Origin of the sequence: Streptomyces sp. NPDC058576 (assembly GCF_042718715.1) — a bacterium.
Taxonomy (GTDB): Bacteria; Actinomycetota; Actinomycetes; order Streptomycetales; family Streptomycetaceae; genus Streptomyces.
This window is the reverse complement of sequence record NZ_JBHXPF010000036.1, coordinates 1-57671: the sequence shown is the minus strand read 5'-3', so window position 1 is coordinate 57671 and position 57671 is coordinate 1. Positions and strand designations below refer to the sequence as shown.

Sequence of the window (57671 nt, the reverse complement as noted above, 5' to 3'; positions counted from 1 at the left end):
CCCCCGCGACCTCGCCCGCACCGCGGGCACGTCCACCGACGAAACGCTCGGTCGACTGTACGAACTGCACTCACTGGGGTTCGTCGAACGCGAGGGCGACGACTGGCGGTTGACGCCTCCTTCGGCACGCAACGAGGACGCGCGGCGAGGCGATACTTGACCTGGAGCATTCGGGTGAAAAGGTAAGGCCGATGACCTCGCACGATCGATCGGTGACCTGCCCGGGACCCGCGCCCACGGCGACGGGCCCGGCCCCCGGCAGGCGCGGACAACGTGAACGGGGATACGCCATCACGCGGCATGGATCTCCCGTCCTGCGCGGACTGCGACGCCGCAGTCACGCTACGCTCACAAGGATTCCGCCCCAGACGCAAGTCCCCCAGCACTTCACGGCAGAACGGCTCAAGGCACCACATGCCCCAGCACACCTCCGGGTCTGACCGCGCGGCAGTACCACCGGTTGCGCGTGGCACTGTGCGTCCTCCCGCTCCCTCCTCCCTCGACGAGTTGTGGCGTTCCTACAAGACCACGGGCGACGAGCGGCTGCGGGAGCAGCTGATCCTGCACTACTCGCCGCTCGTGAAGTACGTCGCGGGCCGGGTGAGCGTGGGGCTGCCCTCCAACGTCGAGCAGGCCGACTTCGTCTCCTCCGGGGTCTTCGGACTGATCGACGCCATCGAGAAGTTCGACATCGAACGGGCCATCAAGTTCGAGACGTACGCGATCACCAGGATCCGCGGCGCGATGATCGACGAACTCCGGGCCCTGGACTGGATCCCGCGGTCCGTCCGGCAGAAGGCGCGGAACGTGGAGCGCGCGTACGCCACGCTGGAGGCGCAGTTCCGGCGTACGCCCTCGGAGGCCGAGGTAGCCTCGGAGATGGGCATCGCGCTGGAGGAACTGCACGCTGTTTTCAGCCAGTTGTCGCTCGCGAACGTGGTCGCCCTGGAGGAGCTGCTGCACGTCGGCGGCGAGGGCGGCGACCGGCTGAGTCTGATGGACACCCTGGAGGACACCGCCGCCGACGATCCGGTGGAGGTCGCCGAGGACCGTGAGCTGCGAAGACTGCTCGCGCGGGCCATCAACACCCTCCCCGACCGTGAGAAGACGGTGGTGACCCTCTACTACTACGAGGGCCTCACCCTCGCGGAGATCGGCAACGTCCTCGGGGTGACCGAGAGCCGGGTCAGCCAGATCCACACCAAGTCCGTGCTCCAGCTCCGCGCGAAGCTGGCCGACGCCGGCCGCTGACGTCCCGCCGCGGCCTCTTCCCGGCCCTCACCGGTCCTCTCCGGCCATCCGATCGGCTGCCGTGCCCTTCCTCCGCGCGCCTGCCGCCGTAGAGTGGACGCGTGCCCAGGATTCGAGCGGCCTCCGTGGCCGAGCACCGGACCATGCAGCGCGGCGCCCTCCTGGACGCCGCGCGCTCCCTGCTGTCCGAGGGCGGTACGGAGGCGCTGAGCTTCCCCGCACTCGCCGAGCGCACGGGCCTCGCCCGGTCCTCCGTGTACGAGTACTTCCGCTCCCGCGCCGCCGTGGTCGAGGAGCTGTGCGCCGTCGACTTCCCCGTCTGGGCGGCCGAGGTCGAGAACGCCATGCAGCGCGCCGAGACGCCCGAGGCGAAGATCGAGGCGTATGTGCGCCGCCAGCTCGACCTCGTCGGGGACCGCCGCCACCGCGCGGTCGTCGCCATCTCCGCGAGCGAGCTGGACGCGGGCGCCCGGGAGAAGATCCGGGCCGCGCACGGCGGGCTGATCGCCATGATCGTCGAAGCGCTCGGCGACCTGGGCCACACCCAGCCGAGGCTGGCGGCCATGCTGCTGCAGGGTTCGGTCGACGCCGCCGTGCGCCGTATCGAACTGGGCGTCGCGGAAGAGCCGGGCGTCATCGCGGACACCGCCGTCGCGATGGTCCTGCGCGGTGTGAGCGGCTGACCCGGACGGCGGTCCCGCGCGGTGTCAGCGGCCGGTCCTGACGGTATCCGGCTCGGGTACCCCGAACACCGGCAGCAGCCGCGAAGGGCCTCTCCGCAGCAGTGCGGGCGGTAGCAGCGAGAGCGGGTCGAGATAGGCGTCCCCGCGCCGCAGCCCCCAGTGCAGGCAGCCCGCCGCGCAGTGGAACGGCCCCGCCTCCAGTACCCCGACCGGCTGCCCCGCGTGCACGCTCGCACCCTCCTCGACCAGCGCTCGCACCGGCTCGTACGTGGTCCGCAGCGGTGGCGAACCGCTGCCGGCCACCTCGATGGCGAGCACCCCGCGCCCCGCCACCCGCCCCGCGAACGACACCCGCCCGTCGGCGGCCGCGAGCACCCGGGCCGCCGGTCCCGCCGCGAGGTCCACGCCGCGGTGGCCGGGCCCGTACGGACCGGCGGGCGGTTCCCATCCCCGTAACACCGAAGGTCTCCCGGCCAGCGGCCAGCTCCGGGCACCACCGTCGGCATCCGCGTCGGCATCCCGGTCGGCATCCGCGTCCGCGTCGGCATCCGCATCCGCATCCGCATCCGCATCCGCTTCGGCATCGGCGGCCTGAGCCGACCCCTCCGGCGCGGACGCCGCAGTGCCGGTCGGCACCAGGGCTCCGGCCCTTCCCGGCGGCCCTCCCGGCGCGGGCGGCCCGTCCGGCAGCAGCACGTACAGCAGGAGCGCCAGGAGTGGCAGGAGCAGGGTCCGGTGGGCGGGGGAGCGGCGTGGGCCGGGCTGATGGCGCATGCCACCACGATGTCCCGGAGTGCGGGATCCCGGGGATCATGAACCGTTCCTGTGGACTACTCGCCGGTTGTGGATATCTGGGCCACCCGGCCGTGCAGGTCGCCGTCATCCGACCGCGGAAGTCGCCGTCGCCCGGTTGTGGACATCGCCGTCACCCGGCACCCAACCGGTCCCGTACACTTCTTACGGCGATCCGGGTCACCGGGTCGACTTCGCACGCCCCGCCACCTCCCTCTTCGCGGAGGTGGCCGCGCCTCTCGGTCCCTCGTGGCACGGCGCGTCGGGGCGTCAGGCGCGAACGCAAACCTGCGGTCGCGATAACCGAGTACCTCAAGGAGTACGGCCATGGCCGTCGTCACGATGCGGGAGCTGCTGGAAAGCGGCGTCCACTTCGGTCACCAGACCCGTCGCTGGAACCCGAAGATGAAGCGCTTCATCTTCACCGAGCGCAACGGCATCTACATCATCGACCTGCTCCAGTCGCTGTCGTACATCGACCGCGCCTACGAGTTCGTCAAGGAGACCGTCGCCCACGGCGGCTCCATCATGTTCGTGGGTACGAAGAAGCAGGCCCAGGAGGCCATCGCCGAGCAGGCGACGCGCGTCGGCATGCCGTACGTCAACCAGCGTTGGCTCGGTGGCATGCTCACCAACTTCTCCACCGTCTACAAGCGCCTTCAGCGTCTGAAGGAGCTCGAGCTCATCGACTTCGAGGACGTGGCCGCCTCCGGCCTCACCAAGAAGGAGCTCCTGGTCCTCTCGCGTGAGAAGGCCAAGCTGGAGAAGACCCTCGGTGGTATCCGCGAGATGCAGAAGGTGCCCAGCGCCGTCTGGATCGTCGACACCAAGAAGGAGCACATCGCCGTCGGTGAGGCGCGCAAGCTCCACATCCCGGTCGTCGCGATCCTCGACACCAACTGCGACCCCGACGAGGTCGACTACAAGATTCCGGGCAACGACGACGCGATCCGCTCCGTCACCCTGCTCACCCGCGTGATCGCCGACGCCGTCGCCGAGGGCCTCATCGCCCGTTCCGGTGCCGCCACCGGTGACTCCAAGCCGGGCGAGAAGGCCGCCGGCGAGCCGCTGGCCGAGTGGGAGCGCGACCTGCTCGAGGGCGACAAGAAGGACGAGACCGCGGCTGCCGCCGAGGTCCAGTCCTCCGCCGAGACCGAGAAGGTCGCCGACGCCGAGAAGCCGGCCGAGGCCGTCGCCGAGGCCGAGGCCGAGGCCGCTGTCGAGGCCCCGGCCGCCGACGCGGACGCCGAGAAGGCCTGACACCCGTCCCGGTCAATGACGGCGGGGGCCGACGCCACAAGCGTCGCCCCCGCCGTTCACCCGTAGATCTTTCAGACTTCGAGAGAGACATACAGACTCATGGCGAACTACACCGCCGCTGACGTCAAGAAGCTCCGCGAGCTCACCGGCGCCGGCATGATGGACTGCAAGAAGGCGCTCGACGAGGCCGACGGCAACGTCGACAAGGCCGTCGAGGCGCTCCGTATCAAGGGCCAGAAGGGCGTCGCCAAGCGCGAGGGCCGCTCCGCCGAGAACGGTGCCGTCGTCTCCCTCGTCTCCGAGGACCAGACGTCCGGCGTTCTGCTCGAGCTGAAGTGCGAGACGGACTTCGTCGCCAAGGGTGACAAGTTCCAGACCGTCGCCAACACGCTCGCCGCTCACGTCGCCGCGACCTCCCCGGCCGACATCGACGCGCTGCTCGCCTCCGAGATCGAGGCCGGCAAGACCGTCCAGGCGTACGTCGACGAGGCCAACGCCAACCTCGGCGAGAAGATCGTCCTGGACCGCTTCGCGCAGTTCACCGGCGAGTACGTCTCCGTGTACATGCACCGCACCATGCCCGACCTGCCCCCGCAGATCGGCGTTCTGGTCGAGCTGGACAAGGCCGACGCCGAGCTGGCCAAGGGCATCGCGCAGCACATCGCCGCCTTCGCCCCGAAGTACCTGTCCCGCGAGGACGTCCCGGCCGAGCTCGTCGAGGCCGAGCGCCGCGTCGCCGAGGAGACCACCCGCGCCGAGGGCAAGCCCGAGGCCGCCCTCCCGAAGATCGTCGAGGGTCGGGTCAACGGCTTCTTCAAGGAGGCCACCCTCCTGGGCCAGCCGTACGCGCTGGACGCCAAGAAGTCCGTCCAGAAGGTCCTGGACGAGGCCGGTGTCACCCTGAAGCGCTTCTCGCGCATCAAGGTCGGCATCTGAGTCCGTCCGGGCGAACAGCGCCGGACCCGATAGGGTCTGGTGCAGTCGACGGCCGCACTCACGCCGGACGACCGCAGATCTGACGAGGAGGCCATTGCCGCTGTAGGGACACCAGACCCACCGGCAATGGCCTTCTTCGTATGTGCACGAGGAGAATTTCCATGGACAAGGGCGCGGACGCCATTCAGGCCGACGGCAAGGGCGACGACGACAAGGGTTCCGGGCGCTTCATGCTGAAGCTCTCCGGTGAGGCATTCGCCGGCGGCGGCGGTCTCGGCGTCGACCCCGACGTCGTGCACACCATTGCCCGCGAGATCGCCGCCGTCGTACGCGACGGCGCCCAGATCGCGGTGGTCATCGGAGGAGGCAACTTCTTCCGCGGCGCCGAGCTCCAGCAGCGCGGCATGGACCGGGCCCGGTCCGACTACATGGGCATGCTCGGCACCGTCATGAACTGCCTGGCGCTCCAGGACTTCCTGGAGAAGGAGGGCATCGACTCGCGCGTCCAGACCGCCATCACCATGGGCCAGGTCGCCGAGCCGTACATCCCGCTCCGTGCCGTACGGCACCTGGAGAAGGGGCGCGTGGTGATCTTCGGCGCCGGTATGGGCATGCCGTACTTCTCCACCGACACCACCGCCGCGCAGCGCGCCCTGGAGATCGACGCCGAGGCGCTGCTCATGGGGAAGAACGGCGTGGACGGGGTCTACGACTCCGACCCGAAGGCCAACCCCGACGCGGTGAAGTTCGACGCACTGGAGTACGGCGAGGTGATCGCCCGCAATCTGAAGATCGCGGACGCCACCGCCATCACGCTCTGCCGTGACAACCAGCTCCCGATCCTCGTCTTCGAGCTGACGACCGAGGGCAATATCGCTCGCGCGGTCAAGGGTGAGAAGATCGGCACGCTCGTGAGCGACGAGAGCACCCGGGCCTGACGGCCCCCCAGGATGGACAACGGCCTGCCGGTCGGACACCGTGCAGGTGAGGACGCGACGCAGGACCCGCAGGGCGCGGCGATGACGACGCCGGGCCCACCCAAGACACGCAGGAGCACGTGGTGATCGAAGAAATCCTCCTCGAGGCCGAGGAGAAGATGGAGAAGGCCGTTGTCGTCGCGAAAGAGGACTTCGCCGCGATCCGTACCGGCCGCGCGCACCCGGCGATGTTCAACAAGATCGTCGCCGACTACTACGGCGCGCTGACCCCGATCAACCAGCTCGCCTCGTTCTCGGTTCCCGAGGCGCGGATGGCCGTCGTGACGCCGTTCGACAAGACCGCGCTGCGCAACATCGAGCAGGCGATCCGCGACTCCGACCTCGGCGTCAACCCGAGCAACGACGGCAACATCATCCGGGTGACGTTCCCCGAGCTCACCCAGGACCGCCGCAAGGAGTACATCAAGGTCGCCAAGACCAAGGCCGAGGACTCCAAGATCTCGATCCGCTCCATCCGCCGCAAGGCCAAGGAGACCCTCGACAAGCTCGTCAAGGACAAGGAGTCCGGCGAGGACGAGGTGCGCCGCGCCGAGAAGGAGCTCGACGACACCACCGCGAAGTACGTCGCACAGGTGGACGAGCTGCTGAAGCACAAGGAAGCCGAGCTGCTCGAAGTCTGATGAACGACTCTTCCTGGGGCGCCCCGCAAGGAGCCGGTTACTGGGGCACGCCCGAGATGAGGGCTGCCCCGGCGGGTCCTGCCCACGATGTGCATGGCGCCCAGCAGACTCGGCCCATGCCCAACGTGCCGGACGTTCCCGACGCAGGTAGAGAAACAGAGAGCCGCGACGACCGGGACAGGGATGCCGCTCACGTCAGCGGCCCCCTGTTCCGTGACGAGATGCCGCAGGAGCCCATGTCCACCCCGCTGCCGCCCCCGCCGCAGAAGAAGCGCGCGGGGCGGGATCTCCGCGCCGCCATAGGGGTCGGCGTGGCTCTCGGCGCCGTCATCGTCGCCTCGCTGTTCATCGTGAAGGCCGTCTTCATCGGCGTCATAGTGATCGCCGTCGTCGTCGGCCTCTGGGAGCTCACCTCTCGCCTCCAGGAACGCAAGAGCATCAAGGCGCCCCTGATCCCCCTGGCCGTCGGCGGAGCCGCCATGGTCATCGCCGGGTACGCCCGGGGCCCCGAGGGCGCCTGGATCGCCATGGCCCTGACCGCCCTCGCGGTGCTGGTCTGGCGGATGACCGAGCCACCCGAGGGGTATCTCAAGGACGTCACGGCCGGGGTCTTCGCGGCGTTCTACGTCCCCTTCCTGGCCACCTTCGTCGCCCTGCTGCTGACGGCGGACGACGGGTCGTGGCGGGTCCTGACCTTCCTCGTCCTCACCGTGGTCAGCGACACCGGGGCGTACGCGGTCGGCTGGCGCTTCGGCACGCACAAGCTCGCCCCGCGCATCAGCCCCGGCAAGACCCGCGAGGGCCTGCTCGGCGCGGTCGCCTTCGCGATGGTCGCCGGCGCGCTCTGCATGGAGTTCCTGATCGACGGCGGCGCCTGGTGGCAGGGTCTGCTGCTCGGCTTCGCGGTCGCGGCCAGCGCCACCCTGGGCGACCTGGGCGAGTCCATGATCAAGCGGGACCTCGGGATCAAGGACATGGGCACCCTGCTCCCCGGCCACGGCGGCATCATGGACCGGCTGGACTCGCTCCTGCCGACCGCCCCGGTGGTGTGGCTGCTGCTCGTGCTGTTCGTCGGCTCCGGCTGAGCGGCACCCCACCACGGGACCTCGTTTCCTGAGCGCCACCGCACCCGGGACCCGGTCCCACCTGCACGTTCCACGAGTGAGGGTCCTCGTCCACAGGGCGGCGGGCCCTCACCCGTCTGTCTGCGACACTGGATGAACCATGCCTAAGCCCGGAGAACTCACTTTCGTCGCGCCCCGCGGAGCCAAGAAGCCGCCGCGGCACCTCGCCGACCTCACGCCCGCCGAGCGCAAGGAAGCGGTCGCCGCGGCCGGCGAGAAGCCGTTCCGCGCCCAGCAGCTCTCGCAGCACTACTTCGCGCGCTACGCGCACGACCCGGCGGAGTGGACCAACATCCCGGCGGCGTCGCGGGAGAAGCTCGCCGAGGCGCTGTTCCCCGATCTGATGTCCGTGATCCGGCACATCAGCTGCGACGACGACACCACGCGCAAGACGCTGTGGAAGCTGCACGACGGGACGCTCGTCGAGTCCGTCCTGATGCGCTATCCGGAGCGCGTCACGATGTGCATCTCCTCGCAGGCCGGCTGCGGAATGAACTGCCCGTTCTGCGCCACCGGGCAGGCCGGCCTCGACCGCAACCTGTCGACCGCCGAGATCGTGCACCAGATCGTCGACGGAATGCGCGCCCTGCGCGACGGCGAGGTGCCCGGCGGCCCCGCGCGGCTGTCCAACATCGTCTTCATGGGCATGGGCGAGCCGCTCGCCAACTACAACCGTGTGGTCGGCGCGATCCGCCGCCTCACCGACCCGGAGCCGGACGGTCTCGGCCTCTCGCAGCGGGGGATCACCGTCTCCACCGTGGGCCTCGTCCCGGCGATGCTGCGCTTCGCCGACGAGGGCTTCAAGTGCCGCCTCGCCGTCTCGCTGCACGCCCCGGACGACGAGCTGCGCGACACCCTGGTCCCCGTCAACACCCGGTGGAACGTGCGCGAGGTGCTGGACGCCGCCTGGGAGTACGCGGAGAAGTCCGGCCGCCGGATCTCCATCGAGTACGCCCTGATCCGGGACATCAACGACCAGGCCTGGCGTGGCGACCTGCTCGGCCGGCTGCTCAAGGGCAAGCGGGTGCACGTCAACCTGATCCCCCTGAACCCCACGCCCGGCTCCAAGTGGACCGCCTCGCGACCGGAGGACGAGAAGGCGTTCGTCGAGGCCATCGCGGCCCATGGCGTGCCCGTCACCGTGCGGGACACCCGGGGCCAGGAGATCGACGGGGCCTGCGGTCAGCTGGCGGCCTCCGAGCGCTAGCCTCCCCCGGGCGCCGGCCTCCCCGGTCGGCCGAAAACCGCCGGTGTACCCTGGGCCCGAAATCAACTTCATATTCCGACAGGGGAGCGCCACAGCGCTGAGAGTGCGGCACCAAGGACAGGTTGGCCGCAGACCCTCTGAACCTCGCCCGGGTCATTCCGGGTAGGAAGTTCGGACCTTACTCAAGCTGTTGCGCCCTGCCCGCTTCCGGTTCGCCGGACAGCGGGCGGGGCCGCGTCTCTTCCTGGTCACCTCCAGGAGGAATCACATGAACACCACCACGAAGTACGCGGCGACCGCGCTCGCCGCGGCGCTCGGCGTCACCGTGCTCGCGGGCTGCGGCGGCGACGACGGCCCGTCGGGCTCCGGGGCGTCCAAGGGCAGCGCCTCGAAGACCGTGACCCTGGTCAGCCACGACTCCTTCAACGTCTCGGACGAGGTGCTGAAGGCGTTCACGAAGGAGACCGGCTACACGGTCAAGACCCTCAAGAGCGGCGACGCCGGGGCCGCGCTGAATCAGGAGATCCTGACCAAGGGCTCCCCGCGCGGCGACGTCTTCTTCGGCGTCGACAACACCCTGCTCTCCCGCGCCCTCGACAACGGTCTGTTCACCGCGTACGAGGCCAAGGGCCTGGACCGCGTCGCGGCGGACACGCAGACCGACGACAAGCACCGGGTCACGCCCGTCGACACCGGTGACATCTGCGTCAACTACGACAAGAAGTACTTCGCCGACAAGAAGCTCGCGCCGCCGAAGACCTTCGCGGACCTGCTGAAGCCCGCCTACAAGAACCTCCTCGTCACGGAGAACGCGGGCAGTTCCTCGCCCGGTCTCGGCTTCCTCCTCGGCACCGTCGCCGCCGAGGGCGAGGACGGCTACGAGGCGTACTGGAAGAAGCTGAAGGCCAACGGCGTGAAGGTCGTCGACGGCTGGGAGCAGGCGTACAACGAGGAGTTCTCCGGCTCCGCCGGCGGCAAGAAGGCCAAGGCCGACCGGCCGCTCGTCGTCTCCTACGCCTCCAGCCCGCCCGTCGAGGTGCTCTACGCCGACCCGCGGCCGAAGGAGGCCCCCACCGGGGTCGCCACCGGCACCTGCTTCCGGCAGACCGAGTACGCCGGACTGCTGACCGGGGCGAAGAACGAGGAGGGCGGCAAGGCGCTGCTGGACTTCCTCATCAGCAAGACGTTCCAGGAGGACATGCCGCTGAACATGTTCGTGAACCCGGTCGTGAAGGACGCCGAGCTGCCGGAGCTGTTCACGAAGTTCGGTGAGACCGTCGAGACGCCTCCCACCGTCGCGCCCGAGAAGATCTCCGCCAACCGTGAGCAGTGGATCCAGTCGTGGCAGTCGCTGGTCCTGAAGTAGGGATCGAGGAGAAGGCCGCCCGGCCCGCCGGCCGCGGGTCCGGGCGGCGCGGAGCCGCGGTGCGGCTCGGCCTGATGGCCGTGCCCGTCGCGTTCTTCGCGCTGTTCTTCGCCTACCCCGTGACCGCGATCGTCGGCCGCGGGCTCAAGGCGGGCGGCGACTGGCAGTTCGGGCGGATCGGCGAGGTGCTGGCCCGCCGGGACATCCTCGACGTCCTCTGGTTCACCACCTGGCAGGCCCTCGCCTCGACCGCGCTCACTCTGCTGATCGCCCTGCCCGGGGCGTATGTCTTCGCACGGTTCGACTTCCCGGGCAAGCAGGTGCTGCGGGCGGTCGTCACCGTGCCGTTCGTGCTGCCCACCGTCGTCGTCGGCACCGCGTTCCTGGCGTTGCTCGGGCGTGGCGGGCTCCTCGACGAGGTGGGGGGCGTCCGCCTCGACACCACCGTGTGGGCGATCCTGCTGGCCCATGTCTTCTTCAACTACGCCGTGGTCGTCCGCACGGTGGGCGGGCTCTGGTCCCAGCTCGACCCGCGTCAGGAGGAGGCCGCCCGGGTGCTCGGGGCCGGGCGGTTCGCGGCCTTCCGCCGGGTGACGCTGCCCGCCCTCGCCCCGGCCGTCGCCGCCGCCTCGCTGATGGTCTTCCTCTTCACGTTCACCTCGTTCGGCGTCGTGCAGATCCTCGGCGGACCGGCGTACTCCACCTTGGAGGTGGAGATCTACCGGCAGACCGCGCAACTGTTGGACCTGCCGACGGCCGCCGTGCTGACCCTGGTGCAGTTCGCCGCGGTCGGCGCGATCCTCGCCGTGCACGCCGCGACCGTACGCCGCCGGGAGCGGGCCCTGAAGCTGGTCGACCCGGCGCAGACCTCCCGCCGGCCGCGCGGCGCCGGGCAGTGGGCGCTGCTCGGCGGCGTCCTGCTCACCGCGCTGCTGCTGATCCTGCTGCCGCTCGGCGTGCTGGTGGAGCGCTCCGTCGACGGAGCCGCCGGAGCCGACGGAGCCGACGGAGCCGACGGAGTCGGGGGTTACGGCTTCGGCTACTACCGGGCCCTCCAGTCGGCCGGTTCCGGCGGCTCCTCCACCTTCCTGGTCCCACCGCTGGAGGCCGTCGGCAACTCCCTCCAGTACGCGCTCGTCGCGACGCTCATCGCCCTCGTCGTCGGCGGGCTCGCTGCGGCGGCCCTGACCCGGCGGGCCGGCCGGCTGGTCCGCGGCTTCGACGCGCTGCTGATGCTGCCGCTCGGGGTGTCCGCCGTGACCGTCGGCTTCGGTTTCCTGATCACCCTGGACCAGCCGCCGCTCGACCTGCGGACTTCCTGGATCCTGGTCCCGCTGGCCCAGGCGCTGGTCGGCGTCCCCTTCGTCGTACGGACCATGCTGCCCGTGCTCCGCGCGGTCGACGACCGCCTGCGGGAGGCCGCCGCCGTGCTGGGGGCATCTCCGCTGCGGGCCTGGCGGGAGGTCGATCTGCCGCTGGTGCGGCGGGCGGTGCTGGTCGCGGCGGGCTTCGCCTTCGCCGTCTCCCTCGGGGAGTTCGGCGCCACCGTCTTCATCGCGCGGCCCGACAATCCGACCCTGCCGGTCGCCGTGGCCCGGCTGCTGGGCAGGTCGGGGGAGCTCAACTACGGGCAGGCGATGGCCCTGAGCACGATTCTGATGCTCGTGTGCGCGGTGTCGCTGCTGCTTCTGGAGCGTATCCGCACCGACCGATCCGGGGAGTTCTGAACGACATGCTGAGCTTGCGGGCAGCCACCGTACGGTTCGGGAAGCGGGCCGCGCTGGACGCGGTCGACCTGGAGGTCGCCGACCACCGGATCGTCTGCGTCCTCGGCCCCAGCGGCAGCGGGAAGTCCACCCTGCTCCGGGCCGTCGCCGGGCTCCAGCCGATGGACGGCGGCCGGGTGCTGCTGGCCGGACAGGACCAGGCGGGCATCCCGGTGCACCGGCGCGGCCTCGGCCTGATGTTCCAGGACCACCAGCTCTTCCCGCATCGCGATGTCGGCGCCAATGTCGCCTTCGGGCTCCGGATGCACGGCGTCGGAAGCGGCGAGACGAACGACCGGGTCCGCGAACTGCTGGAGCTGGTCGGCCTGCCCGGAGCCGAACGCCGCGCGGTCGCCGCCCTGTCCGGCGGCGAACAGCAGCGCGTCGCCCTGGCCCGCGCCCTCGCCCCGCGTCCCAAGCTGCTCATGCTGGACGAGCCGCTCGGCCAGCTCGACCGGAGCCTGCGCGAACGGCTCGTCGTCGAACTGCGCACGCTCTTCCAGGAGTTGGGCACCACCGTGCTGGCCGTCACGCACGACCAGGGCGAGGCGTTCGCGCTCGCCGACCGGGTCGTCGTGATGCGGGACGGCCGGATCGCGCAGGAGGGCAGCCCGCTGGACGTCTGGCAGCGCCCCGCCTCGGCGTTCGTCGCCCGCTTCCTCGGCTTCGACAACGTCACCGGGGCGACCGTGACCGGACAGGCCGCGGCCACCGCCTGGGGCAAGGTCCCGGTGCCCGAGGGCTCCCCCCAGGGCGAGGTCGATCTGCTGGTCCGGCCCGCCGGGGTCCGGATCGGCGCCCCCGAGGACGGCCTGCGCTGCACGGTCGGCGTCCGTACCTTCCGGGGGAACCACGTGACCGTACGGCTGCTGCCCGAGAACGCGCCGGTGCTGGAGGCCGAATGCGCACTCCGGGACACCCCGGACGAGGGCGCGGCCGTGGGCGTCCGCTTCGACGCGGCGGAGACGGTGGTGCTGGCGGCGGGGCGGGACTCCGACTGAGGGGCCGGCGGGCGCGCCCCCGAGGGACCGGGCGGGCCGTCGATGGACGGGCCGCCGCGGTCCCCGGTGGCGTGGCAGCCGGGCGCCGGGGCGGGCAAGCTGGAGGTGGACACTCGCCGGACGCGACCCCGCCCGGCGGGGACGGCCGAACCGACAAGGACCGTGATCATGACCGGTGGCATCCGCGAGGGCATCGACCTCACCCGCGTCCTGCACGCCCCGCAGCAGCGGGTCTTCGCGGCCTGGACGTCACCGGAGGACTTCGCCGCCTGGTACGGGGGAGAGGCGGACGTCCCTCTGGACCGGGTGGCGATGGACGTGCGGCCCGGCGGCGCGTGGAGCCTCGTCATCGTGATGCCGGGCGTCGAGATGCCGTTCCACGGGGTCTACCACGAGGTCAGCGAGCCCGACGGGCTGGTCTTCACGCTGAAGGACGGCTCCGCCCCCGAGGACGCCGAGGGGGAGACCGTGACCGTCACCTTCAGCGACCTCGGGGGCGGCCGGACCGAACTGGCCTTCCAGCAGCGCGGCGGGAACCTCACTCCCGAGCAGTACGCGGCGGCCGAGGACGGCTGGGAGGCCTTCTTCGACACCCTCGCCGACCATCTGGCCCGCCGTCCCTGAGCCTCTCGGCCCAGGGACGCTCACTTCGCCAGCGGAAGCGCCGCCAGCTGCGCGATCACCCAGGTCAGCGGGGCGAACAGGGCCAGCAGCGCGCCTGCCCGCAGCAGCGTCGCCCGGCGCAGCGTGGCGGCCGGGGCGCCCATCCTGAGCAGCGCCTCGGCCGTGTGGGCGCGGGCGTGCTTGGCCTCCAGCGCCGAGGTCAGCAGCGTGGCCGTCGTACAGCCGAGGACCAGCACCGCGCCGAGTGCGGTGAGCGGACCGTAGGGGCGCTCACCGCCCCCGTACAGCGCCGAAGCGGCGATCGCCGCGGACACCACCGCGCAGACGATCCCGAGCGGGCGGCCGATCCGGAGCGCCTCGTCCATCAGGACCCGGCCCGCCAGCAGCCGTACGGCCCCGGGGCGTACCGCCTGCAGTGCCCGCCCGCAGAGGTAGGTCAGGCTCGGTCCGGCCATCGCCAGACCGACCGCGGTGAGCGTCCACCCGATCAGTACCGCCACCGGGGTGGAGTCGTACCGTCCGGGCAGCGGGAACGCGTTCCCCGCCGCACCCCGTGAGGCGATCGCCTCGACTGCGAGTCCGGCGGCCGTCAGCGCCACGCCCCAGGGGAGCCCGGCCGGTGCCGGTGCGGGCTCCGGCAGTTCCTCGGAGCCGAAGGTGTCCCGTGCCGGGTCGGGCCGCGACCGCAGGGCCAGGGCGCTCGCGGTCGACGCGGCCACCGGTACGAGCGCCAGCAGCATCACCGCGGCGGCCACCGGCAGCGGACTGCCCGCGCCGAGGAACTCCGCGGCGCCCCCGTCGAACGGCATCCCGGTCAGGTCGCCGCGCAGATGCAGGAAGAAGAGCAGGGCCACCATGGAGCCGAGAGTGGTGGAGACGGCCGTGGAGACCGCGGCCAGCGCGGACAGCCGGACCGGGCCGAGGCCCAGGGACGAGAGCCCCGGCCGGGGCCGGGTGCTCGGGTCGGTCCGGGCCACCGCCACGGCGAACTGCACGGTGGCGGCCAGCGGCACGAAGCACCACAGCAGCCGCAGCACCGAGCCGGCGGACGCGGGGTGCGCGGCGGCGTACCCGAGGGCGCACAGGAGGAGGAATCCGACGCCGGCCGAGGCGGCGGCCACCAGCAGCCGCCGGACCAGGACGAGGGGATGGGAACCGCGGGCTAGACGGAGAGCGAGCACGCCGCGCGGCCCTCCGCTTCCGGTTTCGCGGGCAGGGTGACGGTGGCGACGCAGCGGCCGTCCAGCATGGGCACGGTCCGGTCGGCGAGGGCGGCGACCTCGGCGTCGTGCGTGGCCAGCACGACGGTGATGCCGTGCGAGCGGGCCGCCGTGGTGAAGGTGCGCAGCACCTGGGTGCGGTCCGCGCGGTGCAGGGTCGCGGTGGGTTCGTCGGCGAAGATCACGGTCGGCTGTGCGGCCAGGGCCCGCGCCACGGAGATCCGCTGGCGCTGTGCCTGGAGCAGGGCGTGCGGCCGCTTCCGGGCGAGGGCCGCGATGTCCAGGCGCTCCAGCCACTCGGTGGCGGCCTTGCGGGCGGCCCGGTGCGAGACGCCGCGCAGCAGCAGGGGCAGCGCGGCGTTCTCCCAGACGGTCAGCTCGGGGACCAGCTCGGGGTCGGAGGCGATCCAGCCGAAGCGCTCCCGGCGCAGCTGTTCGCGGACCCGGGGGGCCATGGTGTGGACGGGGACGCTGTTGAACCAGACCTCGCCCTCCTGGGGAACGAGCCGGCCCGAGAGGCAGTGCAGCAGCGTCGTCTTCCCGCTGCCGCGCGGGCCGGTCACGGCGAGGATCTCCGCGTCCCGGACGCCGATGGAGACACCGCCGAGACCGGGCGATCCGTTGTGGGAGTAGTGCAGTGAACGCGCCCAGATCACGTCGTTGTCCGGCGGGGCCACCATGGCGTACACCTCGGTTCAGGTCAGATTTCCCGTCCCCCGTACGGGGGAACGAAGACGCGGCCGATCGGTCACTGGGCACCGTAGATAGTCGGACCGGTCCGGGGGCACAGCACGCGGCCCGGATACCTCCCTTGTCACTCGAAGGGGGGTATCCGGGCCGGAGAACCGTATGAAATGACCGCTGGGCGGCGATCAGCCAGGGGGCCTGGTGACGGTCAGAGCTTCGTCCAGGCCTCCGTGAGGACGGCCCGCAGGATGCCCTCGATCTCGTCGAACGTGGACTGGTCGGAGATCAGCGGCGGGGCCAGCTGGATGACCGGGTCGCCACGGTCGTCGGCCCGGCAGTACAGGCCGTTCTCGAACAGCGCCTTGGAGAGGAAGCCGTACAGGACGCGCTCGGTCTCCTCGTCGGTGAACGTCTCCTTGGTGGCCTTGTCCTTCACCAGCTCGATGCCGTAGAAGTACCCGTTGCCGCGGACGTCGCCGACGATCGGCAGGTCGTGCAGCTTCTGGAGCGTGGTCAGGAAGGCGTTCTCGTTGTCGAGGACGTGCTGGGTGAGGTTCTCGCGCTCGAAGATGTCGAGGTTGGCGAGGCCCACCGCGGCGGAGACCGGGTGGCCGCCGAAGGTGTAGCCGTGCAGGAAGGTGTTGCCGCCCTCGTAGAACGGCTCCGCGATCCGGTCCGAGACGATGCAGGCGCCGATCGGGGAGTAGCCCGAGGTCATGCCCTTCGCGCAGGTGATCATGTCCGGCACGTAGCCGAACTTGTCGCAGGCGAAGATCGTGCCGAGCCGGCCGAAGGCGCAGATGACCTCGTCGGAGACGAGCAGCACGTCGTACTTGTCGCAGATCTCGCGGACCCGCTGGAAGTAGCCGGGCGGCGGCGGGAAGCAGCCGCCCGCGTTCTGCACGGGCTCCAGGAAGACGGCCGCGACGGTCTCGGGACCCTCGAAGAGGATCTCCTGCTCGATCTGGTCGGCGGCCCAGCGGCCGAAGGCCACCGGGTCGTCGCCGAAGAGCGGGGCGCGGTAGATGTTGGTGTTCGGCACCTTGTGCGCGCCGGGGACCAGCGGCTCGAAGGGGGCCTTCAGGGCCGGGAGGCCGGTGATGGACAGCGCGCCCTGCGGGGTGCCGTGGTAGGCGACGGCACGCGAGATGACCTTGTACTTGGTCGGCTGGCCCTTGAGCTTGAAGTACTGCTTGGCCAGCTTCCAGGCGGTCTCGACGGCCTCGCCGCCACCGGTGGTGAAGAAGACCTTGTTGAGGTCGCCCGGGGCGTGGCCGGCGAGGCGCTCGGCCAGCTCGACGGCCTTCGGGTGGGCGTAGGACCACACCGGGAAGAAGGCGAGCTCCTGGGCCTGCTTGTACGCGGCCTCGGCGAGCTCGTGACGACCGTGACCGGCGTTGACCACGAACAGGCCGGAGAGGCCGTCCAGGTAGCGCTTGCCCTTGTCGTCGAAGATGTGCGTTCCCTCGCCACGGACGATGGTGGGAACGGGCGCGTTCTCGTAGTCCGACATGCGGGTGAAGTGCATCCACAGGTGGTCGTACGCGGTTCGGCTGAGGTCCTTGCTCACGGCTATCGGGTTCCCCACATATAGGTCTGCTTCTTGAGCTTGAGGTAAACAAAGCTCTCGGTGGAGCGCACGCCGGGAAGGGTCCGGATGCGTTTGTTGATCATCTCCAGCAGGTGGTCGTCGTCCTCACAGACGATCTCCACCATCAGGTCGAAGGAGCCCGCGGTCATCACCACGTACTCGCACTCGGCCATGGCCGACAGGGCTTCGGCCACCGGATCGAGGTCGCCCTCGACATTGATGCCGACCATCGCCTGGCGCCGGAATCCCACGGTGAGCGGGTCCGTGACGGCGACGATCTGCATCACGCCCTGGTCGAGCAGCTTCTGGACGCGCTGGCGCACAGCCGCTTCGGAGAGGCCGACGGCCTTGCCGATCGCGGCGTACGGACGCCGTCCGTCCTCCTGGAGCTGCTCGATGATTGCGAGGGAGACGGCATCGACCGCTGGCGGTGATCCGTTCCCGGTCCTGGAGTCTGCGCTGCGACTGGCCACGCACCCACCATGCACCGCTCCTCGTCTGTCTCGCAACCCCGGATCGATGAAATTCGTTGTTCTGAGGTCTGGATCTGACTGAATCCGAAGTTGGGGGCTGGTGGGTATGCCGAAAGCGTCACCGGAACGATTAGGGTGGACATCTCACCCATCGGACAGCCGACAGGAGGGGTGGTTGTGACCACCGAGGTGCGCCGTCTGCGCAACTACATCAACGGAGAGTTCCGGGACGCCGCGGACGGGCGGACCATCGATGTGGTCAGCCCGGTGACGGAAGAGGTCTACGCAACCTCGCCGCTCTCCGGCCAGGCCGACGTCGATGCCGCCATGGAGGCCGCAGCGGCGGCCTTCCCCGCCTGGCGGGACACCACGCCCGCCGAGCGCCAGAAGGCCCTGCTGAAGATCGCGGACGCCTTCGAGGAGCGGGCCGAGGACCTGATCGCGGCCGAGTCGGAGAACACCGGCAAGCCGCTCGGGCTGACCCGCAGCGAAGAGATCCCGCCGATGGTGGACCAGATCCGCTTCTTCGCGGGGGCCGCCCGGCTGCTGGAGGGCCGCTCGGCCGGCGAGTACATGGAGGGCCTGACCTCCATCATCCGCCGCGAGCCGGTCGGCGTCTGCGCCCAGGTCGCGCCGTGGAACTACCCGATGATGATGGCCGTGTGGAAGTTCGCCCCGGCGCTCGCCGCGGGCAACACGGTCGTCATCAAGCCGTCCGACACCACCCCGGCGTCGACGGTCCTCATGGCCGAGATCATCGGCCAGATCCTGCCCAAGGGCGTCTTCAACGTCCTGTGCGGCGACCGGGACACCGGCCGCGCCATGGTCGAGCACCCGACCCCGGCGATGGCCTCCATCACCGGTTCGGTACGGGCCGGCATGCAGGTCGCCGAGTCCGCCGCCAAGGACGTCAAGCGCGTCCACCTGGAGCTCGGCGGCAAGGCGCCCGTCGTGGTCTTCGACGACGCCGACATCGCCAAGACGGTGTCCGGCGTATCCGAGGCGGGCTTCTTCAACGCGGGCCAGGACTGTACGGCCGCCACCCGCGTCCTGGTCCACGAGTCGATCCACGACGCGTTCGTGACCGCGCTCGCCAAGGCCGCCGCCGACACGAAGACCGGGCAGCCGGACGACGAGGACGTGGCGTACGGCCCGCTCAACAACGCCAACCAGCTGAAGCAGGTCACCGGCTTCATCGAGCGCCTCCCCGCCCACGCCAAGGTCGAGGCGGGCGGCCACCGGGTCGGCGACAAGGGCTACTTCTACGCCCCGACCGTCGTCTCCGGCCTGAAGCAGGACGACGAGATCATCCAGAACGAGGTCTTCGGACCCGTCATCACCGTCCAGTCCTTCACCGACGAGGACCAGGCCGTGGCCTACGCCAACGGCGTCGAGTACGCGCTCGCCTCCTCGGTCTGGACGCAGAACCACTCCCGCGCCATGCGCATGTCCAAGAGCCTCGACTTCGGCTGCGTGTGGATCAACACCCACATCCCGCTGGTCGCCGAGATGCCGCACGGCGGGTTCAAGAAGTCCGGCTACGGCAAGGACCTCTCCGCGTACGGCTTCGAGGACTACACCCGCATCAAGCACGTCATGACGTCCATCGAGGACTGATCCACGGATCGTCGTCGCGGTGCACGGCCCCGGGCTTCGGCCCGGGGCCGTCTCCGTGCCCCCTGGACAAGGTGTGCGGGGCGGGCCCGTCCCGCTGGACGCTTGGTCCATTGTCCGCGCGCCCGCCGACGGGCATTCTGCGCGGGTGCGAGCGATCAGGAAGAACCCCATGCCCCGCCGTTCCCTGCTGCGCGCCCTCGGGGCGGGAGCGGCCGGCGCCACGCTGGCCGGCTGCGGGGTGCCCGCGGCCTTCGTCGAGCCGGGGGACCGCGCCGGACGCGACAGTTCGGCCACCGACCACACCCTGCACTTCGCCAACTGGCCGCTCTACATCGACACCGACGAGGACAACGAGTCGAAGCGGCCCACCCTGGACGCCTTCTCGAAGCGGACCGGGATCTCCGTCACGTACACCGAGGAGATCAACGACAACGACGAGTTCTTCGGGAAGATCAGCCCCGCGCTGATGAACCACCAGCAGACCGGCCGGGACCTGATCGTCATCAGCGACTGGATGGCCGCCCGCTTCGTGCGGCTCGGCTGGGTCCAGGAGATGGACCGGGCCAAGCAGCCTAACGTGGCCAAGTACCTGGACCCGCTGCTGCGTTCTCCCGCCTTCGACGAGGGGCGCCTGCACAGCGTCCCCTGGCAGTCCGGGATCACCGGCATCGCCTACAACCGCAGGAAACTCGGCCGCGAGATCCGGTCCACCAACGACCTGTGGGCGGACGACCTGCGGGGCCGGGTCACCCTGCTCTCCGGACTCGACGAGTCGTTCGCGCTGCTGATGCAGGGCAACGGCGTCGACATCACCCGCTGGAAGTCCGACGACTTCCACGAGATCTGCGAGCAGACCGAGCGGCGGGTCCGCTCGAAGCACATCCGCCGCTTCACCGGCAACGACTACATCAAGGACCTCGCCACCGGCGATGTGCTCGCCTGCCAGGCGTACTCCGGCGACGTCATCCAGCTCCAGGCCGACAACCCCGACATCGCGTTCGTCGTCCCCGAGGAGGGCGCCGAACTGTGGGCCGAGTCCCTGATGATCCCCAACCTCGCCCGCCACAAGCGCAACGCGGAGCGCCTGGTGGACCACTACTACGAACCCGAGGTCGCCGCCGAACTCGCCGCCTGGGTCAACTACGTCTGCCCGGTCCCCGCCGCCCGTGACGTCCTGGCCTCCGCCAAGGACGAGGAGACGGCCGCGCTCGCCGAGGATCCGCTGATCTTCCCCGACGGCGCGATGCGCGAACGGCTCGCCATCGCCCGCGACATCACCTCCGAGGAACGGACGGACTTCGCCAAGAAGTGGAACTCCATCGTCGGCTTGTGAACCCCTAGCAGGGGTGGCGTGAAGGGGGCGTAAAGGCGGGCGTACGCTGCGGATATGAGCGAGCGACACGCCCTCACGCGGCGGATACGCAGGTGGTTGGTCCTCTTCATCATCTGTCTGGTGCTGAGCGGGCTCACGGCCTTCCCGCTCGTCACCGAACTCCGCTGGGCCGAGGACCTGCTGAGCGCCTCCGCCTCTCCGGTCCCCGAGCACGTCCCGGGCCTGATGGAGTGGATCACCCGGGTCCGCGAAGGGCTCGACACCGTCGACCGCGAGCAGCCCTTCCTGCTGTACGGCACCGACTGGCTGGCCTTCGCCCACCTGGTCATCGCGGTCGCCTTCTACGGCCCTTACCGCGACCCGGTCCGCAACATCTGGGTCATCGAGTTCGGCATGATCGCCTGCGCCGGGATCATCCCGCTCGCCCTGATCTGCGGCCCGATCCGCGGCATCCCGTTCTGGTGGTCCGTGATCGACATGTCCTTCGGGGTCTTCGGCGTCATCCCGCTGCTGATCGTCCGTCGCATGATCAAGCGGCTGGAAGGGCTGGAGCAGGCGGCCGCCGCGACCCCGGCGTCCGTCCCGGCGAGCGCCTGAGTCAGGAGCGCTACCGGTTCGGGCGGCCGGCGGCGGGCGGCTCGTGCGGCGATCGGCTCACACGGCGGGCGGCGGGCCGAAGGCGGCCACCGCGATGCCCAGCGCCGTGGCGTTCACGTCCTTCCCCTTCGCGTCCGTCGCGCCGACGCTGTAGACGAGGGTGCGGGAGAGGTCGCGGGTAGCCGCCACCGCCGCGTTGTACCCCCACCGGCCGCCGGTCTTGCCCCACACCTGGCGGCCGCCCAGGGTCAGCACGGAGAGGCCGGCGCTGAACTGCGCGGGCTCCCCGGAACCGTAGGTGCGTACCGAGGCGTCGGGCAGCGTGAACATCTCCTCCAGCAGCGGCCCGCGCACCACCCGCCCGCCGAACAGGGCGGTGGTGAAGCGCTCCAGATCGGCGGTGGTCGAGATGATGTCCCCGGTCGCCCACCCGGCGGTCGGCCCCCACACCGTGACATCCCGCAGCTCGACGCCCCCGCCCGGCGTCGCGAAGACCTGGTAGCCGCGGTTGTGCGGGCCGCGGATCCTGGGGTCGGCGCCGGGGAAGTACGTGGACCGCAGGCCGAGCGGGCGCAGGATCCGGGCCGAGACCTCCTGCGCGTACGCCTGTCCGGTGACGCGCTCGATCAGCAGCCCCAGCACCGTGTAGTTGATGTTGAGGTAGTGCTGGCTGACGCCCGGCGCGAACTCCCGCTCCTTCGCCGTCGCCGAGGCCACCATGGAGCGCGGGGTGTGGATGTCGAAGCGGTGCGCGTACCACTCCTCCGGGTTCGTGCCCGGCAGGTCCGCGGCGGGAATGCCGCTGGTGTGGTCGAGCAACTGGCGCACGGTCACCTCCCCGTACGCGGCGGGGATCAGGTCCGGCAGGTAGTGCCGGGCGGTGCGGTCCAGGGACAGCTTCCGCTCGCCCGCCAGTTGCAGCACCGCTGCCGCCGTGAACACCTTGGTCACCGATCCCGCGCGGAAGCGGGCCGCCGGGTCCGCCGGCCGGCCCGAGGGCAGATCGTGCAGACCGGCGCTGCCGTGCCACGACCCGCCCGTGCCACCGACCCGGACGAGCGCCGCGACGGCGTCCTGGCGCGGCAGCCCGGCGATCGCGGCGCGCAGGGCTTGGGCGTCCGGAGCGTCATGGGTCCGGGGCGCTCCCGAGGCCGCCGGGCGGGCGCCCGGAGCGCCGTCGGCGGGGGCGCTCGCGGAGACGGGCCCGGCCGCCCCGGCGGCGATGCCGAGGACCAGAGCGGTTGCGAGGAGCGTGCGGACAGATCTGTTCACCAGGTGCCTCCGAGGGAGAGAAGTCGTCAACTGCTTCTGGACTCCATCCTGTTGGCTCGGCCGCCTCGGCGGATCACCCGCCCGGGCGGTCCTCGGCGGGGGTGTGGCTCCCGCGCCCGGGGGAGGCCGCGCCGATGACTCCCCCGTCCGAGGGAGCCACCAACCCGGTCTCGTAGGCGCAGATGACGGCCTGGATCCGGTCGCGCAGCCCCAGCTTGGACAGCACGTTGCCCACATGGGTCTTCACGGTGTGCTCGCTCACCACGAGGGCCATCGCGATCTCCGCGTTGGACCGGCCCCGCGCCAGGTGCAGCAGGGTCTCCCGCTCCCGGGCGGTCAGGACCTCGAGCCGGCCGGCCGGGGGCGCGGGCCGCCCCGCCGGGCGCGAGGTGTACTCGGCGATCAGCCGCCGGGCCACCGAGGGGGCGACCAGCGACTCCCCGGCGGCCACCACCCTCACCGCGTGCACCAGATCGTCCCGGCGCACGTCCTTGAGCAGAAAGCCGCTCGCGCCCGCGTGCAGCGCCTCGTACACGTACTCGTCCGCGTCGAACGTGGTCAGCATGATCGTCCGACAGCACCCCGCGGCGGCGATCTCCCGGCACGCCGCGATGCCGTCCAGCACGGGCATCCGGATGTCCAGCAGCGCGATGTCCGCCCCGAGCCGGCCCACCGCCGCCACGGCCTGCGCCCCGTCCCCGGCCTCCGCCACCACCTCGATGCCGGGCTGGGCGTCCAGGATCATGGCGAAGCCGCTGCGCACCAGCTCCTGGTCGTCGGCGACCACCACCTTGATCGTCACGTCCGCGCCCCCTCGGCCCCGGGTGCGAGCGGCAGCCCGACGACCAGCTCGAAGCCCCGGCCGCCAGGTCCGCCACCGGCCCGCACGGTGCCGCCGTGCGCGGCGGCCCGCTCCCGGATCCCGATCAGCCCGAGCCCCTGGGTGGTCCCGGGCCCCTGCCCGTCGTCCCGCACGGTGATCATCAACTCTCCTTCTCCATAAGTCAGTTCCACATCCACGTGACCGGCCCGCGCATGCTTGACGACATTCGTCAGCGCCTCCTGCACGATCCGGTACACCGTCGCCCCGGTGTCCCGCGGCAGCGGGCGGACCGTCCCGGTCGTCGTGAAGGCGACCTCCGGGCCGCCGGTGCGCACCCGCGCCAGCAGGGCCGGCAGCTCCGCGGGCCCCGGCTGCGGCGAACGGGGGGCGGGCGCCTGGCCGGGGCCGTCCTCGCGCAGCACCCCGAGCATCCGGCGCAGCTGCACCATCGCGTCCCGGCCCGTCTCGGAGATCGCGTCGAACGCGGCCTCCGCCCGCTCGGGGGCCGCGCGGACCGCCACCGGACCGGCCTCCGCCTGCACGATCATCAGGCTCACCGCGTGCGAGAGGATGTCGTGCATCTCCCGCGCGATCCGGGCCCGTTCGCGAGCCGCGGCCCGCTCCGCCTCGATCCGCCGGCCCAGCTCCGCCTGCCGGGCCCGGTCCTCCACCGCCGCCACATAGGCCTTGCGGGTGTGGCTGAGCCGCCCGAAGGCGTACGCGGCGCCGAAAACGAAGAGCGAGAACAGCAGCTCACGAGCCTCACCCGTGTTCAAGGCCACCGACGGGAACACCGCCGCACCGACCAGTACCGCGACGGCCAGCCGCTTACGGGGCGGGGACAGTTCGGCGACCGTGTAGAACGTCACCAGACCGGCGTACGGCAACGGCTGGCCCGGACCGTCGATGGCCAGCGTGTACAGCGCGCCGCCCGCGAGCGTCGCCAGCAGCGCGCCGACCGGCGCGTGCCGCCGGGCGGCCAGCGGCAGCACGGTCAGGGTCGTCAGACCGTACGCGACCCAGGTCGCCTCCGGCAGATCCGGTGCGCGCGGCACGACGAACGGCATGGTCACGGCGGCCTGCACCGCGAGGGTGATCCACAGATCGACGGCCCACGGCCCGCGCAGCCGCGCCGGAAGGCCCGCGAAGCGCATCAGGGCTTCCGGGCCACCACACCGAACTGGGCGACCTCCGGCTCCCGCGGGTTCGTACGCCAGCGGGAGCAGGAGACGATCCCCGGCTCCAGGATCTCCAGACCGTCCAGGAACGAGGCCACCTCCTCCCGGCCGCGGGCGGTGATGGGCGGGGTGGCGTTCTCGTTCCAGAAGCGCATCGCCGCCTCGTTGCCCTCGCCGCCCAGCTCCAGCGTCGGGTGGGTCAGCACCGCCCGGTCCACCGGGTGGTTGTCCTCGCCGCCCAGCCAGTAGTTCCACACGCGGGCGTTGCGCGCGACGTCGGAACGTATCCGGGTGGGGGCTGTCTGCGGGCGGGGGTCCATGACGTCTGGCTCCTCGGTGACGGAGGGGCCCGCGTGCCGCGTGGGGCGGTGCGGCGGCGGGCGTGCGGGGCCCTCCATCATGCCGGACCGATCAAGAGCCGCCGCGTCCGGGCGAGTTGGCCAGCAGGTGGTGGAGGGTGTCGATCCGGTTGGTGGTGATCGAGTCGACGCCCCGGTCGATCAGCCGGCGCATCGTCCGCTTCGTGTCGGCCGTCCACGCGGAGACGAGCAGCCCGTCCCGGTGCGCCCGGTCGGCCAGCTCCCGGCTCACCAGGCCGAAGCGGTAGTTCAGCCAGCGCGGCTTCACCGCCGCCAGCAGCTCCGGGCGCGGCGGGGCGAGCGTGGTCCAGGTCAGGGCGATCTCGGCGGAGGGGTCGGCGGCGCGCACCCGCAGCATCGCGTCCGCGCTCGCGCAGTAGTACGCCCGCTCGCCCGCCCCGCACTCCCGGACCGTGCCCACGATCTTCCTCACCGAGGCGTCCGTGGAGCCGGGCAGGTCCACCATCACCCGGTGCGCCCCGGCGGCGAGCAGCGCCTCACGGAGTGTGGGCACCCCGCCGCCGGTCAGCTCCGTCAGCTCCGCGTGGTCCAGCCGGTCCAGCCGCCGGTCGTGGCCCCACAGCCGCTCCAGCGTCGCGTCGTGCAGCAGGACGGGCACCCCGTCGCGGGTCACCCGTACGTCGATCTCGACCGCGTCCGCCCCCCGTTCGAGGGCGGAGCGGATCGAGGGCAGGGTGTTCTCGCGGGCGAGATACGGATCGCCGCGATGCGCTACGGCGGTGACACGGGAGACGGTGCTGTCCATGAGGCCATTGTGACGACCGGGGTCAGCGGCCGGGGGCCCGGAGCCAGTTCGTCGTGTACGTGTCGATCTCCTCGGCCAGCTTCCGCTTGCCGGCCGGGTCGAGGAACGAGGCCTCCACGGCGTTCTTCGCGAGGTCCGCGATGCCGCGCTCGTCCAGTTCCAGCAGCCGGGCGGCCACCGCGTACTCGTTGTTGAGGTCGGTGCCGAACATCGGCGGGTCGTCGCTGTTGACGGTGACCAGCACGCCCGCCTGCACCATCTCCCGGATGGGGTGCAGCTCGATGTCGGTGACCGCGCGGGTGGCGATGTTGGACGTCGGGCAGACCTCCAGGGCGATGCGGTGCTCGGCGAGGTGCTCCAGCAGCTTGGGGTCCTGTACGGAGCTGGTGCCGTGGCCGATGCGCTCGGCGCGCAGCGCGGTCAGCGCGTCCCAGACCGTCTGCGGTCCGGTGGTCTCCCCGGCGTGCGGCACCGAGTGCAGGCCCTCGGCGATGGCCCGGTCGAAATAGGGCTTGAACTGCGGGCGGTTCACGCCGATCTCGGGCCCGCCGAGGCCGAAGGAGACGAGCCCGTCGGGCCGTCGTTCCACCGCGAGCCGGGCGGTCTCCTCGGCCGCCTGGAGCCCGGCCTCGCCCGGAATGTCGAAGCACCAGCGCAGCACGACGCCCAGCTCGGCCTCGGCCGCCTTGCGCGCGTCCTCCAAGGCCTCCATGAACCCGACCTCGGGAATGTTCCGCTTCGTCGAGCTGTACGGGGTCACGGTCAGCTCCGCGTACCGGATGTTCTGCCGGGCCATGTCCCGCGCCACCTCGAAGGTGAGCAGCCGGACGTCCTCGGGGGTGCGGACCAGGTCCACCACCGAGAGGTAGACCTCGATGAAGTGCGCGAAGTCGGTGAAGGTGAAGTAGTCGACCAGCGCCTCCGGATCCGTGGGGACCTTGGAGTCCGGGTGGCGGGCGGCCAGCTCGGCGACGATCCGGGGCGAGGCCGACCCGACATGGTGGACGTGGAGCTCGGCCTTGGGCAGCCCGGCGATGAAGGGATGCGGATCGGTCATCGGAAATCTCCCGGTTCGGCGTGACGTCGGCCGGGCATACCGGCCGCACCGATCATCGCAGGCGGCGTCCGGGGCCGTCGGGCCTGGCCGTAGCATGACGGGACCACGATGGGGGAGGCCCATGTCAGACAACACAGAGCAGCCCGGGGGCGGGGCCGCGCCGCGCGATCCGTGGGCACCGCCGGACAGCAGGGTGGAGCTGGGCAAGCAGGGTGCGCAGACGCCGCCGCCCGCCGCGCACACGCCGCCCGCGGTCCACGACCAGCCGACCGTGACGTCGATGCCGAGCGCCGGACCGGCCGCGGGGGACGGCACCGGGCCGATACCCCAGCACGGAGGCTTCGGGCCCGCGCCCTCGGACGTACCGCCGCCGCCGATCGGCCCCAACGGCCCCGGCCACCCGGTCCAGCCGCCGGCCGCCGCGCACTACGGCTATCCGGCTCCGCCTCCGCAGCCCTACGGCGGTTACCCGGGTTACGGCGCCTACGGCGCGGGTCCGGCCGCCTGGGGGCCGGCGCCCAACAACGGTCTGGGCACGGCCGCGATGGTGATCGGCATCGTCTCCGTGGTCGGCTTCTGCCTCTACGGACTCAACATCATCCTCGGCATCCTCGCGCTGATCTTCGGCATCATCGGTCTCGGCCGTGCCAAGCGCGGCGAGGCCACCAACCGGGGCATGGCGCTCGCCGGCGTCATCCTCGGCTCCATCGGCATCGTCGTCGGCGCCGCGATCCTCGGCGTGATCATCTGGGCCGCCATGTCGGCCGACGACCGGGACAGCGACTACAACGACACCTACGACGACCCGTTCGCCACGTCGTTGGTCGTCGAGGACCGCCGCTAGCGCTCCACCCTCGTCGAAAATGGCCGGCCGGGCAGGGACGTTTCCCCGCCCGGCCGGTCGTCGCGGGGACGAAGCCGCCGCGCGTGCCGCCTCAGCCCGCCCGCAGCCTCTCCCGCGCCTCCATCAGCGCGAAGCCCAGCAGATTCAGCCCCCGCCACTCCTGCGGCCGCTCCACCCGCTCGTCGTCCGGCGCGAGCCCGACGCCCCAGATCCGGTCCATCGGGGACGCCTCCACCAGCACCCGCTCCCCGGTGCCCAAGAGATAGCCGGCCAGCTCCGGGTCCTCCCCGAACTTGCGCACGCTGCCCTCCACGACCAGGGCGAACCGCTCCCGTATCCACACGTCCTCGTCGAAGCCGCGCACCAGGCGCCCCGCCTTCTTCGCGGCCGCCGGGCTTTTCGCCGACACCGCCGCCGGCTCGGCCTCCGGATCGCCGAAGAGCCGCGCCTTGCCCGCCATCATCCAGTGCTCGGCGCTCGCGTAGGTCACCCCGTCCACCGTGAACGGCGACGGCCACCACTGGCTCAGACAACTCGGGCCCAGCCGTCCGTCCGGGCGCGGGCGGTGCCCCCAGAACGGCAGATACTTCACCCGCCTGCCCCGCGCCACGTCCGCCAGAAGGTCATCGATCGGTCCCATGGCATGTGAGTGTGGCATCCGCCACTGACACTCCGTACGGGGATTTCCGCACCGACACGACACATGGTCGACAGATTCCGTCGCGTAACCAAAAGGCAACAACGGAATCACTTGTTGGCCGTGAACCCCTCTGTCAGGATCGGCACTCAATTCACGAAGAAGCTACGCCGACCCCGCCCAGCGGGTACAGCGGCGGAGGAGAGCGTCATGAGCAACGGCTTCCAGGTTCAGGACCGCTTCGCGGAAGGTGCGCAGTACATCGGCGGCAAGCTGCTCCCCGGCACGTCCGGCCGCCACCACGAGGTGGTGAACCCCGCGACCGGCGAGAGCGTGCTCCGCTACGAGCTGGCCGGCCCGGAGGACGTGGACGCGGCCGTCGCCGCCGCCCGCGCCGCCTTCCCCGGCTGGTCCGGCGCCACCCCGGGCGAACGCTCCGAGGCGATGCACCGCTTCGCCGCCGTCCTCGCCGAACAGGCCGACGACTTCGCGTACGCCGAGTCGCTCCAGTGCGGCAAGCCCATCAAGCTCTCCACCGAGTTCGACGTCCCCGGCACCGTCGACAACGCCGCCTTCTTCGCGGGCGCGGCCCGCCACCTGGAGGGCAAGGCCGCCGCCGAGTACGACGGCGACCACACCTCCTACGTACGGCGCGAGGCGATCGGCGTCGTGGGCTCCATCGCCCCCTGGAACTACCCGCTCCAGATGGCCGCGTGGAAGGTCCTCCCGGCCGTCGCCGCGGGCAACACCATCGTCCTCAAGCCGGCCGAACTCACCCCGCTCACCTCGCTGATGTTCGCCCAAGCGGCCACCGAGGCGGGCATCCCCGACGGCGTCATCAACATCGTCACCGGCGCGGGCAAGGACGCGGGCGAGCACCTCGTCGGCCACCCCGACGTCGTGATGACCTCCTTCACCGGCTCCACCGCCGTCGGCAAGCGCGTCGCGGAGATCGCCACCGCCACGGTCAAGCGCCTCCACCTGGAGCTCGGCGGCAAGGCCCCCTTCGTGGTCTTCGACGACGCCGACCTGGAGGCCGCCGTCCACGGCGCGGTCGCCGGCTCCCTCATCAACACCGGCCAGGACTGCACCGCCGCCACCCGGGCCTACGTACAGCGCCCCCTCTACGACGCCTTCGTCCGCGACGTCGCCGCCCTCATGGAGACCGTCCGGCTCGGCTCTCCCTTCGACGCGTCCACCGACCTCGGCCCCCTCATCAGCCACGCCCAGCGCGACCGCGTCGCCGCCTTCGTCGAGCGGGCCCGCGGCTACGCCCAGGTCGTCACGGGCGGCGAGGCCCCGGGCGGAGACCTCGCGGACGGCGCGTACTACCGGCCGACGCTGATCGCCGGGGCCGCCCAGGACAGCGAGGTCGTCCAGTCGGAGATCTTCGGCCCGGTCCTGGTGGTCCTGCCCTTCGACACCGACGACGAGGGCATCGCGCTCGCCAACGACACCCCGTACGGACTGGCCGCCTCCGCCTGGACCCGCGACCTGTACCGCGCGAACCGCGCCACCCGCGAGATCCAGGCGGGCTGTGTGTGGGTGAACGACCACATCCCGATCCTCTCCGAGATGCCGCACGGCGGATACAAGGCCAGCGGCTTCGGCAAGGACATGTCGGCGTACTCCTTCGAGGAGTACACGCAGGTCAAGCACGTCATGTACGACAACACCGCGGTCGCCCGCAAGGACTGGCACCGCACGATCTTCGGGGACCGATAGCAGCTGCCGCACGAGCGGGGCCCGTCCACGGCGACGGGCCCCGGCGGCCTCCCACCCGAAAGGGCGAACAGCGTATGGAGAGTTACGAGCCCGAGCGCCTCACACCGGCCCAACTGGCGGCCATGAGGCGATCCTTGAACAGCGGCAGGGGCGCCCTCACCCGCCGCTCCCTGCTGCGCGCCTCCGGCATGGGCGCGCTCGCGATCGGCGGCATAGCCACCCTCGGCGCGTGCGGCATCCCGCCCGCCGGGCGCGCCGAGGAAGCAGCGGCCACCGACGACCACTCGGCCAAGGAGAAGGTGCTGAACTTCTCCAACTGGACCGAGTACATGGACGTGAGCGAGGACGAGAAGAGCCGCCCCACCCTGGAGGCGTTCACCGAACGCACCGGAATCAGGGTCAAGTACACCGAGGACATCAACGACAACGTCGAGTTCTTCGGGAAGATCAAGCCGCAGCTGGCGGCCGGGCAGGACACCGGGCGCGACATCATCTGCGTCACCGACTGGCTCGCCGCCCGCATCATCCGGCTCGGCTGGGCGCAGAAGCTCGACGCGTCGAACCTCCCGAACGCCTTCGCCAACGTGTCCGCCCAGTTCCGCAGCCCCGACTGGGACCCCGGCCGCGCCTACTCCTATCCGTGGACGGGCATCCCGACCGTCATCGCGTACAACAAGAAGGCGACCGGCGGCCGCAAGGTCGACTCCGTCACCCAGCTGCTCGACGACCCGAAGCTCAAGGGCCGCGTCTCCTTCCTCTCCGAGATGCGCGACACCATCGGCATGACCCTCCTCGACCAGGGCAAGGACCCGGGGAAGTTCACCGACACCGACTTCGACGGCGCGATCGGCCGCCTCCAGAAGGCCGTCGACAAGAAGCAGATCCGCCGCTTCACCGGCAACGACTACACCGCCGACCTCAGCAAGGGTGACATCGCCGCCTGCGTCGCCTGGGCGGGGGACGTCATCCAGCTCCAGGCCGACAACCCGGACATCGAGTACGCCATCCCGGCCGCCGGATACATCACCTCCAGCGACAGTCTCCTGGTCCCCGCCCAGGCCCGGCACAAGACCAACGCTGAGAAGCTCATCGACTACTACTACGAGCCGCCGGTCGCCGCCCAGCTCGCCGCGTACATCAACTACGTCTGCCCGGTCGACGGCGTACGCGAGGAACTCGCCAAGATCGACGAGTCGATGGCCGCCAACACGCTGATCCTCCCCGACAAGGAGATGGCGGCGAAGTCCCGCTCCTTCCGCTCCCTGAGCACGGAGGAAGAGACGGCGTACGAAGAGAAGTTCGCCAAGCTCATCGGCGCCTGACCCGGCATCCGCCGGTACCCCCACCGGCCCTGCCCTCCCCGAACTCCCCCCGAACACACTGGGACTGCGACCCATGACACAGCAGCAGCAGACCGCGGGCGGCGATGTCCGCCTCGCCGGGATCAGCAAGACCTACGGCTCCTTCACCGCCGTGCACCCGCTCGACCTGACCGTGCCCCAGGGCTCGTTCTTCGCCCTGCTCGGCGCGTCCGGCTGCGGCAAGACCACCACCCTGCGGATGATCGCCGGCCTGGAGGAGGCCACCACCGGCACGGTCTTCCTCGGGGACAAGGACATCACCGACCTGCCCCCGTACAAGCGGCCGGTCAACACCGTCTTCCAGAGCTACGCGCTCTTCCCGCACCTGGACATCACCGAGAACGTCGCCTTCGGGCTGCGCCGACGCGGCATCAAGTCGGTCAAGAAGCAGGTCGACGACATGCTGGAGCTGGTCGAGCTCGGCGACTTCGCCCGCCGCAAGCCGCACCAGCTCTCCGGCGGCCAGCAGCAGCGCGTCGCGGTCGCCCGCGCCCTCATCAACCACCCCCAGGTCCTGCTGCTCGACGAACCCCTCGGCGCCCTCGACCTCAAGCTGCGCCGCCAGATGCAGCTGGAGCTGAAGCGGATCCAGACCGAGGTCGGCATCACCTTCGTGCACGTCACCCACGACCAGGAGGAGGCCATGACCATGGCCGACACCGTCGCGGTGATGAACGGCGGCCGCGTCGAGCAACTCGGCGCCCCCGCCGACCTCTACGAGAACCCCCGCACCACCTTCGTCGCCAACTTCCTCGGCACCTCCAACCTCATCGGGGGCGAGATCGTCTCCACCGGCGAGGACCTGGTGGTGGCCGCGGGCGGCGGGAAGCTCGCACTGCCCCGCGAGCGATGTTCGGCCTCCTCCACGGCAGCCGGCGGCCGTCTCCTCCTCGGCATCCGGCCCGAGAAGATATCCCTGGCCCACGCGGACGACGCCGACGGCATAGCCGCCGGCCGCAACCGCGTCACCGGCCGCATCACCGACTCCAGCTTCATCGGCGTCTCCACGCAGTACGTCGTCGAGAGCCCGGCCGGGACGGCCCTCCAGGTGTACGAGCAGAACATCGAGAGGGACACGCGCCTGACCCCCGGCGCCGAGGTCGTCCTGCACTGGAACCCCGCCCACACCTTCGGCCTCGACGCCACCCAGGACATCGACGCGGGCGCGCTGAGCGTGGAGGACGCCGAGTGAGCGCCACCGAGGCGCCGCCCGCGCCCCCCGCCGAACCCCAGGAGCCCCGAAAGCTCACGCTCCGGAGGCCCTCCACCCGCAAGCGGCTCGTCCCCTACTGGCTGCTGCTCCCCGGCATCCTCTGGCTGGTCGTCTTCTTCGCCCTGCCGCTCGTCTACCAGGCCTCCACCTCCGTACAGACCGGCTCGCTGGAGCAGGGCTTCGAGGTGACCTGGCACTTCCAGACGTACGTGGACGCCCTGCGCGACTACTACCCGCAGTTCATCCGGTCCCTGCTGTACGCGGGCACCGCCACGGTCCTGTGCCTGCTGCTGGGCTACCCGCTCGCCTACCTCATCGCCTTCAAGGCGGGCCGCTGGCGCAACCTCGTCCTGGTGCTGGTCATCGCCCCGTTCTTCACCAGCTTCCTCATCCGCACGCTGGCGTGGAAGACGATCCTCGCCGACGGCGGCGCGGTCGTGGACGTCCTCAACACCCTGCACGTCCTGGACGTCACCAGCTGGCTCGGCTGGACCGAGTCCAACCGGGTCCTGGCCACCCCGATGGCCGTCGTCTGCGGTCTGACGTACAACTTCCTGCCGTTCATGATCCTGCCGCTCTACACCTCGCTGGAGCGGATCGACGGCCGGCTGCACGAGGCGGCGGGCGACCTCTACGCCACCCCCGCCACCACCTTCCGCAAGGTGACGTTCCCGCTCTCCATGCCCGGCGTCGTCTCCGGCACCCTGCTGACCTTCATCCCGGCCAGCGGCGACTACGTCAACGCCGAGCTGCTCGGATCCACCGACACCAAGATGGTCGGCAGCGTCATCCAGAGCCAGTTCCTGCGGGTCCTGGACTATCCGACGGCCGCCGCGCTCTCGTTCATCCTCATGGCGATCGTCCTGCTGGCGGTCACCTTCTACATCCGCCGCTCCGGGACGGAGGACCTGGTCTGATGCCCGTACTGCGCTGGATACGCCGGAACCTGGTCGTCATCGCGGGTCTGCTGACCCTCGCCTACATGATCCTGCCGAACATCGTCGTGATGGTGTTCTCGTTCAACAAGCCCAACGGGCGCTTCAACTACGCCTGGCAGCAGTTCTCGCTGGACGCCTGGAAGGACCCGTGCGGCGTCGCCGACCTGTGCGGCTCGCTCTCCCTCTCGCTCCAGATCGCCTTCTGGGCGACGCTCGGGGCGACCGCGCTCGGCACGATGATCGCGTTCGCGCTGGTCCGCTACCGGTTCCGGGCGCGCGGCGCGATCAACTCGCTGATCTTCCTGCCGATGGCGATGCCCGAGGTCGTCATGGCCGCATCGCTGCTCACGCTCTTCCTGAACATGGGCGCCCAGCTCGGCTTCTGGACCGTGCTGATCGCGCACATCATGTTCTGCCTCAGCTTCGTGGTGACCGCCGTCAAGGCGCGCGTGATGTCGATGGACCCGAGACTGGAGGAAGCCGCCCGCGACCTGTACGCGGGCCCCGTGCAGACCTTCGTCCGGGTGACCCTTCCCATCGCCGCCCCCGGCATCGCGGCGGGCGCGATGCTCGCCTTCGCGCTCTCGTTCGACGATTTCATCATCACGAATTTCAACGCGGGCTCCACCGTCACGTTCCCCATGTTCGTCTGGGGTTCGGCACAGCGCGGCACGCCCGTGCAGATCAACGTCATCGGCACCGCGATGTTCATCATTGCGATATCGGTGGTTCTCGTCGGCCAGGTCATAGCGAGCCGACGCAAGAACAACGCTCGACCCTGAAATTCCTGAAGGAGTTGGAAACCATGGCCCCAGCTGCCATGCGTACTGCCGCACATGCGCTCTCCGGCGCCAAGCCGGTCTCCTACTGGCTCGACGACCCGGCCAAACCCGACGCGCTCCCCGCCCTCACCGGCGACGAGCACACCGACCTCCTGGTCATCGGCGGCGGCTACAGCGGCCTGTGGACCGCGCTCATCGCCAAGGAGCGCGACCCCGACCGGGACGTCGTCCTCATCGAGGGGCACGAGGTGGGCTGGGCCGCCTCGGGCCGCAACGGCGGCTTCTGCGCCGCCTCCCTCACCCACGGTCTGGCCAACGGCGTGGAGCGCTGGCCGGACGAGATCGCGAAGCTGGAGGAGCTGGGGGAGCGGAACCTCGACGCCATCGAGGCCGCCGTCGCCCGCTACGGCATCGACTGCGAGTTCGAGCGGACCGGCGAGATCGACGTCGCCACCGAGCCGCACCAGCTCGAAGAGCTGCGGGAATGGCACGAGGAGCTGGTGGAGCTCGGCATCACCGGCGTGGACTTCCTGGACCGCGACGCCCTGCGCGCCGAGGTCGACTCGCCCACCTTCCTCGGCGGGCTCTGGGACCGGCGCGGCGTCGCGATGCTGCACCCGGCGAAGCTCGCCTGGGGCCTGAAGCGGGCCTGCCAGGACCTGGGCGTACGGATCTACGAGTCCACGCGCGGCCTGGACCTCGTCCGCTCCGGTACGGGAATGGCGGTCCGCACCCCGTACGGCCGCGTCTTCGCCCGCCGCGTCGCGCTCGGCACCAACATCTTCCCCTCGCTCGTCAAGCGGGTCCGCCCGTACACCGTGCCGGTCTACGACTACGCGCTGATGACCGAACCGCTCACCCCCGAGCAGCTCGCGTCCATCGGCTGGAAGGGCCGCCAGGGGCTCGGCGACAGCGCCAACCAGTTCCACTACTTCCGGCTTTCCGCGGACAACCGGATCCTGTGGGGCGGATACGACGCGATCTATCCGTACGGGGGCCGGCTCAGCGCCGATCTCGACCAGCGCCCGGAGACGTTCCTGACCTTGGCGGAGCAGTTCTTCACCTGCTTTCCGCAGCTTTCCGGGCTGAATTTCTCGCACGCCTGGGGCGGCGCGATCGACACCTGTTCCCGCTTCACGGCATTCTTCGGAACGGCCCATCAGGGGCGGGTCGCCTACGCCGCCGGATTCACCGGTCTCGGCGTCGGGTCGACCCGGTTCGGGGCCGATGTGATGCTCGACCTGCTCTCCGGGAAGCAGACCGAGCGGACCCGGCTGGAGATGGTCCGCTCCAAGCCGATGCCCTTCCCGCCGGAGCCCTTCGCCTGGGCCGGGATCGAGATCACCAAGCGGTCCCTGGCCCGCGCCGACAGCAACGGCGGGCACCGCAACCTGTGGCTGAAGGCCATGGACAGGCTCGGGCTCGGCTTCGACAGCTGACACCCTGTCCAACAGTGTGACCCACTTCACTACCAACTGGTAGCCCGAACCCGCGTCATAGTCGCGGCCGAGCGCTCTCTCGCACGTGTACGCACCGGCAGGACCCTGCCGGTGCTCACGTCAACGGGAGGCAGGTCATGACGGGACCGGAGACGAAAGCCGCGGTCGAGTGGCTCACATCGGTGGCACCGGACCCCAGCGCCTGCCGGTGGGAATGGGAGCGCAACCCGCAGGGGATCGCGCTCCTTCCCGCCGGCAGGCGCTGGGACGTACTGATCCTTCCGGGTGAGCTGGGCTATCCGACGCTCGACGTCCTCACCCGCCTGATCGACCGTCCGGGTCCCGTCCTCGCCGACTTCGGGGAGTCCCGCATGGGCTTCCTCGTTCCACCGGGCACGGTCTCCCGCTGGATCGGCACCGGGATCAGGGGCTGCGGCCAGGGCACCTGGATCGTCGTCCCGTATCCGGGGCGCGCCACCGGGGGAGTGCGCTGGCTGGTCCCGCCGGACGGCTCGGGGACCCTCACCGACCCGGCACTCCTCGAACTCGCGATGCACGAGGCGGCGGGCGCCGCCGGGAGCGCCCGCGAGGAGGGCCGTCGTCCGGGGAGGCGCCCGGAGGGCTGAGGCCGGCCGCCAGAGGTCTTGACAACCTCATTGGTCTGGACCATGTTGTGCGCACGTCACTCGCCGACTTCCCCCTGCGCGGAGGCTGTTGTGGAACGCACCGGACCAACCGTCAGATTCTCCGGACTTCTGGCCGCCTGTACGGCCGCCGTGCTCGCCGCCGGCGCCTTGGTCGCCACGGCGCCGGCGGCCGGCGCGGCGGACGTGGACGTGGCGCGCAACGGCGGCTTCGAGTCAGGACTCGACGGCTGGAACTGCACGGCCGCCAGCGGGGCGGCCGTCTCCACCCCCGTGCACGGCGGCGCCAAGGCGCTGAAGGCGACCCCGGCGGGCAGCGACAACGCCAAGTGCTCCCAGAGCGTCACCGTGAAGCCCAACTCCCGCTACACGCTGAGCGCCTGGGTACAGGGCAGCCACGTCTACCTCGGCGCCACCGGCACCGGCACCACCGACGTCTCCACCTGGACCCAGTCCTCCGGAGCCTGGAAGCAGCTCACCACCACGTTCACCACCGGCCCGAACACCACCTCGGTGAGCGTCTACACCCACGGCTGGTACGGCACGCCCGCCCACTACGTCGACGACCTCACCCTCGTCGGCCCCGGCGGCGACCCCGTGGTCATCCCGGCCGTCCCCGCGGGCCTCCAGCAGACCGCGACGGCCGCCACCTCCGTCGCGCTCTCCTGGAACGCCGTGTCCGGCGCGAGCGGCTACCACGTCTACCGCGGCGGTACGAAGGTGGCCACGGCCACCGGCCCCTCCGCCACGGTCACCGGCCTGACCCCCTCCACCGCGTACAGCTTCCAGGTCTCCGCCACCAACGCGGCCGGCGAGTCCGCGAAGTCGGCGGCGCTCAGCGTGACCACCACGGCGGGCGGCGGAGGCGGCGACACCAAGCTCCCCGCCCGGGCGCTGGTCGGCTATCTGCACTCCAGCTTCGCCAACGGCTCCGGCTACACGCGGATGGCGGACGTGCCCGACTCCTGGGACGTCATCAACCTCGCCTTCGGCGAGCCCACCTCCGTCACCTCGGGCGACATCCGCTTCTCGCTCTGCCCGGTCGCCGAGTGCCCGAACGTCGAGTCCGAGACGGAGTTCAAGGCCGCGATCAAGGCCAAGCAGGCGGCGGGCAAGAAGGTGCTGATCTCCATCGGCGGCCAGAACGGGCAGGTCCAGCTGGCCTCCACCGCCGCCCGGGACGCCTTCGTCACCTCGGTCTCGAAGATCATCGACACCTACGGTCTCGACGGCCTCGACATCGACTTCGAGGGTCACTCGCTCTCCCTGAACACCGGCGACACCGACTTCCGCGGCCCCACCTCACCGGTGATCGTCAACCTGATCTCCGCGGTGAAGTCCCTCAAGGCGAAGTACGGCTCCGACTTCGTCCTCACCATGGCGCCGGAGACCTTCTTCGTCCAGCTCGGCTACCAGTTCTACGGCTCGGGCCCCTGGGGCGGCCAGGACCCGCGCGCCGGGGCGTATCTGCCGGTGATCCACGCGCTGCGCGACGACCTGACGCTGCTGCACGTCCAGGACTACAACTCGGGCCCGATCATGGGCCTGGACAACCAGTACCACACCATGGGCGGGGCGGACTTCCACATCGCGATGACCGACATGCTGCTCGCCGGCTTCCCGGTCGCGGGCAACACGAGCCGCGTCTTCCCGGGCCTGCGCCCCGACCAGGTCGCCATCGGCCTCCCGGCCTCCACCCAGGCGGGCAACGGCCACACCACCCCGGCCGAGGTCAACAAGGCGCTCGACTGCCTCATCAAGAAGACCGACTGCGGCTCCTACCAGACCCACGGCACCTGGTCCGACCTGCGCGGCCTGATGACCTGGTCCATCAACTGGGACCGCTTCAACAACGGGGAGTTCTCGAAGAACTTCGACGCCTACTTCGGCAACTGACCCACCACAGGGGCGCCAGCACCAACGGCCCCAGGCACCAACTGGCCAGCACGTCCAGCGGCCAGTGGTAGCCGTGCAGCACCAGACCGATGCCCGTCGCCGTGGTCAGCAGGATCGCGGCGACGGGCATCATCCACGTCCGGGGCCAGGAGGCCTCCCGAAGCCACGCCGGACGGGGCAGGGCCAGCAGCACCAGGGCCGAGGCCCCGTACGCCACGGCGGCCGTCGCCGTATGACCGGACGGGTAGTAGTTGACTGCCTCGGTCAGCGGCCCCTGCCGGGCGGTGGCCACCTTCAGCGGGATCACCAGCGCGGGCACGGCCGCCATGGTGAGGGCCGCGTACACGGCGAGTCGCAGGGCACGGTGCCACAGGGCGTACGCGAGCACGCCGGTGATCACCGGCAGCGCCACCGCCATCCCGCCGAGGTCGGAGAAGACCTGGGTCAGCCCGGCCGGACCGCGCTCGAACAGCCTCGCCCCCACCCGCTCGTCCAGCCGCAGGAGCGGACCGTCGACGGCGACCTGCCAGGTGATCAGCGCGAAGACGACCGCGAGCAGACCGAGGATGCCGGAGACGAGGGGGGCCGGCCACCCGGGAACAGGGGGGATTGTTCCGGGATGGCCGGCGAGATCGGTTCGCCGCGCGCCCCGGGGGGTATGGGGCGGGCGGCCGTCCGATCGGTGAGGAGTCCCGGAGCCATCGGCTCCGGTGTGCGCGAACGCACGCCCCGGACGGCGCTGGGGAAGCCCCGACCCGGAGTCGGCCGCGGTTTCCCGCGGACGAGGTGTTTCTCTCATCTGTGGAAACCGTACGGCAGCGGAGGGGCGGCCGACAGTCGCGACCGCCTCCCGCCATCGCCCCCGCACACGTTCTTCACAGGCCCTCACCCGGATGCCGGACGGACGCGCCGAAACCGCCCGCCGCCCGCATTCCGGTTCGACGCATGCAGGCTCGAATCCTCGACGGCATCCTGGGCGGGGTCGTCGACGGCACCTTCGACGACATCTCCGGCGGGATCAGAGCTGACCGAAAGCCTGCTCGATCAGATCCAGGCCCTCGTTCAGCAGGTCCTCGCCGATCACCAGCGGCGGCAGGAAGCGCAGGACGTTGCCGTACGTGCCACAGGTCAGGACGAGCAGCCCCTCGGCGTGACAGGCCTTGGCGAGCTGCGCGGCCGCCTCCGGGTACGGGTCCTTCGTGCCGGACTTCACCAGCTCGATCGCGATCATCGCGCCACGGCCGCGGATGTCGCCGATGATGTCGCCGTTGGGGAGCTTCGCCTGCATCTCGGCGAGGCGGCCCTTCATGACCTCCTCGATCCGCTTGGCCTTCCCGTTCAGGTCCAGCTCGCGCATCGTCTCGATGGCTCCGAGGGCGCCGGCGCAGGCGACCGGGTTTCCGCCGTACGTACCGCCCAGGCCGCCCGCGTGCGCGGCGTCCATGATCTCGGCGCGGCCCGTCACGGCGGACAGCGGCAGACCGCCCGCGATACCCTTGGCGGTGGTGATCAGGTCCGGGACGATGCCCTCGTCCTCACAGGCGAACCACTGGCCGGTGCGGCAGAAGCCCGACTGGATCTCGTCGGCGACGAACACGATGCCGTTGTCCTTGGCGAACCGCGCGATCGCCGGAAGGAAGCCCTTGGCCGGCTCGATGAAGCCGCCCTCGCCGAGGACCGGCTCGATGATGATCGCGGCGACGTTCTCCGCGCCGATCTGCTTGGTGATCGCGTCGACGGCCTGCGCGGACGCCTCGGCCCCGGCGTTCTCGGCGCCGGTCGGCCAGCGGTAGCCGTAGGCCACCGGGACGCGGTAGACCTCGGGCGCGAACGGGCCGAAGCCCTGCTTGTACGGCATGTTCTTCGCCGTCATGCCCATGGTGAGGTTGGTACGGCCGTGGTAACCGTGGTCGAAGACGACGACGGCGGTGCGCTTGGTGTAGGCGCGGGCGATCTTCACCGCGTTCTCGACGGCCTCGGCGCCCGAGTTGAACAGCGCGGACTTCTTCGCGTGGTCGCCCGGCGTGAGCTCGGCGAGCTGCTCGCAGACCTCGACGTACCCCTCGTACGGCGTGACCATGAAACAGGTGTGGGTGAAGTCCGCGAGCTGCGCGGAGGCCCGCCGCACGACGGCCTCGGCGGACGCGCCCACGGAGGTCACGGCGATCCCGGACCCGAAGTCGATCAGCCGGTTGCCGTCCACGTCCTCGATGATCCCGCCGCCCGCGCGGGCGGTGAACACCGGCAGGGTGGAGCCCACACCTGCGGCGACGGCCGCCGTACGGCGAGCCTGCAGCTCGACGGACTTCGGGCCGGGGATGGCAGTGACGACGCGGCGCTCCTGCGGGATTGCGGTCATGAGGGGCTCCTGGGGGTGTTTCGGACGCTCTTCTTATCGCAGGCTAGGGGCGGGGGAGGGGTGCGGGCATGCTCCGATCGGGAGTGGTGGGGGTGTGTCCTTGTCCTTGGCGGACAGATGGCGGACGGCCGGCGGGCATCGGCGGGCCCGGGGCGACACGCGCCCGGACGGTCACTATCCGGGCGCGTTGCTGAACTCACCGTGTGCGCCCACTAGATTGACCGGGGCAGCGGACGGACCGGCAGGTCAAGGGGGCAGTGGTTCATGGACGACGACGGCACGCGGGGTGTACGGGGACCGAGCGCGGACAGGGTCCCCGGACCGGCCGTTCCGCCACCGCCCACGACCCCGCCGCGCGTGCCCCCGCCCGCCGCCGGCGCGCATCCGGCCGACCGGCCCGGGAGTCCGCCGGCCGGGCACCAGGGCTCCGGGCCCACGTCGGCCCCGCAGGTGGGGCACCGGCCTCCCCGGCCCGCATCGGCCCCGCCGGGGAAGCACCGTCCGGCCGGGCCCGCAGCGGCCCCGCCCGCCGAGCAGCCGGCCCCCGGAGCCCCGGTCGACGCCTGGCTGCGCACGCCCCGCCCGCCGCAGGAACCGGGCGTCTGGCGGTACGGCTACACCCCGCCGCCGCCCGAGGAGCCCGAGGGCGTCTCGGACCGGTCGCTCGTGGTCGGCGCCCTGATCGCGCTGCTGTCCGCGCTGCTGCTGTGGTCGCTGTGGCGCAACGGCTACCTCCCCTACCGCCTCGTCCCGCTGAAGCTCTTCACCCCGGGAGAGTGGTGGAACCCGGGCACGTCCGGTGGCCCCCGCACCATCGAGGGCAGCGACGCCCTCACGGTCTACGAGGCGATCCTCTTTGGCCTGCTGGTCTACGGCTGCGGCCGGATCGGCAACTTCTCCGAGCTCTTCCGCCGCCACGTCGCCGAGCGCGGGCAGCCCTTCCTCGCCCTCGCGGCGGCCGCCGCGGCGGGCCTGACCCAGCTGCTCGTCTGGAAGGAGGCGCTCCCGGTCGTCCGCCCCGTCCTGGTCCTGGTCGCCTCCGTCGCGGGCGGCGAGATCTACCAGAGCCAGGCCGTCGTCAACGTGATCTACACGTTGATCGCCGCCGCCGTCCTCTGGCCCTTCGCCCGGCTCGGCCGCTGGCGCGATTTGATCGCCGCCCGCCGGGGGAGTGGCGCCCTGGCACCCGCCGCCGAGGCGGGCCCGGCCACCACGACCTCCGCCGACCAGTGGCCCGAACTGCGCGCCGCCGGCTGGACCGACGCCGCGGACACCCTCACCGCCGAGGTCCGCACCGGCCGGATGAACGACGTGGACGTCGCCCGGCTGCGCCACGCCTGGACGCTCGCCACCAGGCGGCCCGAGCGGCTCGCCCCCCTCGCGGAGGCCGTCCTGCGGACCGGCGGGGCCGCCGCGCTGCACCCCTCCGGCGACCGCGACCTGCCCCGGCGCACCGCCCGCCACGACGTGCTCACCGGCCAGGTCAGGGTCGGCCGGTGCGCCGAGGACCCGCACAACCCCTACGTCCGCCGGGGCACGGGCCTCGCCCTGGATCCCGCGCTGCTCGGCACCTCCCTGCTCGCCGTCGGACCGCCCGGCGCCGGGAAGTCCGCCCGGCTGGTCCGGCCGCTCGTCGAGGGGCTCGCACTGCGCGCACTGGCCGGACAGGCGGCGGTCCTCGCCGTCGGCGGGGCGGGCGAGCCGCTCGGCCCGGACGACGCCTTCGACGTCGTCGTCCGCCTCGGCCACCCCGGCTCCGCCCACGACATCGACCTGTACGGCGGCACCACCGACCCCGACGAGGCGGCAGCCGTCCTCGCGGAAGGACTCGTCGGCGATGTCGGCAGCCTCGACAGCCGCCGCGCCGCCACCGTCCTCGCCCAGTTGCTCGGCCCGTACCGCGCCGCCCACGGCCACTTCCCCTCCGTACCCGAGCTGCGCGAGCTCCTCGACGGCACACCGGCCGCCCTCGCCGGCCTCCGCTCCTCGCTCGAAGCCGCCGGCCACCACACGATGCTCCGCGAACTGGACGCGCGGTCCCGGCAGTCGGGCGGCCCCGGCGACCCGGCACCGGTCCTCGCCGACCGGGTGGCCCTGCTCGACCGGCCCACGTTCACCGGGTTCTTCGCCACCGGCCCGGACGCCCGCCCCTTCGCACTGCGCGCACTCGGCCAGCATCCGCTGCGGGTCCGCGTCGACCTGCCGGAGCGCGGCCACGCCGAGGCGTCCCGGCTGCTCACCCGGCTGCTCCTCGCCCAGTTCACCGCGATCACCGCCGCCCGGACCGACACCACGCTCTTCGTCTGTCTCGTCCTGGACGACGCCACGCACGCCGTCACCGCCGAGACCGTCCGCGGCATCCGCCGGCTGCGCTCGGTCAATGCCGGGGCGGTGCTCGCCCTGCGTACCGTCGACGATGTCCCCGAAGCCCTGCACACCCCGCTGCTCGGTGCGGTCGGCTGCACGGCGGCCTTCTCCGGCATCACCACCTGGGACGGCAAACGCTTCGCCGAGGCCTGGGGCAAGGAATGGGTGGAGACCCGCGAGGTCGCCCAGCACACCGTCTTCGCCGACCAGCCCTTCACCCGCGCCCTGCACGCCCTGCGCAAGCTCGTCACCGGCAAGGCCGTGACCACGGACGCGGTGACCGTACGGCAGGTCGAGCGGGAGCGCTGGTCGGCCTCGGAGCTGGCGTACGCGGTCCCGGCCGGCCACGCGGTCATCCGGTTGGCCAACGTCGAGGGCGAACACGCACCCCCCCTCCTCGTCCACCTCGACGGCTGAGACCGCTACCCGGAAGTAACGCGAAGGTCGACGGAGAGCGGTGACCGGCACCCTGCCGCCCTGGCAGAATCGGAGGTAGCCGTTCATACGGGACGGCGAAATTCGGGGCCACCGTTTCGGCCGGCGAACCGGCCGTCCGTACGGCGGCACCCACGACCTCGTCCCCGACCTTGAGGGTTCCCCGCCCATGCCCCCCACGCTCGCCTCGCTCGTCCAGCACTCGGCGCTCAAGCTCACCGTCCGGGCGGGCGCGGACCGGCTCGACACCCCCGTGCGCTGGGCCCACGCCAGCGAGCTGGCCGACCCCGTCCCGTACATGGACGGCGGCGAACTCCTCCTCGTGACCGCCACCAACCTGGACGCCGAGAACGCCGACTCCATGCGGCGCTACGTGCGGCGGCTGGCCGAGGCCGGGGTCGCCGGGGTCGGATTCGCGGTCGGGGTGAACTACGAGGACGTCCCGGAAGCGCTCGTCGAAGCCGCCGAGGAGGCGGGCCTCCCGCTCCTCGAAGTCCCCCGCCGCACCCCCTTCCTCGCCATCAGCAAGGCCGTCTCCGCCGCCATCGCCGCCGACCAGTACCGCGCGGTCACCGCCGGCTTCGAGGCCCAGCGCGAGCTGACCAAGGCCGCGCTCGCCGGGGACGGGCCCGCCGATCTCCTCGCCCGGCTCGCCGTCCACATCGACGGCTGGGCCGCCCTGTACGACACCTCCGGCGCGGTCCTCGCCGCCGCCCCCGACTGGGCCGCCCGTCGCGCCGCCCGTCTCACCCCCGACGTCGAACGCCTCCGGGACAGACCCGCCCCCGCCAGCATCGTCGTCGGCGACAACGAGGACCGGGTGGAGCTGCAGTCCCTGGGGACCGGCCGCCGGGCCCGCGGCGCGCTGGCCGTCGGGACGGGAGCGGCGCTCGGGACCGCCGAGCGGTACGCCGTGCACTCCGCCGTCGCCCTGCTCACCCTGACCACCGCCCGCTCCCGCTCGCTCCAGGGCGCCGAACAACGCCTGGGCGCCGCCGTCCTGCGCATGCTGCTCGCCGGGCAGCCCGACCACGCGCGGGCCGTCGCCGGGGACCTGTACGGCGAGCTGCTCGACGCCCCGTTCCGGCTGCTCATCGCCGAGGCCTCCGCACCCGCCGGGCCCGAGCTGCTCACCGAGACGATGGAGGCCGCCGCCGCCCGTACCGGCGAGGCCCTGCTCCTGGTCCCCGAGGCCGAGCGCGTCGTCGTGCTCGCCGCGGACGGCGGGTCCGCCGTCGCCGCCTGCGCCTCCTACGCCGAGGCCCAGGACGACCGCGCCCCGCGCGAGGGCGGCGCCGAGGACAGCGACGTCGTGGTGGGGCTCTCCGCCCCCTCCGGCCCGATCGCCGTCTCCGCCGCGTACAAGCAGGCCGAACAGGCCCTCTCCGTCGCCCGCCGCCGGGGCCGGGCGCTGGTCGAGCACGAGGAGCTGGCCGCCGGTTCCGTCCTCCCGCTGCTCGCCGACGACGCGGTACGGGCCTTCGCCGACGGCATGCTCCGCGCCCTGTACGAGCACGACGCCAAGGGCCGCGGCGACCTGGTGGCCTCCCTGCGCGCCTGGCTCTCCCGCCACGGCCAGTGGGACGCCGCCGCCGCCGACCTGGGCGTGCACCGGCACACCCTGCGCTACCGGATGCGCCGGGTGGAGGAGATCCTGGGCCGTTCCCTGGACGACCCGGACGTCCGCATGGAGCTGTGGCTCGCCCTCAAGGCGACGGCGGCGAGCGTGCCCGCCGAGGACTGAACACCGCCCGTCGAGCGCACGGCTCGCGCGCCACGGGTGGCCCTTCCGCCAATTCGGAGCACCCGGCCCCCGCTCCGCTCCACGCCGGACAAACGCCCTGAGCGCCTCCCCGCCCTACCGTGGGACCACAGAGGGGAGCCTTCCGGGCGCCCGCGACCTCCGTCACGATCTCCGTCATGACCTCCTCACGACCTCCTCACGACCTCCGAAGGGCCGGAACCTCCATGACTTCGCCCCACGCCTTCTGGGTGGCCGGCCGCCAGGCCACCGGTGCCGACAGCTTCGACGTCACCAACCCGTACGACGGACGCCTCGTCGGCACCGTCAGCGTGCCGACCGACGCCCAGGTCGAGGAGGCCGTCGCCGCCGCCCACGCCGTACGCGACGAGTTCGCCGCCACACCGGCGCACGTACGGGCCGCGGCCCTCGACCACGTCGTACGGCGGCTGACGGAGCGCACCGAGGAGATCGCCCAGCTGATCTCGGCGGAGAACGGCAAGCCGATCAAGTGGGCGCGCGGCGAGGTCGGCCGGGCCGTGTCCGTGTTCCGGTTCGCCGCCGAGGAGGCCCGCCGCTTCAACGGCGGCGAGGCCCAGCGGCTCGACACCGACCTGGGCGGCACCGGCCGCCTCGGGCTGACCCGGCGCTTCCCGCGCGGGGCCGTCCTCGGCATCGCGCCCTTCAACTTCCCGCTCAACCTCAGCGCCCACAAGGTCGCCCCGGCCATCGCCGTCGGCGCCCCGATCATCCTGAAGCCTGCCCCCGCCACCCCCATCTCCTCCCTCATCCTGGGCGAGCTGCTGGCCGAGACCGACCTCCCGGCCGGCTCCTGGTCCGTCCTGACGGTCCCGAACGACAAGATGCCCGCCCTGGTCCAGGACGAGCGCCTCCCGGTCATCTCCTTCACCGGCTCGGGCCCCGTCGGTTACGCGATCATGGAGTCGGTGCCCCGCAAGCACTGCACCCTGGAGCTCGGCGGCAACGGCGCGGCGGTCGTCCTCGGCGACTACGCCTCGGAGGCGGACCTGGACTGGGCGGCCACCCGGATCGCCACCTTCTCCAACTACCAGGGCGGCCAGTCCTGCATCTCGGTGCAGCGCGTCATCGCCGACGCCTCGGTCTACGACCGGCTCGTCCCGAAGATCGTCGCCGCCGTCGAGGCCCTGGTCACCGGCGACCCCGCCGACGCCGCCACCGATGTCGGCCCCCTCGTCAGCGAGGACGCCGCCCGGCGCGTGGAGTCCTGGGTCGACGAGGCCGTCCAGGGCGGCGCGGAACTGCTCACCGGCGGCAAGCGCGACGGGGCCACCTACGCCCCGACCGTCCTCGCCGGCCTCCCCGACGACGTCACGCTCTCCTGCGAAGAGGTCTTCGGCCCGGTCATGTCGCTCCAGAAGGTCGACGGCGAGGCGGCGGCGTTCGCCGCCGTCAACTCCTCCAAGTACGGCCTCCAGGCAGGCGTGTTCACCCACGACCTGCAGACCGCCTTCCGCGCCCACCGCGCCCTGGAGGTCGGCGGCGTGATCATCGGCGACGTCCCCTCGTACCGCGCCGACCAGATGCCGTACGGCGGCGCCAAGCAGTCCGGCGTCGGCCGCGAGGGCGTGCGCTACGCCATGGACGACTACACCTACGAGCGTGTCCTGGTCCTGACGGGCCTCGCCCTGTAACACCCCGGACGACCCCCGCCCGCCTTCCGCCCGGACAGCGAGCGCGGGCGGGGGCGCGCAACGGACGGCCCGAACCCACTGTGCGGGGGTTCGGGCCGTCCGCGTGTCCGTGCGCGGGGGCTGGTGCGGGTGCCGAACCACGGGTACACGGGTTACATACGGACCAGTAAGCAGCGACTAGCGATCCGTGTGTCCAGGTTCAGGTCCACCCGTCCTGCGACGCGCGGCGAGGTGAGGTCCCTCATGTCCGCACCACACAACACGCCCCAGGTCCCCATGGCCCCCAAGGTCACCGAACGTGAAGCGCGACGGGTCGCCGAGGCCGCCCGGGAGCAGGACTGGCGCAAGCCCAGCTTCGCCAAGGAGCTGTTCCTGGGGCGTTTCCGGCTCGACCTGATCCATCCGCACCCCCTGCCACCGCCCGACGACATACGGCGCGGAGAGGAGTTCCTGGCGCGGCTGCGTACGTTCTGCGAGACGCGCATCGACAGCGCCCGGATCGAACGCGAGGCGAAGATCCCCGACGAGGTGATCAACGGGCTCAAGGAGCTCGGCGCCCTCGGGATGAAGATCGAGACCAAGTACGGCGGGCTCGGACTCACCCAGGTGTACTACAACAAGGCCCTCGCGCTCGTGGGCTCCGTCAGCCCCGCGATCGGCGCGCTGCTCTCCGCCCATCAGTCGATCGGCGTACCGCAGCCCCTGAAGATCTTCGGCACCCAGGAGCAGAAGGACGTCTACCTGCCCCGGCTGGCCACCACCGACGTCTCCGCCTTCCTGCTGACCGAACCGGACGTCGGCTCCGACCCGGCCCGCCTCGCCACCACCGCGGTGCCCGACGGGCCGGACTACGTCCTGGACGGGGTGAAGCTCTGGACCACCAACGGCGTCGTCGCCGACCTCCTGGTCGTCATGGCCCGGGTCCCCGCCTCCGAGGGCCACCGCGGCGGCATCACCGCGTTCGTCGTCGAGGCCGACGCCCCCGGCGTCACCGTGGAGCACCGCAACGCCTTCATGGGCCTGCGCGGCATCGAGAACGGCGTCACCCGCTTCCACGGCGTCCGGGTCCCCGGCGCCTGCCGGATCGGGCCCGAGGGGGCCGGGCTGAAGATCGCCCTGACCACCCTCAACACCGGCCGCCTCTCGCTGCCCGCGATGTGCGTGGGCGTGGGCAAGTGGTCCCTGAAGATCGCCCGCGAATGGTCCGCCGTACGCGAGCAGTGGGGGCGGCCCGTCGCCAAGCACGAGGCGGTCGGCGCGAAGATCTCCTTCATCGCGGCCACCACCTTCGCCCTGGAGGCCGTCGTCGACCTCTCCTCGCAGATGGCCGACGAGGACCGCAACGACATCCGCATCGAGGCCGCACTCGCCAAGCTGTACGGCTCCGAGATGGGCTGGCTCATCGCCGACGAACTGGTCCAGATCCGCGGCGGCCGGGGCTTCGAGACCGCGGAGTCGCTGGCCGCCCGAGGCGAACGCGCCGTGCCCGCCGAGCAGATGCTCCGGGACATGCGGATCAACCGGATCTTCGAGGGCTCCACCGAGATCATGCACCTGCTGATCGCCCGCGAGGCCGTGGACGCCCACCTGAAGGTCGCGGGCGACATCATCGACCCCGACAAACCGCTCTCCGCGAAGGCGAAGGCGGGCGCGAACGCCGCCGGGTTCTACGCCCGCTGGCTGCCCAAACTCGTCGCCGGTCCGGGTCAACTGCCCCGCACGTACGCCGAGTTCCACCCCAGCGGGCATCGCGACCTCTCCGGGCACCTCCGGTACGTCGAGCGGGCATCGCGCAAGCTCGCGCGGTCGACCTTCTACGCCATGTCCCGCTGGCAGGGCCGGATGGAGACCAAACAGGGCTTCCTCGGCCGGATCGTCGACATCGGGGCGGAACTCTTCGCGATGAGCGCCGCCTGCGTCCGCGCCGAGCACCTGCGCGGGGCGGAGGAGCACGGCCGCGAGGCCTACCAGCTCGCGGACGCCTTCTGCGAGCAGGCCCGCATCCGGGTCGAGGAGCTGTTCACCCGGCTGTGGTCCAACACCGACGACCTCGACCGGCGCGTGGTCGACGGCGTCCTGTCGGGGACGTACACCTGGCTGGAGGAGGGGGTCATCGACCCCAGCGGCGAGGGCCCCTGGATCGCGGATGCCACCCCGGGCCCCTCCGCCCAGGAGAACCGGCACCGACCGGTGCGCTAGGAGGTGTCCGGCGGATCAGGGACCCGGCCAGGATCCGCCGGACACGCCCCGGGCACGAGACCGTACGGGGTGCGTCCCCGCGTCCACGCACCGGACGCACCCCGCCCGGCCCGCCCGCCGCAGGGCAGGATGATCGCCGTGACCGTCATCGACATCCCCGGCTCCAAGTCCGTCACCGCCCGCGCCCTCTTCCTGGCCGCCGCGGCAGACGGCACCACCACCCTGCTGCGGCCGCTGCGCTCGGACGACACCGAGGGCTTCGCCGAAGGCCTGAAGGACCTCGGGTACGCGGTCACGCAGGAGGCCGACCGCTGGCACATCGAGGGCCGCCCGGCCGGGCCCGCCGTCCCCGACGCCGACGTCTTCTGCCGCGACGGCGCGACCACCGCCCGCTTCCTGCCCACCCTCGTCGCGGCCGCCGCCTCCGGCACGTACCGCTTCGACGCCTCCGCCCAGATGCGCCGCCGCCCCCTCGCCCCGCTCACCCGGGCCCTCACCGCCCTCGGCGTCGACCTGAGCCACGGGGGAGCGGAAGGACACCACCCGCTGACCGTGCGCGCCGCCGGGATCGAGGGCGGCGAACTCACCCTGGACGCGGGGGAGTCGTCCCAGTACCTCACCGCCCTCCTGATGCTCGGACCGCTCACCGCGAACGGCCTGCGCATCGAGGTCACCGAACTGGTCTCCGCGCCGTACGTCGAGATCACCCTCGCGATGATGCGCGACTTCGGCGTGGAGGTGCTGCGGGAGGGGAACACCTTCGCCGTCCCTCCCGGCGGCTACCGCGCCACCGCCTGCGCCGTCGAGCCCGACGCCTCCACCGCGAGCTACTTCTTCGCCGCAGCCGCCCTCACCGGCCGCGAGGTCACCGTCCCCGGCCTCGGCATCGGCGCGCTCCAGGGCGACCTGCGCTTCGTCGACGTCCTGCGCGCCATGGGCGCCGAGGTGGAGGTGGGCCCCGACGCGACCACCGTGCGCTCCGGAGGCCGGCTGCGCGGGATCACCGTCAACATGCGCGACATCTCCGACACCATGCCGACCCTCGCCGCCATCGCGCCGTACGCGGACGGGCCCGTCACCATCGAGGACGTCGCCAACACCCGGGTCAAGGAGTGCGACCGGCTGGAGGCGTGCGCCGAGAACCTGCGCGCCATGGGCGTCACCGTCCACACGGGCCCCGACCGGATCGAGATCCACCCCGGTACGCCGAAGCCCACCGAGATCGTCACCCACGGTGACCACCGCATCGTGATGTCCTTCGCCGTCGCCGGGCTGCGCACCCCCGGCCTGACGTACGACGACCCCGGCTGCGTACGCAAGACGTTCCCGCAGTTCCACGAGGTGTTCGCGGACTTCGCGCACGACCTCGAAGGGCGCTGAACGGGGTCGCGGGTACGCCCCACCGGGACGCGCTGTCCCCGCACACAGCCGGAGCGGCAACAATGGGGGCATGAGCGACAGCCCCGCCCCCCTCGCCGATCCGCATCTCGTCTTCGACGCCGCGGACGGCCGCCGGGATCTCGTGATCCTCGGCTCCACCGGGTCCATCGGCACCCAGGCCATCGACCTGGTCCTGCGCAACCCCGACCGCTTCCGGGTCACGGCGCTCTCGGCCGCCGGCGGCCGGGTCGCCCTGCTGGCCGAGCAGGCCCACCGGCTGCGGGCGCGCACGGTCGCCGTCGCCGACCCGGGAGCGGTCCCCGCCCTGCGCGAGGCGTTGCGTGAGCGGTACGGGGCCGGGGAGCCGCTCCCCGAGGTCCTGGCCGGACCCGACGCGGCCACCACCCTCGCCGCGAGCGACTGCCACACCGTGCTGAACGGCATCACCGGCTCCATCGGGCTCGCCCCGACCCTCGCGGCGCTCAAGGCGGGCCGCACGCTCGCCCTCGCCAACAAGGAGTCGCTGATCGTCGGCGGCCCGCTGGTGAAGGCGCTCGCCGCCCCCGGCCAGATCATCCCGGTCGACTCCGAGCACGCCGCCCTCTTCCAGGCGCTGGCCGCCGGAACCCGCGCCGACGTCCGCAAGCTCGTCGTCACCGCCTCCGGCGGACCCTTCCGGGGCCGTACGCGCGAGGAACTGGCCGACGTCACCCGCGAGCAGGCCCTCGCCCACCCGACCTGGGCGATGGGCCCGGTGATCACGATCAACTCCGCGACCCTGGTCAACAAGGGCCTGGAGGTCATCGAGGCGCACCTCCTCTACGACGTCCCCTTCGACCGGATCGAGGTGGTGGTCCACCCGCAGTCCTACGTGCACTCCATGGTCGAGTTCAGCGACGGCTCCACGCTCGCCCAGGCCACCCCGCCGGACATGGGCGGCCCCATCGCCATCGGCCTCGGCTGGCCCGAGCGGGTCCCGGACGCGGCCCCCGCCTTCGACTGGGCGAAGGCCTCCACGTGGGAGTTCTTCCCGCTGGACACCGAGGCCTTCCCGTCCGTCGGTCTCGCCCGGCACGTCGGCGGGCTCGGCGGCACCGCGCCGGCCGTTTTCAACGCGGCGAACGAGGAATGCGTCGACGCTTTCCTCGCCGGACAGCTGCCCTTCAACGGAATCATGGATACGGTCACGGCTGTGGTGCACGAACACGGCACCCCCGCCCCGGGAACCTCGCTCAGCGTCGCGGACGTCCTCGAAGCGGAAACGTGGGCCCGCGCACGGGCCCGGGAACTCTCGGCGAAAGTCACAGCGGAGGCGCGCGCATGAGTCTGACCTCGGTCCTGCTGACGGTCCTGGGGATCGCCGTCTTCGTCGTGGGCCTGCTCTTCTCCATCGCCTGGCACGAGCTGGGCCACCTCTCCACGGCCAAGATGTTCGGCATCCGGGTCCCGCAGTACATGGTCGGCTTCGGTCCGACGATCTGGTCGAAGAAGAAGGGCGACACGGAGTACGGCATCAAGGCCATCCCGGCCGGCGGCTACATCCGGATGATCGGGATGTTCCCGCCGGGTCCCGACGGCCGGCTCGAAGCCCGTTCCACCTCCCCCTGGCGCGGCATGATCGAGGACGCCCGCTCCGCCGCCTTCGAGGAGCTGGAGCCGGGCGACGAGAAGCGGCTCTTCTACACGCGCAGGCCGTGGAAGCGCGTCATCGTCATGTTCGCCGGCCCCTTCATGAACCTGGTCCTCGCGGTCGCCATCTTCATGGGCGTCGCGATGACCTTCGGCTTCCAGACCCAGACCACCGAGGTCGGCGGCGTCCAGCAGTGCGTGATCGCGCAGAGCGAGAAGCGCCAGGACTGCAAGCCCGGCGACGACGCCTCGCCCGCCAAGGCCGCCGGGCTCCGCGAGGGCGACAAGATCGTCGCCTTCGCCGGGACGAAGGTCGACGACTGGGCGACGCTCTCGGACCGCATCCGCGAGACGATCGGCCCCGCCGCCATCGTCGTCGAACGCGACGGCAGGGAAGTGACCCTCAACGCCGTCCTGCGGGAGAACGACGTCGCCAAGAAGGACAGCAGGGGCGAGGTCATCCCGAACGAGTTCGTCAAGGCGGGATACCTGGGCTTCGCCGCGCAGACCGAGATCGTGCCGCTCGGCTTCGGCGACTCCGTCGTCCGCATGGGCGACATGATCGAGAACGGCGTCGACTCCATCATCGCCCTGCCCTCCAAGATCCCCGCCCTCTGGGACGCCGCCTTCAGCGACGGCGAACGGGCCGACGACTCGCCGGTCGGCGTGGTCGGCGCGGCCAGGATCGGCGGCGAGGTGATGAACCTCGACATCCCGGCGCAGAACCAGGTCGCGATGATGCTGTTCCTGCTCGCGGGCTTCAACCTCTCGCTGTTCCTGTTCAACATGCTGCCCCTGCTCCCGCTGGACGGCGGGCACATCGCGGGCGCGCTGTGGGAGTCGCTGCGGCGCAACGTGGCCAAGGTCTTCCGGCGCCCCGACCCGGGCCCGTTCGACGTGGCCCGGCTGATGCCGGTCGCCTATGTGGTCGCCGGGATCTTCATCTGCTTCACGCTGCTGGTCCTGGTGGCCGACATCGTGAACCCCGTCAAGATCTCCTGATCGCCCCTTCCGCGCCATCTGTCCCACAGGTGTCGGCCGGGCACACGCGTTGTGTCCGGCCGCTCACCAAGGGGTGGACTTGTCGACACGGTGCGTCCGTCCCGGCTCCGGTGCCGTAACCTCGAAGCCTGGAGCCCGCCGATCTCGGGACCTTGATCCACACCTTGGGGATGCACAGCGCATGACTGCGATTTCTCTCGGAATGCCGGCCGTTCCGACCAAGCTCGCCGACCGAAGGGTCAGCCGACAGATCCAGGTCGGCACGGTCGCGGTCGGCGGCGACGCACCCGTTTCCGTGCAGTCGATGACGACGACCCGTACGTCGGACATCGGCGCGACGCTCCAGCAGATCGCCGAGCTGACGGCGTCCGGCTGCCAGATCGTCCGGGTCGCGTGCCCGACGCAGGACGACGCCGACGCGCTCGCCACGATCGCCCGGAAGTCGCAGATCCCGGTGATCGCCGACATCCACTTCCAGCCGAAGTACGTCTTCGCCGCGATCGACGCGGGCTGCGCGGCGGTCCGGGTGAACCCGGGCAACATCAAGCAGTTCGACGACAAGGTCAAGGAGATCGCGAAGGCGGCCTCCGAGACCCGCACCCCCATCCGGATCGGCGTCAACGCCGGCTCCCTGGACGCGCGGCTCCTGAAGAAGTACGGCAAGGCCACCCCCGAGGCCCTCGTCGAGTCCGCCCTGTGGGAGGCGTCCCTCTTCGAGGAGCACGGCTTCGGCGACATCAAGATCTCGGTCAAGCACAACGACCCGGTCGTCATGGTCAACGCCTACCGCCAGCTCGCCGCCCAGAGCGACTACCCGCTGCACCTCGGCGTCACCGAGGCCGGACCGGCGTTCCAGGGCACCATCAAGTCGGCCGTCGCGTTCGGCGCCCTCCTCTCCGAGGGCATCGGCGACACCATCCGCGTCTCCCTCTCGGCCCCGCCCGCCGAGGAGGTCAAGGTCGGCCTCCAGATCCTGGAGGCGCTCAACCTGAAGCAGCGCCGCCTGGAGATCGTCTCCTGCCCGTCCTGCGGCCGCGCCCAGGTCGACGTCTACAAGCTCGCCGACCAGGTCAGCGCCGGCCTGGAGGGCATGGAGGTCCCGCTCCGCGTCGCCGTCATGGGCTGCGTCGTCAACGGCCCCGGCGAGGCCCGCGAGGCCGACCTCGGCGTCGCCTCCGGCAACGGCAAGGGCCAGATCTTCGTGAAGGGCGAGGTCATCAAGACCGTCCCCGAGTCGAAGATCGTCGAGACCCTCATCGAAGAGGCCCTGAAGATCGCCGAACAGATGGAGAAGGACGGCATCATGTCCGGCGAGCCCGAGGTCTCCATCAGCTGACCCGTGCCTCTCCAGCCAACCGCCGCCCCGCCCGACCTCGTGTCCGGCGGGGCGGCGGCGTCCGCCGAAGCCGTCTCCCGGACTCGGGCGGCGTTCGCGTGCCCCGTCGGTTACAGTGCGGAAATCAGCAGACCGTATGGTGAGGCCCCCTCGTGTTGACGCAGACCACCACCCGGGTCCTCGAACCCAGCGACCTCGGCGCCGCACTCGCCATTCTGGAGAGCGAACCCGTCGCCAACGCCTTCGTGACGTCCCGCGTGCAGGTCGCCGGGCTCGACCCCTGGCGCCTCGGTGGCGAGATGTGGGGCTGGTACGCCGACGGCAGGCTCCGCTCCCTGTGCTACTCCGGCGCCAACCTCGTCCCCATCTGCGCCGGCCCCGAAGCCGTCCGCGCCTTCGCCGACCGGGCCCGCCGGGCCGGCCGCCGCTGCTCCTCCATCGTCGGCCCCGCCGAACCCACCACCCAGCTGTGGCGGCTCCTCGAACCGACCTGGGGACCCGCCCGCGAGGTCCGCGGCAACCAGCCGCTCATGGTCACCGAGAGCCTCGCCGCCGACGTCACGCCCGACCCGCTCGTCCGCCGCATCCGCAAGGACGAGACCGAGGTCCTGATGCCGGCCTGCGTGGCGATGTTCACCGAGGAGGTCGGCATCTCCCCGCTCGCCGGCGACGGCGGGCTCCTCTACCAGGCCCGCGTCGCCGAACTCATCGGCACCGGACGCTCCTTCGCCCGCATCGACGACGGCAAGGTCGTCTTCAAGGCGGAGATCGGCGCGGCCACCCCCCAGGCCTGCCAGATCCAGGGCGTCTGGGTCGCCCCCGAACACCGCGGCAAGGGCCTCTCCGAGACGGGCATGGCCGCAGTCCTGCGCTACGCCCTGGCCGACGTCGCCCCCGTCGTCAGCCTCTACGTGAACGACTACAACACCGCCGCCCGCAAGGCCTACCGCCGCGTCGGCTTCCGCGAGGTCGGCGCGTTCATGAGCGTCCTGTTCTGAGCGGGCTGTTCCGAGCCGCCGGGCGTACCGCGGCATCCGGCCCGGCCAGTAGGGTTCCGGCATGGCAGCCCCCGCAGAAGGCCCCGCACGACCCGACGTCGAGATCGGCCCCGTCGACCTGGCCGCCCGCGTCGACGAAGCCCTGCACGTCCAGGCGGCCGCCTTCGGACTGAGCCAGGACGAGATCGACGTACGCCGCCACATCGTCCTCAGGCACCTGGAACACCCCCACGCCCGGGCGCTCGGCGCCACCGCCCCCGACGGGCGGCTCGTAGGCTTCGTCTACGGACTGCCCAACGACCGTGCCCAGTGGTGGTCCACCGTGGTCGAGCCCTATCTGCGGGCCACCGGGTCCGACGGCTGGCTCGACGACTCCTTCGTCATCACCGAGCTCCACGTCCACCCCGAACACCAGCAGCACGGCATCGGCCGCACCCTGATCACCAGCATCACCGACGCCGTCGGCCACCCCAGGTCGATCCTCTCGGCGATCGACAAGGAGAGCCCGGCCCGCGCCCTGTACCGCTCGCTCGGCTACCGCGACCTCGCCCGCCAGGTCGTCTTCCCGAGCGCCCCGCAGCCGTACGCGGTCATGGGCGCGCCCCTGCCGCTGCTGCGTGCGAGGCCCGGGGCCTGAATGGATTTCCGCCAGCCCGCACCGCCCGGTTAACCTCGGGCTCACCACCCTTGCGAGCAGGAGTTCATCATGGCCCAGGTCCAGCGCATGTCCCGATTGATGATCAAGACACTGCGCGACGACCCGGCGGACGCCGAGACGCTCAGCCACAAGCTGCTGGTCCGCGCCGGGTACGTCCGCCGCAACGCGGCCGGCATCTGGTCCTGGCTCCCGCTCGGCAAGAAGGTCCTGGACAACATCTCGCACGTGGTCCGCGAGGAGATGGACGCCATCGGCGCCCAGGAGGTCCTGCTGCCCGCCCTGCTGCCCAAGGAGCCCTACGAGGCGTCCGGCCGCTGGGAGGAGTACGGCGACCTGCTCTTCCGCCTCAAGGACCGCAAGGGCGGCGACTACCTCCTCGGCCCCACCCACGAGGAGATCTTCACCCAGACCGTCAAGGACCAGTGCACGTCCTACAAGGACCTGCCGGTGATGCTCTACCAGATCCAGACGAAGTACCGCGACGAGGCCCGCCCCCGCTCCGGCGTGCTCCGCGGCCGCGAGTTCCACATGAAGGACTCGTACAGCTTCGACACCACCGACGAGGGCCTCGCGCACTCCTACGCCCTGCACCGGGCCGCGTACATCAAGATCTTCGAGCGCCTCGGCCTGGACCACCGCATCGTCTCCGCCGTCTCCGGCGCGATGGGCGGCTCCGCCTCCGAGGAGTTCCTCGCCCCCGCCGCCGCCGGTGAGGACACCTTCGCCGACTGCCCGAACTGCGACTACGCCGCCAACACCGAGGCCGTGACCTTCGCGCTCGCCCCGGTCGACGGCTCGGCGCACGGGGCGGTCGAGGAGCTGGACACCCCCGACACCCCGACCATCGAGACGCTCGCCGCGCACCTCGGCGTCCCCGCCTCCGCCACCCTGAAGAACCTGCTGGTCAAGGTGGACGGCGAGATCGTCGCCGTCGGCGTCCCCGGCCACCGTGAGGTCGACCTCGGCAAGCTCGGCGAGCACCTCGCGCCCGCCGTCGTCGAGCTGGTCACCGCCGAGGACTTCGTCGGCCGCGACGACCTCGTACGCGGCTACGTCGGCCCGCAGGGCCTGGAGAAGGTCCGCTTCCTCGCCGACCCCCGCATCGCCCCCGGCACCGCCTGGGTCACCGGCGCCAACAAGGAGGGCAAGCACGCCAGGAACGTGGTCGCGGGCCGCGACTTCGAGGTCGACCAGTACCTCGACGTCGTCGTGGTCGAGGAGGGCGACCCCTGCCCCGCGTGCGGCACCGGCCTCACCCTGGACCGCGCCATCGAGATCGGCCACATCTTCCAGCTCGGCCGCAAGTACGCCGACACCTTCCAGCTCGACGTGCTCGGCCAGCAGGGCAAGCCCGTCCGCGTCACGATGGGCTCGTACGGCATCGGCGTCTCCCGCGCGGTGGCCGCCCTCACCGAGCAGACCGCCGACGACAAGGGCCTGTGCTGGCCCCGCGAGGTCGCCCCGGCCGACGTCCACGTCGTCGCCGCGGGCAAGGCCCTCCAGACCGAGCTGGCCCTGGAGGTCTCGGAGAAGCTCAACGCGGCGGGCCTGCGCGTCCTGGTCGACGACCGCCCCGGCGTCTCGCCCGGCGTGAAGTTCACCGACTCCGAGCTGATCGGCGTGCCGAAGATCCTGGTCGCCGGCCGCCGTTCCGCCGACGGCGTCCTGGAGCTGAAGGACCGCCGCACCGGCGAGCGCGAGGAGCTGACCGTCGACGAGGCGATCGCCCGCCTGACGGCCGACCTGGCCTGATCCCGCACACCGCCCACGAGGAGGGCCCCCGCGCACCGTGCGGGGGGGCCCTCCTCGTACGG

49 protein-coding genes, 1 pseudogene and 1 riboswitch (1 of these 51 running past the window's edge) are annotated in these 57671 nt (G+C 71.4%); of the genes and pseudogenes, 36 read left to right on the top strand and 14 right to left on the bottom strand.

Annotated features, from left to right (window positions below; all coding sequences use genetic code 11):
- The 3 genes from dprA to ACFWRV_RS23735 form a co-directional block, all read left to right on the top strand.
- Positions 1-160 carry the final stretch of a DNA-processing protein DprA gene (dprA, locus tag ACFWRV_RS23745; RefSeq protein WP_384337727.1) on the top strand. The gene continues 953 nt to the left of window position 1, outside the view, so 160 of the gene's 1113 nt are visible here — the last part of the coding sequence; its start codon lies beyond the left edge, outside the window; it ends in the stop codon at positions 158-160.
- A 254-nt stretch (positions 161-414) separates the two neighbouring features.
- A complete protein-coding gene (gene whiG / locus ACFWRV_RS23740; RefSeq protein ID WP_205080768.1) occupies positions 415-1251 on the top strand; it encodes an RNA polymerase sigma factor WhiG in 837 nt (278 codons plus the stop codon).
- Positions 1252-1376: 125 nt separating this feature from the next.
- Positions 1377-1934 carry a TetR/AcrR family transcriptional regulator gene (locus ACFWRV_RS23735; protein WP_384337725.1) on the top strand — a complete coding sequence of 186 codons (558 nt, stop codon included), beginning with the start codon at positions 1377-1379 and terminating at the stop codon, positions 1932-1934.
- Here the strand turns inward: ACFWRV_RS23735 and ACFWRV_RS23730 are convergent.
- Positions 1885-2708 (bottom strand): annotated as a pseudogene (locus ACFWRV_RS23730) (peptidoglycan DD-metalloendopeptidase family protein). The gene ACFWRV_RS23735 and the pseudogene ACFWRV_RS23730 overlap by 50 nt on opposite strands.
- A gap of 345 nt (positions 2709-3053) precedes the next feature.
- Here ACFWRV_RS23730 and rpsB point away from each other — a divergent pair.
- From rpsB to ACFWRV_RS23680, 10 genes are all read left to right on the top strand, one after another.
- Positions 3054-3986, top strand: coding sequence for a 30S ribosomal protein S2 (rpsB, locus tag ACFWRV_RS23725; RefSeq protein WP_384337688.1), 933 nt, complete (start codon positions 3054-3056; stop codon positions 3984-3986).
- Between the two features lie 99 nt (positions 3987-4085).
- Positions 4086-4922 (top strand): translation elongation factor Ts, encoded by an 837-nt coding sequence (tsf, locus tag ACFWRV_RS23720; protein WP_384337686.1) that lies wholly within the window; start codon positions 4086-4088, stop codon positions 4920-4922.
- A gap of 161 nt (positions 4923-5083) precedes the next feature.
- Positions 5084-5860, top strand: a complete 777-nt coding sequence (pyrH, locus tag ACFWRV_RS23715) for a UMP kinase (protein WP_384337684.1) — start codon at positions 5084-5086, stop codon at positions 5858-5860.
- A 122-nt stretch (positions 5861-5982) separates the two neighbouring features.
- A complete protein-coding gene (gene frr, locus ACFWRV_RS23710; RefSeq protein ID WP_018960718.1) occupies positions 5983-6540 on the top strand; it encodes a ribosome recycling factor in 558 nt (185 codons plus the stop codon).
- Positions 6540-7625, top strand: coding sequence for a phosphatidate cytidylyltransferase (locus tag ACFWRV_RS23705; RefSeq protein ID WP_384337682.1), 1086 nt, complete (start codon positions 6540-6542; stop codon positions 7623-7625). The genes frr and ACFWRV_RS23705 overlap by 1 nt, the downstream gene beginning before the upstream one ends.
- Positions 7626-7764: 139 nt before the next feature.
- Positions 7765-8871: a 23S rRNA (adenine(2503)-C(2))-methyltransferase RlmN gene (rlmN, locus tag ACFWRV_RS23700; protein WP_384337680.1), complete on the top strand. Its 1107-nt coding sequence runs from the start codon at positions 7765-7767 to the stop codon at positions 8869-8871.
- Between the two features lie 70 nt (positions 8872-8941).
- A riboswitch (TPP riboswitch) is annotated at positions 8942-9058 on the top strand.
- An 81-nt stretch (positions 9059-9139) separates the two neighbouring features.
- Positions 9140-10237, top strand: a complete 1098-nt coding sequence (locus tag ACFWRV_RS23695) for a thiamine ABC transporter substrate binding subunit (RefSeq protein WP_384337678.1) — start codon at positions 9140-9142, stop codon at positions 10235-10237.
- 74 nt (positions 10238-10311) lie between these two features.
- On the top strand, positions 10312-11964 hold the full coding sequence (locus ACFWRV_RS23690; RefSeq protein WP_384337723.1) for an ABC transporter permease: 1653 nt from the start codon (positions 10312-10314) through the stop codon (positions 11962-11964).
- Positions 11965-11969: 5 nt separating this feature from the next.
- Positions 11970-13004: an ABC transporter ATP-binding protein gene (locus ACFWRV_RS23685; protein ID WP_384337676.1), complete on the top strand. Its 1035-nt coding sequence runs from the start codon at positions 11970-11972 to the stop codon at positions 13002-13004.
- Between the two features lie 168 nt (positions 13005-13172).
- Positions 13173-13628: an SRPBCC domain-containing protein gene (locus tag ACFWRV_RS23680; RefSeq protein ID WP_384337674.1), complete on the top strand. Its 456-nt coding sequence runs from the start codon at positions 13173-13175 to the stop codon at positions 13626-13628.
- 20 nt (positions 13629-13648) lie between these two features.
- On the opposite strand, the gene ACFWRV_RS23675 is transcribed toward ACFWRV_RS23680, so the two are convergent.
- From ACFWRV_RS23675 to ACFWRV_RS23660, 4 genes are all read right to left on the bottom strand, one after another.
- A complete protein-coding gene (locus ACFWRV_RS23675; RefSeq protein WP_384337672.1) occupies positions 13649-14809 on the bottom strand; it encodes a hypothetical protein in 1161 nt (386 codons plus the stop codon).
- Positions 14791-15528, bottom strand: coding sequence for an ABC transporter ATP-binding protein (locus ACFWRV_RS23670; RefSeq protein WP_384337670.1), 738 nt, complete (start codon positions 15526-15528; stop codon positions 14791-14793). The genes ACFWRV_RS23675 and ACFWRV_RS23670 overlap by 19 nt, the downstream gene beginning before the upstream one ends.
- 215 nt (positions 15529-15743) lie before the next feature.
- Positions 15744-17123 (bottom strand): aspartate aminotransferase family protein, encoded by a 1380-nt coding sequence (locus ACFWRV_RS23665; RefSeq protein ID WP_384337668.1) that lies wholly within the window; start codon positions 17121-17123, stop codon positions 15744-15746.
- Positions 17108-17599: an Lrp/AsnC family transcriptional regulator gene (locus ACFWRV_RS23660; RefSeq protein ID WP_007452460.1), complete on the bottom strand. Its 492-nt coding sequence runs from the start codon at positions 17597-17599 to the stop codon at positions 17108-17110. The genes ACFWRV_RS23665 and ACFWRV_RS23660 overlap by 16 nt, the downstream gene beginning before the upstream one ends.
- A gap of 177 nt (positions 17600-17776) precedes the next feature.
- On the opposite strand from ACFWRV_RS23660, the gene ACFWRV_RS23655 reads away from it, so the two are divergent.
- From ACFWRV_RS23655 to ACFWRV_RS23645, 3 genes are all read left to right on the top strand, one after another.
- The gene (locus tag ACFWRV_RS23655; protein ID WP_384337665.1) at positions 17777-19216 is read left to right on the top strand and encodes a gamma-aminobutyraldehyde dehydrogenase; all 1440 of its coding nucleotides are present in this window, start codon (positions 17777-17779) and stop codon (positions 19214-19216) included.
- A 169-nt stretch (positions 19217-19385) separates the two neighbouring features.
- Entirely contained in the window at positions 19386-20549 is a 1164-nt protein-coding gene (locus ACFWRV_RS23650) for a spermidine/putrescine ABC transporter substrate-binding protein (RefSeq protein ID WP_384337663.1), read from the top strand.
- A gap of 54 nt (positions 20550-20603) precedes the next feature.
- Entirely contained in the window at positions 20604-21146 is a 543-nt protein-coding gene (locus ACFWRV_RS23645; RefSeq protein WP_384337661.1) for a hypothetical protein, read from the top strand.
- A 57-nt stretch (positions 21147-21203) separates the two neighbouring features.
- Here ACFWRV_RS23645 and ACFWRV_RS23640 read toward each other — a convergent pair whose 3' ends face one another.
- From ACFWRV_RS23640 to ACFWRV_RS23615, 6 genes are all read right to left on the bottom strand, one after another.
- Positions 21204-22418 (bottom strand): serine hydrolase domain-containing protein, encoded by a 1215-nt coding sequence (locus tag ACFWRV_RS23640; protein WP_384337659.1) that lies wholly within the window; start codon positions 22416-22418, stop codon positions 21204-21206.
- 73 nt (positions 22419-22491) lie between these two features.
- A complete protein-coding gene (locus ACFWRV_RS23635) occupies positions 22492-23220 on the bottom strand; it encodes a response regulator (RefSeq protein ID WP_384337657.1) in 729 nt (242 codons plus the stop codon).
- Complete coding sequence (locus ACFWRV_RS23630; RefSeq protein ID WP_384337655.1) at positions 23217-24395, bottom strand: sensor histidine kinase; 1179 nt, start codon at positions 24393-24395, stop codon at positions 23217-23219. The genes ACFWRV_RS23635 and ACFWRV_RS23630 overlap by 4 nt, the downstream gene beginning before the upstream one ends.
- Entirely contained in the window at positions 24395-24739 is a 345-nt protein-coding gene (locus ACFWRV_RS23625) for an SAM-dependent methyltransferase (protein ID WP_384337654.1), read from the bottom strand. Before ACFWRV_RS23625 ends, ACFWRV_RS23630 begins: the two co-directional genes overlap by 1 nt.
- Before the next feature lie 91 nt (positions 24740-24830).
- Positions 24831-25544: a glycerophosphodiester phosphodiesterase gene (locus ACFWRV_RS23620; RefSeq protein WP_384337652.1), complete on the bottom strand. Its 714-nt coding sequence runs from the start codon at positions 25542-25544 to the stop codon at positions 24831-24833.
- Positions 25545-25566: 22 nt separating this feature from the next.
- Positions 25567-26601, bottom strand: coding sequence for an adenosine deaminase (locus ACFWRV_RS23615; protein ID WP_384337650.1), 1035 nt, complete (start codon positions 26599-26601; stop codon positions 25567-25569).
- A 121-nt stretch (positions 26602-26722) separates the two neighbouring features.
- On the opposite strand from ACFWRV_RS23615, the gene ACFWRV_RS23610 reads away from it, so the two are divergent.
- On the top strand, positions 26723-27445 hold the full coding sequence (locus tag ACFWRV_RS23610) for a DUF4190 domain-containing protein (RefSeq protein ID WP_384337648.1): 723 nt from the start codon (positions 26723-26725) through the stop codon (positions 27443-27445).
- A 91-nt stretch (positions 27446-27536) separates the two neighbouring features.
- On the opposite strand, the gene ACFWRV_RS23605 is transcribed toward ACFWRV_RS23610, so the two are convergent.
- On the bottom strand, positions 27537-28085 hold the full coding sequence (locus ACFWRV_RS23605) for an NADAR family protein (RefSeq protein ID WP_384337646.1): 549 nt from the start codon (positions 28083-28085) through the stop codon (positions 27537-27539).
- 207 nt (positions 28086-28292) lie between these two features.
- Here ACFWRV_RS23605 and ACFWRV_RS23600 point away from each other — a divergent pair, with 207 nt between their 5' ends.
- The 8 genes from ACFWRV_RS23600 (at position 28293) to ACFWRV_RS23565 (ending at position 38080) form a co-directional block, all read left to right on the top strand.
- Positions 28293-29807, top strand: coding sequence for a gamma-aminobutyraldehyde dehydrogenase (locus ACFWRV_RS23600; protein WP_384337644.1), 1515 nt, complete (start codon positions 28293-28295; stop codon positions 29805-29807).
- A gap of 74 nt (positions 29808-29881) precedes the next feature.
- Positions 29882-31129 carry a PotD/PotF family extracellular solute-binding protein gene (locus tag ACFWRV_RS23595; protein ID WP_384337642.1) on the top strand — a complete coding sequence of 416 codons (1248 nt, stop codon included), beginning with the start codon at positions 29882-29884 and terminating at the stop codon, positions 31127-31129.
- 73 nt (positions 31130-31202) lie between these two features.
- Positions 31203-32360, top strand: a complete 1158-nt coding sequence (locus ACFWRV_RS23590; RefSeq protein ID WP_384337640.1) for an ABC transporter ATP-binding protein — start codon at positions 31203-31205, stop codon at positions 32358-32360.
- Positions 32357-33298 (top strand): ABC transporter permease, encoded by a 942-nt coding sequence (locus ACFWRV_RS23585; protein WP_384337638.1) that lies wholly within the window; start codon positions 32357-32359, stop codon positions 33296-33298. Before ACFWRV_RS23590 ends, ACFWRV_RS23585 begins: the two co-directional genes overlap by 4 nt.
- Positions 33298-34101 (top strand): ABC transporter permease, encoded by an 804-nt coding sequence (locus tag ACFWRV_RS23580; protein WP_384337636.1) that lies wholly within the window; start codon positions 33298-33300, stop codon positions 34099-34101. Before ACFWRV_RS23585 ends, ACFWRV_RS23580 begins: the two co-directional genes overlap by 1 nt.
- 23 nt (positions 34102-34124) lie before the next feature.
- A complete protein-coding gene (locus ACFWRV_RS23575; RefSeq protein WP_384337634.1) occupies positions 34125-35540 on the top strand; it encodes an NAD(P)/FAD-dependent oxidoreductase in 1416 nt (471 codons plus the stop codon).
- A 137-nt stretch (positions 35541-35677) separates the two neighbouring features.
- The gene (locus tag ACFWRV_RS23570) at positions 35678-36166 is read left to right on the top strand and encodes a hypothetical protein (RefSeq protein WP_384337633.1); all 489 of its coding nucleotides are present in this window, start codon (positions 35678-35680) and stop codon (positions 36164-36166) included.
- Between the two features lie 90 nt (positions 36167-36256).
- Positions 36257-38080: a chitinase gene (locus tag ACFWRV_RS23565; protein ID WP_384337631.1), complete on the top strand. Its 1824-nt coding sequence runs from the start codon at positions 36257-36259 to the stop codon at positions 38078-38080.
- On the opposite strand, the gene ACFWRV_RS23560 is transcribed toward ACFWRV_RS23565, so the two are convergent.
- Both ACFWRV_RS23560 and gabT read right to left on the bottom strand, forming a co-directional pair.
- A complete protein-coding gene (locus ACFWRV_RS23560; protein ID WP_384337629.1) occupies positions 38031-38879 on the bottom strand; it encodes a phosphatase PAP2 family protein in 849 nt (282 codons plus the stop codon). The two genes, ACFWRV_RS23565 and ACFWRV_RS23560, sit on opposite strands and share 50 nt — an antisense overlap.
- A 219-nt stretch (positions 38880-39098) precedes the next feature.
- Positions 39099-40439 (bottom strand): 4-aminobutyrate--2-oxoglutarate transaminase, encoded by a 1341-nt coding sequence (gabT, locus tag ACFWRV_RS23555; RefSeq protein ID WP_384337627.1) that lies wholly within the window; start codon positions 40437-40439, stop codon positions 39099-39101.
- A 264-nt stretch (positions 40440-40703) separates the two neighbouring features.
- Here gabT and ACFWRV_RS23550 point away from each other — a divergent pair, with 264 nt between their 5' ends.
- From ACFWRV_RS23550 to ACFWRV_RS23500, 11 genes are all read left to right on the top strand, one after another.
- Positions 40704-43223 carry an ATP/GTP-binding protein gene (locus ACFWRV_RS23550; protein ID WP_384337625.1) on the top strand — a complete coding sequence of 840 codons (2520 nt, stop codon included), beginning with the start codon at positions 40704-40706 and terminating at the stop codon, positions 43221-43223.
- A gap of 187 nt (positions 43224-43410) precedes the next feature.
- Positions 43411-44985 (top strand): PucR family transcriptional regulator, encoded by a 1575-nt coding sequence (locus ACFWRV_RS23545; protein WP_384337623.1) that lies wholly within the window; start codon positions 43411-43413, stop codon positions 44983-44985.
- A gap of 224 nt (positions 44986-45209) precedes the next feature.
- Positions 45210-46655, top strand: coding sequence for an aldehyde dehydrogenase family protein (locus ACFWRV_RS23540; protein WP_384337621.1), 1446 nt, complete (start codon positions 45210-45212; stop codon positions 46653-46655).
- A gap of 243 nt (positions 46656-46898) precedes the next feature.
- Positions 46899-48854 (top strand): acyl-CoA dehydrogenase family protein, encoded by a 1956-nt coding sequence (locus tag ACFWRV_RS23535; RefSeq protein ID WP_384337619.1) that lies wholly within the window; start codon positions 46899-46901, stop codon positions 48852-48854.
- Positions 48855-48992: 138 nt separating this feature from the next.
- Complete coding sequence (aroA, locus tag ACFWRV_RS23530; RefSeq protein ID WP_384337617.1) at positions 48993-50234, top strand: 3-phosphoshikimate 1-carboxyvinyltransferase; 1242 nt, start codon at positions 48993-48995, stop codon at positions 50232-50234.
- Between the two features lie 70 nt (positions 50235-50304).
- Positions 50305-51558 carry a 1-deoxy-D-xylulose-5-phosphate reductoisomerase gene (dxr, locus tag ACFWRV_RS23525; protein ID WP_384337615.1) on the top strand — a complete coding sequence of 418 codons (1254 nt, stop codon included), beginning with the start codon at positions 50305-50307 and terminating at the stop codon, positions 51556-51558.
- The gene (locus ACFWRV_RS23520) at positions 51555-52865 is read left to right on the top strand and encodes a M50 family metallopeptidase (protein WP_384337613.1); all 1311 of its coding nucleotides are present in this window, start codon (positions 51555-51557) and stop codon (positions 52863-52865) included. Before dxr ends, ACFWRV_RS23520 begins: the two co-directional genes overlap by 4 nt.
- Positions 52866-53046: 181 nt before the next feature.
- Positions 53047-54201 (top strand): flavodoxin-dependent (E)-4-hydroxy-3-methylbut-2-enyl-diphosphate synthase, encoded by a 1155-nt coding sequence (gene ispG, locus ACFWRV_RS23515; protein WP_384337611.1) that lies wholly within the window; start codon positions 53047-53049, stop codon positions 54199-54201.
- Between the two features lie 152 nt (positions 54202-54353).
- Positions 54354-55199, top strand: a complete 846-nt coding sequence (locus ACFWRV_RS23510; RefSeq protein ID WP_384337609.1) for a GNAT family N-acetyltransferase — start codon at positions 54354-54356, stop codon at positions 55197-55199.
- Between the two features lie 61 nt (positions 55200-55260).
- On the top strand, positions 55261-55836 hold the full coding sequence (locus ACFWRV_RS23505) for a GNAT family N-acetyltransferase (protein ID WP_384337607.1): 576 nt from the start codon (positions 55261-55263) through the stop codon (positions 55834-55836).
- Between the two features lie 69 nt (positions 55837-55905).
- Entirely contained in the window at positions 55906-57609 is a 1704-nt protein-coding gene (locus ACFWRV_RS23500) for a proline--tRNA ligase (RefSeq protein ID WP_384337605.1), read from the top strand.
- Positions 57610-57671: the final 62 nt, after the last annotated feature.

Bases quoted from the DNA above. Each gene is read 5' to 3' on its own strand.
- ACFWRV_RS23615 (WP_384337650.1), bottom strand. From the start codon at position 26,601: ATGACCGATCCGCATCCCTTCATCGCCGGGCTGCCCAAGGCCGAGCTC.
- gabT (WP_384337627.1), bottom strand. From the start codon at position 40,439: ATGACCGCAATCCCGCAGGAGCGCCGCGTCGTCACTGCCATCCCCGGC.
- ACFWRV_RS23590 (WP_384337640.1), top strand. From the start codon at position 31,203: ATGACACAGCAGCAGCAGACCGCGGGCGGCGATGTCCGCCTCGCCGGG.
- ACFWRV_RS23545 (WP_384337623.1), top strand. From the start codon at position 43,411: ATGCCCCCCACGCTCGCCTCGCTCGTCCAGCACTCGGCGCTCAAGCTC.
- ACFWRV_RS23605 (WP_384337646.1), bottom strand. From the start codon at position 28,085: ATGGGACCGATCGATGACCTTCTGGCGGACGTGGCGCGGGGCAGGCGG.
- ACFWRV_RS23500 (WP_384337605.1), top strand. From the start codon at position 55,906: ATGGCCCAGGTCCAGCGCATGTCCCGATTGATGATCAAGACACTGCGC.
- pyrH (WP_384337684.1), top strand. From the start codon at position 5,084: ATGGACAAGGGCGCGGACGCCATTCAGGCCGACGGCAAGGGCGACGAC.
- ACFWRV_RS23695 (WP_384337678.1), top strand. From the start codon at position 9,140: ATGAACACCACCACGAAGTACGCGGCGACCGCGCTCGCCGCGGCGCTC.
- ACFWRV_RS23550 (WP_384337625.1), top strand. From the start codon at position 40,704: ATGGACGACGACGGCACGCGGGGTGTACGGGGACCGAGCGCGGACAGG.
- ACFWRV_RS23580 (WP_384337636.1), top strand. From the start codon at position 33,298: ATGCCCGTACTGCGCTGGATACGCCGGAACCTGGTCGTCATCGCGGGT.
- dxr (WP_384337615.1), top strand. From the start codon at position 50,305: ATGAGCGACAGCCCCGCCCCCCTCGCCGATCCGCATCTCGTCTTCGAC.
- ACFWRV_RS23630 (WP_384337655.1), bottom strand. From the start codon at position 24,395: ATGCGCTTCGCGGGCCTTCCGGCGCGGCTGCGCGGGCCGTGGGCCGTC.
- ACFWRV_RS23685 (WP_384337676.1), top strand. From the start codon at position 11,970: ATGCTGAGCTTGCGGGCAGCCACCGTACGGTTCGGGAAGCGGGCCGCG.
- ACFWRV_RS23570 (WP_384337633.1), top strand. From the start codon at position 35,678: ATGACGGGACCGGAGACGAAAGCCGCGGTCGAGTGGCTCACATCGGTG.
- ACFWRV_RS23645 (WP_384337661.1), top strand. From the start codon at position 20,604: ATGAGCGAGCGACACGCCCTCACGCGGCGGATACGCAGGTGGTTGGTC.
- ACFWRV_RS23575 (WP_384337634.1), top strand. From the start codon at position 34,125: ATGGCCCCAGCTGCCATGCGTACTGCCGCACATGCGCTCTCCGGCGCC.
- ACFWRV_RS23670 (WP_384337670.1), bottom strand. From the start codon at position 15,528: ATGGTGGCCCCGCCGGACAACGACGTGATCTGGGCGCGTTCACTGCAC.
- tsf (WP_384337686.1), top strand. From the start codon at position 4,086: ATGGCGAACTACACCGCCGCTGACGTCAAGAAGCTCCGCGAGCTCACC.
- ACFWRV_RS23610 (WP_384337648.1), top strand. From the start codon at position 26,723: ATGTCAGACAACACAGAGCAGCCCGGGGGCGGGGCCGCGCCGCGCGAT.
- ACFWRV_RS23560 (WP_384337629.1), bottom strand. From the start codon at position 38,879: ATGAGAGAAACACCTCGTCCGCGGGAAACCGCGGCCGACTCCGGGTCG.
- ACFWRV_RS23520 (WP_384337613.1), top strand. From the start codon at position 51,555: ATGAGTCTGACCTCGGTCCTGCTGACGGTCCTGGGGATCGCCGTCTTC.
- ACFWRV_RS23540 (WP_384337621.1), top strand. From the start codon at position 45,210: ATGACTTCGCCCCACGCCTTCTGGGTGGCCGGCCGCCAGGCCACCGGT.
- rlmN (WP_384337680.1), top strand. From the start codon at position 7,765: ATGCCTAAGCCCGGAGAACTCACTTTCGTCGCGCCCCGCGGAGCCAAG.
- ACFWRV_RS23690 (WP_384337723.1), top strand. From the start codon at position 10,312: ATGGCCGTGCCCGTCGCGTTCTTCGCGCTGTTCTTCGCCTACCCCGTG.
- ispG (WP_384337611.1), top strand. From the start codon at position 53,047: ATGACTGCGATTTCTCTCGGAATGCCGGCCGTTCCGACCAAGCTCGCC.
- whiG (WP_205080768.1), top strand. From the start codon at position 415: ATGCCCCAGCACACCTCCGGGTCTGACCGCGCGGCAGTACCACCGGTT.
- rpsB (WP_384337688.1), top strand. From the start codon at position 3,054: ATGGCCGTCGTCACGATGCGGGAGCTGCTGGAAAGCGGCGTCCACTTC.
- ACFWRV_RS23595 (WP_384337642.1), top strand. From the start codon at position 29,882: ATGGAGAGTTACGAGCCCGAGCGCCTCACACCGGCCCAACTGGCGGCC.
- ACFWRV_RS23535 (WP_384337619.1), top strand. From the start codon at position 46,899: ATGTCCGCACCACACAACACGCCCCAGGTCCCCATGGCCCCCAAGGTC.
- ACFWRV_RS23705 (WP_384337682.1), top strand. From the start codon at position 6,540: ATGAACGACTCTTCCTGGGGCGCCCCGCAAGGAGCCGGTTACTGGGGC.
- ACFWRV_RS23625 (WP_384337654.1), bottom strand. From the start codon at position 24,739: ATGGACCCCCGCCCGCAGACAGCCCCCACCCGGATACGTTCCGACGTC.
- ACFWRV_RS23600 (WP_384337644.1), top strand. From the start codon at position 28,293: ATGAGCAACGGCTTCCAGGTTCAGGACCGCTTCGCGGAAGGTGCGCAG.
- ACFWRV_RS23680 (WP_384337674.1), top strand. From the start codon at position 13,173: ATGACCGGTGGCATCCGCGAGGGCATCGACCTCACCCGCGTCCTGCAC.
- ACFWRV_RS23650 (WP_384337663.1), top strand. From the start codon at position 19,386: ATGCCCCGCCGTTCCCTGCTGCGCGCCCTCGGGGCGGGAGCGGCCGGC.
- ACFWRV_RS23505 (WP_384337607.1), top strand. From the start codon at position 55,261: ATGGCAGCCCCCGCAGAAGGCCCCGCACGACCCGACGTCGAGATCGGC.
- ACFWRV_RS23620 (WP_384337652.1), bottom strand. From the start codon at position 25,544: ATGGACAGCACCGTCTCCCGTGTCACCGCCGTAGCGCATCGCGGCGAT.